Source organism: Chromobacterium phragmitis, from assembly GCF_003325475.1.
GTDB classification, from domain to species: domain Bacteria; phylum Pseudomonadota; class Gammaproteobacteria; order Burkholderiales; family Chromobacteriaceae; genus Chromobacterium; species Chromobacterium phragmitis.
Genome location: NZ_CP029495.1, coordinates 1,178,424 through 1,236,094 on the forward strand (window position 1 = coordinate 1,178,424; position 57,671 = coordinate 1,236,094).

Annotated in this window: 15 protein-coding genes and 1 pseudogene (2 of these 16 cut by a window edge); 5 read left to right on the forward strand and 11 right to left on the reverse strand. The window is 69.2% G+C overall.

The genetic code is table 11. The features are described 5' to 3' along the window. Both dkgB and DK842_RS05810 read right to left on the reverse strand, forming a co-directional pair. Positions 1–714 carry the 5' portion of a 2,5-didehydrogluconate reductase DkgB gene (gene dkgB / locus DK842_RS05805; protein WP_114060616.1) on the reverse strand. 90 nt of this gene lie to the left of the window's left edge, so 714 of the gene's 804 nt are visible here — the first part of the coding sequence; it begins with the start codon at positions 712–714; its stop codon lies beyond the left edge, outside the window. A 52-nt stretch (positions 715–766) separates the two neighbouring features. Then, entirely contained in the window at positions 767–1,960 is a 1,194-nt protein-coding gene (locus DK842_RS05810; RefSeq protein WP_114060618.1) for an MFS transporter, read from the reverse strand. A 216-nt stretch (positions 1,961–2,176) separates the two neighbouring features. Between DK842_RS05810 and DK842_RS05815 the strand changes: the two genes are divergently transcribed. From DK842_RS05815 to DK842_RS05830, 4 genes are all read left to right on the forward strand, one after another. Further along, on the forward strand, positions 2,177–3,052 hold the full coding sequence (locus DK842_RS05815) for a LysR substrate-binding domain-containing protein (RefSeq protein ID WP_114060619.1): 876 nt from the start codon (positions 2,177–2,179) through the stop codon (positions 3,050–3,052). A gap of 72 nt (positions 3,053–3,124) precedes the next feature. Next, entirely contained in the window at positions 3,125–3,898 is a 774-nt protein-coding gene (locus tag DK842_RS05820) for a substrate-binding periplasmic protein (protein WP_114060620.1), read from the forward strand. 110 nt (positions 3,899–4,008) lie between these two features. Next, a complete protein-coding gene (locus tag DK842_RS05825) occupies positions 4,009–4,791 on the forward strand; it encodes a 3-hydroxybutyrate dehydrogenase (RefSeq protein WP_114060621.1) in 783 nt (260 codons plus the stop codon). Between the two features lie 10 nt (positions 4,792–4,801). Continuing rightward, positions 4,802–5,998, forward strand: a complete 1,197-nt coding sequence (locus DK842_RS05830; RefSeq protein WP_114060622.1) for a patatin-like phospholipase family protein — start codon at positions 4,802–4,804, stop codon at positions 5,996–5,998. A gap of 13 nt (positions 5,999–6,011) precedes the next feature. On the opposite strand, the gene DK842_RS05835 is transcribed toward DK842_RS05830, so the two are convergent. After that, positions 6,012–6,941 carry a LysR family transcriptional regulator gene (locus DK842_RS05835; protein ID WP_114060623.1) on the reverse strand — a complete coding sequence of 310 codons (930 nt, stop codon included), beginning with the start codon at positions 6,939–6,941 and terminating at the stop codon, positions 6,012–6,014. A 159-nt stretch (positions 6,942–7,100) separates the two neighbouring features. Between DK842_RS05835 and DK842_RS05840 the strand changes: the two genes are divergently transcribed. Then, entirely contained in the window at positions 7,101–8,495 is a 1,395-nt protein-coding gene (locus tag DK842_RS05840) for an MFS transporter (RefSeq protein ID WP_232538605.1), read from the forward strand. 315 nt (positions 8,496–8,810) lie between these two features. On the opposite strand, the gene DK842_RS05845 is transcribed toward DK842_RS05840, so the two are convergent. The 8 genes and pseudogenes from DK842_RS05845 to DK842_RS05880 all read right to left on the reverse strand — a co-directional run. Continuing rightward, positions 8,811–9,716, reverse strand: coding sequence for an alpha/beta hydrolase (locus tag DK842_RS05845; protein WP_114060625.1), 906 nt, complete (start codon positions 9,714–9,716; stop codon positions 8,811–8,813). Positions 9,717–9,808: 92 nt separating this feature from the next. Beyond that, a complete protein-coding gene (locus DK842_RS05850) occupies positions 9,809–10,624 on the reverse strand; it encodes an AraC family transcriptional regulator (protein ID WP_198414642.1) in 816 nt (271 codons plus the stop codon). Between the two features lie 326 nt (positions 10,625–10,950). Next, positions 10,951–11,175 (reverse strand): annotated as a pseudogene (locus DK842_RS05855) (transposase); the annotation flags it as partial. 153 nt (positions 11,176–11,328) lie between these two features. Further along, complete coding sequence (locus tag DK842_RS05860) at positions 11,329–12,777, reverse strand: cytochrome P450 (RefSeq protein ID WP_168194821.1); 1,449 nt, start codon at positions 12,775–12,777, stop codon at positions 11,329–11,331. 273 nt (positions 12,778–13,050) lie between these two features. Next, the gene (locus DK842_RS05865) at positions 13,051–24,594 is read right to left on the reverse strand and encodes a beta-ketoacyl synthase N-terminal-like domain-containing protein (protein ID WP_114060627.1); all 11,544 of its coding nucleotides are present in this window, start codon (positions 24,592–24,594) and stop codon (positions 13,051–13,053) included. Beyond that, positions 24,591–31,745: a beta-ketoacyl synthase N-terminal-like domain-containing protein gene (locus tag DK842_RS05870; RefSeq protein ID WP_114060628.1), complete on the reverse strand. Its 7,155-nt coding sequence runs from the start codon at positions 31,743–31,745 to the stop codon at positions 24,591–24,593. The genes DK842_RS05865 and DK842_RS05870 overlap by 4 nt, the downstream gene beginning before the upstream one ends. After that, complete coding sequence (locus tag DK842_RS05875; protein ID WP_114060629.1) at positions 31,729–50,445, reverse strand: SDR family NAD(P)-dependent oxidoreductase; 18,717 nt, start codon at positions 50,443–50,445, stop codon at positions 31,729–31,731. The genes DK842_RS05870 and DK842_RS05875 overlap by 17 nt, the downstream gene beginning before the upstream one ends. A 2-nt stretch (positions 50,446–50,447) precedes the next feature. Beyond that, positions 50,448–57,671, reverse strand: the 3' portion of a protein-coding gene (locus DK842_RS05880; RefSeq protein WP_168194822.1) for a non-ribosomal peptide synthetase. It continues 1,392 nt past the right edge of the window; the window shows 7,224 of its 8,616 coding nt (coding positions 1,393–8,616); the start codon falls outside the window, past its right edge; its stop codon occupies positions 50,448–50,450.

Below are 57,671 nucleotides of genomic sequence, written 5' to 3' on the forward strand. Positions count from 1 at the left end.
ACGCAGCTTCAACGCCTCCAGGTTGGCGGCAAGATTGGCCCGCTTGGTGGACGACGGGATCACCGCGATGCCCTGCCCCAGCTGCCAGGCCAGCGCCGCCTGCGCCGCCGTCGCTCCATGCTTCTGGCCGATGGCCTGCAGCGCCGGATCGCTCACCACCCGGCCATAAGCCAGCGGCATGTAGCCGGTCAGCGCGATGCCGTTTTCGCGGCAGAAGGCGCGCACCTCCAGGTTTTGCAGATACGGGTGCACTTCCAGCTGGTGGGTGGCGATCGCGTCGGCGCCGACGACGGCGATGGCCTGCTCAAGATGCTTGATGGTGAAGTTGGACACGCCGATGTCGCGGGTCAGGCCCAGCTGTTTCGCCTCCGCCAGCTGCTCCATGTACACCGCCATCGGCACTTCGTCCTTGGGCGAGGGCCAGTGGATCAGCGTCATGTCCACCTGGTCCAGACCCAGCTTGTCCAGGCTCTCGCGCAGGCTGGGGATCAGCTTGCCGGGGCCGAACGAGTCGGTCCAGATCTTGGTGGTGACATACAGTTCGTCGCGCGGCACGCCGCCCTTGGCGATGGCGCGGCCCACGTCGGCCTCGTTGCGGTAGATCTGCGCGGTGTCGATGTGGCGGTAACCCAGCTCCAGGCCCATCGTCACCGACTCCTCGGCTTGTTGATCCTTGAGGCGGAAAGTGCCCACGCCCAGTTTCGGCATTTTCATCATGTATTTCCTTATCGAGTTGAGGCCGGGCGGCGCGCGCCCGGCGAAAGCATCAGATTCGGTCTTCGGCAAGCTTCATGCCCGCGGCATCGTCGGCATCCAGCCTACCGGACCAGGCGGTCAACAGCCAGGCCCCGAGCACGATCACGGCGCCTACCCACGGCGTGGCCATCAGGCCCAGACCGGCCACCACGTGGCCGCCCAGCCAGGCGCCGCCGGCGATGCCGACGTTGAACGCGGCGATATTGAGGCCGGAAGCCACATCCACCGCATGCGGCACCCGCGCCTTGGCCTGTTGCACCACGTAAAGCTGCAGCCCGGCCACATTGCCGAAGGCCACCGCGCCCCAGGCCAGCACGGTCAAGGCCACCAGCCATTTGGACGAGGCGGTGAAAGCCAGCGCCAACAACACCAGCGCGAGTCCGGCGAAGATGATCTTCAGCGTGGCCGCCGGGCCCTTGCGGTCGGCCAGGCGGCCGCCCCAGATATTGCCGACAGCCACCGATGCGCCGTACAGCAGCATGATCAGCGCCACCGCGCCAGGCGCGAAGCCGCTCACGTTCTCCAGCATCGGCGCGAGGAAGGTGAAGGCGGTGAATGAGCCGCCGTAGCCCAGCGCCGTCATCGCGTACACCAGCAACAGGCGCGGCTGCGCCAGCACCGCCAGCTGGCTGGACAGCGAGGCCGGCGCCGGCTGGGGCAGGTCGGACGGCACCAGGATCAGGCTGCCCGCCAGAGCCAGCGCGCCCAGCAGCGCAACCGCCAGGAAAGTCGCCTGCCAGCCGTAATGCTGGCCGATGAAGGTGCCCAGCGGCACGCCCGTCACCAGCGCCACGGTCAGGCCGGAAAACATCAGCGCGATGGCGCTGGCGCCCTTGTCCTTGGGCACCAGGCCGGCGGCCAACGTCGAGCCGATGGAGAAGAACACGCCGTGCGCCAGGCCGGTCAGCACCCGGGCGGCGATCAGCGCCTGGTAGCCCGGCGCCTGCCAGGCCACCAGGTTGCCGATGGTGAACAAGGCCATCAGGCCGGCCAGCAGCCATTTGCGCGGCAGGCGGCCAGTCAACGCGGTCAGCAGCGGCGCGCCGATGGCCACGCCCAGCGCGTACAGGCTGACCAGCAGGCCGGCCGAAGGCAGCGACACCTCAAGGCTGGCGGAAATGGTGGGAATCAGGCCGACGATGACGAACTCCGTCGTGCCGATGGCGAAGGCGCTGAGCGTCAGCGCCCACAGTGCGAGAGGCATGATGCGCTCCTGTTTCCCCATCCATTTGGAGCCGATGACTTTGTCGGCTGCGCTGCGCGGGCCAGCCGCACTGGATGCGCTGTCTGCGGACGTGCCTTCGCGCCCTCGGCTTCAACTGGAATGGGATGGGTTGGAAATGAGGATGCCGATTGTCCGCGCTTGCCGCCCCCGGAAAAATGGTCTGTACTGACAAGGTCTTTTGCGTAGAAATTGATAATGCTAAGCACGGAAAGCCTGATTACCTTCATCGCCATCATGGATTGCGGCTCGTTCACCGCCGCGGCGGACCGGTTGGGCGTCACCGCGTCCAACGTCAGCCGCAGCCTGTCGCAGCTGGAAAAGCAGCTGGGCGTGCGCCTGCTCACCCGCACCACGCGGCGGCTGGACCTGACCGAGGAAGGCGCGTGGCTGCAGGAGCGCGCCCGCGCGATACTGGAAAGCCTGAGCGACGCCGAACAACAGCTGCAGGCGGCCGCCGTCCGCCCCTCCGGCCTGGTGCGCGTCAACGCGGCGATACCGGTGCTGGACCATCTGCTGGCGCCGCATCTGGCCGGTTTCCAGGCCCGCTATCCGGACATCCGGCTGGAGCTGGCCGGCGCGGAGGCGGTGGTGGATTTGATAGAGGAACGCGCGGATCTGGCGATACGGGTCGGCCCTTTGGCCGACTCCACGCTGAACGCGCGGCTGCTGTGCGAAAGCCCATTGCGCCTCGTCGCCGCGCCGGGCTATCTGTCGCGATACGGCCGGCCGCGGACCGCGGCGGATTTGCCGGCGCACCGGTTGCTGGGTTTCACCAGCCCGGCCACGCTGAACCTGTGGCCATTAGGCGCCAACGGCCTGAAAGTGGCGCCGTCGCCGGCCGCCTCCAGCGGCGCCACGCTGCGCGCGCTGGCGTTGCAAGGCTGCGGCATCGCCTGTCTGGCGGACTTCCTGGTGGGGCCCGACATCGCCGCCGGGCGGCTGGCGGAAATCCGCCTGCCGGAGCGGCAGGACTGGAAACAGCCGATCTGGGCGGTGTACTACAAGCAGGGCCGGCCGCAACCGCGCGTCGCCTGCCTGGTGGACCATCTGGCGGCGGCGCTGGCCGATTGAACTGCATCGGACTATTCCCGTCAGACTGAAAACGCTACATTGACGGTAACGCCCGGAGGATACGCTACCGGTATGAGACTGTTGATCCCGCTTATCGCCTGCTGCCTGAGCGCCGCCGCGCCCGCCGCGGAGTCGCTGGCCATCGGCATCGGCGACCAGGCTTTCCCGCCCTACAAGCTGGGCGACGACAAGCTGGACCCGCGCAAGCCCGGACTGTCGGTGGAACTGGTCCAGGCCGCCGCCCGCAGCTGCAAGCTGCGCGCCGACATCCGCCTGCTGCCCGGCGCGAGGCTGCTGAAAGAACTGGAGACCGGTTCGGTGGACGCGGTGATGATGCTCTCCTACACCCCGGATCGCGCCGCCTATGCCGTCTATCCCATGCTCGCGGGCAAGCCGGACGAAGCCCGCCGCCTGGCCACGCTCAGCTACGTTCTCTACGTGCGCGCCGACAGCGACGTGCGCTGGGACGGCCGCAGGCTGCTCAATCTGCGGCGCAGCGTCGGCACCAATGCCGGTTGGTCGATCAATAAAGACCTGCAAAAAATGGACATCCCCGCCGAAACCGCCAACAGCGTCGAACAGAACTTCGAAAAACTGGCCAACAAGCGCATCGACGCCTACGCGGTGCATGAAACACTGGGCGACGACTTTCTGGAACACAATACGGCGCTGAAAATCCGCAAGCTAGCGCCCCCCATCAGCTCCAAACCTTATTTCCTGCCGGTTTCGCGCCGCTACGCCGCCAGCCATCCCAAACAGGTGGATTGCCTGTGGAGCGCCATCGCCGCCCAGCGCGACGCGCTGACGCGCAAGCGCATCCACTTCTATCAAGAAGGCGGAAACTGAACCTCCCGCCGCCTGGGATATCAGACAAGATAGAACAATTGCATTAGCATAAAAAAGGCGACCGACACCGCCCCGGCCGCTCCCCATCCTCATTCACCGGAGAAGCCTCCATGCAATTGAACGGAAAAGTCGCGCTGATCACCGGCGCCGCCAGCGGCATCGGCAAGGAAATCGCCCTGGTCTACGCCCGCGCCGGCGCGGCGGTAGCCATCGCCGACATCAATCTCGACGCCGCGCGCAAGACCGCCGGCGAAATCGTCTCCGCCGGCGGCAAGGCGATAGGCGTGGCGATGGACGTCACCAACGAAGAGGCGGTGGACCAAGGCACCCAGCAAGTGGTCGACGCTTTCGGCCAGCTGGACATCCTGGTGTCCAATGCCGGCATCCAGATCGTCAATCCCATCGTCAACTACAGCTTCGCCGACTGGAAGAAAATGCAGGCCATCCACGTGGACGGCGCCTTCCTCACCACCCGCGCCGCGCTGCGGCACATGTATCAGGACAAGCGCGGCGGCGTGGTGATCTACATGGGATCGGTGCACTCGCACGAGGCCTCGCCGCTGAAATCGGCCTATGTCGCCGCCAAACACGCGCTCTTGGGCCTGGCCCGGGTGCTGGCCAAGGAAGGCGCGTCCTACAATGTGCGCTCGCACGTGATCTGCCCCGGCTTCGTGCGCACCCCGCTGGTGGACAAGCAGATTCCGGAGCAGGCGAAGGAGCTGGGCATCAGCGAGGAGGAGGTGGTCAAGAAGGTGATGCTGGGCCATACCGTGGACGGCGTGTTCACCACCGTGGACGACGTGGCGCAGACCGCGCTGTTCCTCGCCGCCTTCCCCAACGCCGCGCTGACCGGCCAATCCTTCATCGTCAGCCACGGCTGGCACATGCAATAAGGAGGCCGGCATGGCCAGGAACACGCGCGAGCCGGCCTGTCATGTCGAGACCGGCGTCCATCCCAGCCCGGCGCTGCCAGCCGGCCACCGCTACCAGGTGGTGGCGCTGGTGCTGCAGGGCGGCGGCGCGCTGGGCGCCTATCAGGCCGGCGTTTACCAGGGGCTGGCCGAGGCCGGGCTGCACCCCAATTGGGTGGCCGGCATCTCGATCGGCGCGCTGAACGCCGCCATCATCGCCGGCAACCCGCCGGACAAGCGCACAGAACGGCTGGAGCAATTCTGGACCACCATCAGCCGCCAGCCGCTGCTGCCGCCGACGCCGCACAATCTGCTGGACGACGCCCAGGCGCTGCCGCCGCCGCTGCAGGGCTGGTTAGGCGGACTGGAGGCCTGGCGGGCGCTGATCGAGGGGCAGAACGGCTTCTTCCAGCCGCGTCCGCCCTGGCCGCCGCATGACGGCGGCACCGCCAGCTTCTACGACACCTCGCCGCTGAAAAGCACGCTGGAGCGGCTGGCGGATTTCGACCGCCTCAACGACAGCGGCGAGATGCGGGTATCGGTGGGCGCGGTCAATGTGGAAAGCGGCAACTTCGTCTATTTCGACAACGCCCGCCAGCGGCTGCGGCCGGAACACTTCATGGCCTCCGGCGCGCTGCCGCCCGGCTTTCCTGCGGTGGAAATAGACGGCGAGCATTACTGGGACGGCGGCATGGTGTCCAACACCCCGCTGCAGCCGGTGCTGAGCGAGCGGCCGCGCCAGCATTCGCTGGTGTTCCAGGTGGACCTGTGGAACGCGCGCGGCGAGTTGCCGGCCGACCTGTCACGCGTAGCCTTGCGGCAGAAGGACATCCAGTACTCCAGCCGCACGCGGGCCATCACCGACCACATGCGGGAGACCCAGCAATACCGGCAGTTGCTGCGCGAGGTGATGGAACTGGTGCCGGAAGCCGCTCGCGGCCATCCGGCCTACCGCCGCGCCGCCGCCCAGGCCTGCGACCGGCTGTTCAACGTGATCCACCTGATCTACCAGGACAAGCCCTGCGAGGGCCACTACAAGGACTACCAGTTCGGCGCCCGCGCCATGCGCGAACACTGGGCCGCCGGCCTGGCCGACATCCGCGCCACGCTCGCCCGCCCAAGCTGGCTGGACATGCCCACGCCGGAACAGCCCTTCGTCAGCCACGACGTGCACAAGCGCTCCGGCTGAGCGCGCCGGCGGCTCAATCGCCAGGGCCATCCTCAAGGCCGCATGCCGCCAGCCGTTCATCGCATGCCGCCTTGACGCAGCCGCGCAGCCACTGATGGGCGGGGTCGGCGTCTTGGCGCGGATGCCAGATCATGGAAATCGAAAGGCCGGGCACCTCGACCGGCAAGGCAAAGCTGCGCAAGCCGTCTCGCAGGCTGCCGGTATGGCGCTCCGGCACCGAAGCCACCAGATCGGTGGCGCGCGCCAGCGCCAGCGCCGCGGTGAAGCCGCCCACCAGAGTGGCGGCGTTGCGCCGCAGCCCCAACGCCTTCAGCGCCTCGTCTATCGGCCCGCGCTCCTGCCCCCGCCGCGACATGCACACATGCCGGGCCGCGGCGTAGCGCTCGGCGCTGATTTCGCCGTCCAGCAGCGGATGCCCCTCCCTCGCCACGCCGATGAAGCGGTCGCGGAACAGCAGCCTCACCCTCAATTCCGGCCCGGCGGCCGCGCCGACTACGCCGGTGTCCAGGTCCACGCTGCCGTCGCGCAGCGGCGCATTGTCCTTGTCCGCTTTCAGGGCAAAGCGGAAACGCGCTCCCGGCGCCTCCCGCGCAGCCCGCTCAATCAGCCCGGGGCCGAAGTTTTCCACAAAGCCGTCGCTGGTCCGCAGGGTGAAGGTGCGCTGCAACGACCTCAGGTCCAATTGCCTGGCGGGCCGCAGCGCCGCCTCCGCCTCGCTCAGCAACGGGCCGATGCGTTCGCGCAGCGCCAGCGCCCTCGGCGTCGGCGCCAACCCGCGTCCGGCGCGGACCAGCAGCGGATCGCCCATCGCCGCGCGCAGCCGCGCCAACGCGCGGCTCATCGCCGACGGGCTCAAACCTAGCCGGCGCGCGGCGCCGGCCACGCTGCCTTCGGCCAGCAGCGCGTTCAGGGTGATCAGCAGGTTCAGATCGGGTGTGCTCATCCGTCCACCATAGCACGGCCAGGCATGGCGTCGCATGCAGCTATCGAGTGCATGCCATGCGTCTTCCGCCATCCCTCGCGCCGGCCTAGGCTGCGGACATGGACAAGGCGCGGATGGCAAACCTCCGCCGCGCCATCGCAAACCTCATGGAGCATCCGATTGAACGCCACCCATACCCGCCGGCGCGGCGCGCTGGCCTGCCTGTCGCTGTGCGTGCTGCTGTCCTCGTTGGGCACCAGCATCGCCAATGTCGCCCTGCCCGAGCTGGCGCGGGCGTTCCACGCATCCTTCCAACACGTGCAATGGGTGGTGCTGGCCTATCTGCTGGCCGTCACCGCGCTGGTGGTCGGCGTCGGCCGGCTGGGCGACCTGATCGGCAAGCGCCGCCTGCTGCTGGCCGGCTGCCTGCTGTTCAGTCTGGCTTCGCTGGCCGCCGGCCTGGCCTCCTTCCGCTGGCTATTGGCCGCCCGCGCGCTGCAAGGCCTGGGCGCGGCGGCGATGCTGGCGCTGGCCATGGCCTTCGTCGCCGAAGTGGCGCCCAAGGCGCAAACCGGCCGCGCGATGGGCTGGCTGGGCAGCATGTCCGCCGTCGGCACCGCGCTCGGCCCCTCCGTGGGCGGCCTGTTGATCTCGGCCGGCGGCTGGCCGGCCGTCTTCCTCGCCCTCGCCCCGCCGGGCGCGGCCGCCTTCCTGCTGGCGCGGCGCAGCCTGCCGCCGGACGCGTCCGCGCCGCGGGCCGCTCGCTTCGACTACGCCGGCGCGTTGTGGCTGGCGCTGGCGCTGTCCGCTTACGCGCTGGCGATGACGCTGGGGCGGGGCCGTTTCGGTCTGCTCAATCTGGCGCTGCTGCTGGCTGCCGCCATCGCAGCCGCCGCCTTCATCCGGGCGGAGGCCCGCTCTGCGCAGCCGCTGCTGCGGCTGGCCATGCTGCGCGACCCGGCGCTGGCCGGCTCCCTGGCCGCTGGCGCGCTGGTGGCGGCGGTGATGATGGGCACGCTGGTCGTCGGCCCCTTTCACTTGTCTCGCGCGCTGGGCCTGGGCATGGCGGGCGTAGGCCTGGCCATGTCGGCCGGCCCGGCCGTGTCCGCGCTGTCCGGCATGCCGGCCGGCCTGCTGACCGACCGTTTCGGCGCCGAGCGCGTCAGCCTGCTGGGGCTGTGCGCCATGCTGGCCGGCTCCGTCCTGCTCGCCGCGCTGCCGGCCGGCGGCGGCCTCGCCGGCTATCTCGCCCCCCTGCTGACGCTGACCGTGGGCTACGCCGTGTTCCAGGCTGCCAACAACACGCTGGTGATGGCCGGCGTGCCCGCCGACAAGCGCGGCCTGGTTTCCGGCCTGCTCAATCTGGCGCGCAACCTGGGTCTGGTCACCGGCGCGGCGGCGCTGGGCGCGGTCTTCGCCGCCGCGGCGGGAACGTCTGTCGCCGACGCGCCGCCGACCGCCATCGGCCAAGCCACCCGCGCAGCCTTCGCGGCGGCTACCTTGCTGCTGCTGGCCGCCATCGCCGCGCTGCGGCGCGGCAGACGGACGATGCCTGCCGAAGAAAGCGCCGGCTGACCCATCCGGCTCATTCGTCCGGATGCGACACCGCGCCTCGCGTCGAAGTCTGGCTCGCGGAACACCGTAGAATCGCCTAAGCGCTTGGGAACTTTGTCGAAACGCATTGGCACATCCTCATTCATCTCCGTGCGAATCCTCTCGTCGGCCGCCCCCCGTTCAGCGGCCTGATCAACGGCTACGCCAGCAAGGTCAGAATCAGGTACGGAAAGGCCTGGTCGCCTATGATCTTGGCCACACCCAGCTTCCCCGGCCCAGCCGCCACCCACAACATCCGGCCCCGGCCGCTGGATGGGCTGCCGCGTGCCGGGATGCTTAGCGGAGATGCAAGCCGAACCAATCCAGCGCGGCCCCCATCGCCCGCTCCGCATGCGTCGTGTACGGGTCGAAATGGCCGCCCGGCAGCAGGCACAGCCGCTTGGGCTCCCGCGCGCGCGCGTAAGCTTCCAGCGCCAGGTCCGTCGGCGTCACGGTGTCCTGTTCCGCGACCACCATCAACAAAGGCGTGGGGCCGACCCGCGCTATCCAGGCGCCGGGCTCGTATTCGCCAGCCATCTCGCTGGAGCGCAGCGTCACCCGATTATCCCAATCCTCGGCCAAGGACCGGGCGGCGCCATAGAAAGCTTCCGCTTCCGCGCTGGGATAAATGCCGGCCTCGCCATCCTGCTGGATCACGCAGCGATAGCGCGGGGGCTCGCCCCTATGCCGCGCCGCGCGGTCTTCCTCGAAAGCGGCGCGCACTTCTTGAATCCGCGGACCCGAACGGCGGAGCAATATCTCGTGGCCGCTGATGGTGGGCACCTGGGACACCACGCAGCGCACGCGGCGGTCCAGCGCGCCCACCATGATGGCATGCCCGCCGCTGAAACTGGTGCCCCACACGCCGATGCGGGAGGCATCTATCTGCGGCAGGGCCGCCGCCCAGGTCATCACCTCGCGCATGTCGTCAACTTGCTCGCGCGGGTCGATCTCGCCGCGCGGCCCGCCGCCGCTGCGGCCGAAATTCCGATGATCGTAAAGCGCGACGGCGAAGCCTGCGCCGGCGAAACGCTCGGCGAACTTGTCGATATGCAGTTCCTTGACCGCGGCGAAGCCGTGGCTCATCACGATCAGCGGCGCGCCCCGTCCAGACAGATGTCCGCCCGTCGGCAAATACAGCCAGCCGTCGAGTTCGACCCCGTTCGCCGGGATGCGGCGCGATTCACGCGTATATCCTGCCATGCGGCCTCCAAAGCACATGCGTTGCAAAGGCCTCTAGCGTAGATCGCATGGCCTGCCGGCGCTTGCTCCCGGCGGCCAGACACTTGCTCGAATCAGCCAAGCGGCTTGTGAAACGCGCCGGGAGGGCGTCCGGTCAAGCGCCGGAACGCGGCGGTGAAGGCGCTGATGGAGAGATAGCCCAGATCCGCGGAGACGCGCGCTACCGCCTCTCCCTGCTCCAGCCGCGGAATGGCGGCGAAGATTCTGGCCTGCTGGCGCCACTTCGAAAAGCTCATGCCGAATTCGGCCAGAAACAGCCGGGACAGCGTCCGCGGCGATGCCCCCGCCCATTGGCCCCAGGCTGCCAGCGTGCGGTCGTCGCCCGGGTCTCGCAGCAAGCGCTGGCAGACCTTGCGCAGGCGGCCATCGCGGGGCGCCCTCCATTGCGGCGGCTGCGCCTGGGCCAGCCGGATTTCATCCAGCAACAGCTGCAGCAAATGGGCGTCGCGGCTGCAAGCCGCATCCCGCTCCACCGCGGGAGCATGCAGGATCAGTTCGCGCAGCAACGGCGAAACCGCCAGGCTGACCGGTCGCTCGGGCAGCCCCGGCGAGCAGGCCTGCGCAGCCAGATACACAGTCCGCAGCTCCACCGCGCCCCGCGCCAGCAGCCGATGCGGCATGCCTGCGGGCACCCACAACGCCTGCTGCGGCGAAATGGTCCAGAAACCGGCCTCGCAGCGCAGCTCCATCACCCCGCTGGCCGCGTACACCAGCTGCGCGCCCTCATGCCAGTGCGCCGGGGTTTCGTAATGGTCTGGATAATGGCGGGAGACGGGCTGAAGGGCGATATCCCCGCTAGGGAAGACCGGAAGATGAATGGGAAGCAGCATGGCGGAATAGAAGTGAATGGCGGCTATTGGCCCGATCATCTCAAACTGACGGACAGGCTTCAATCCAATACATCCACGCAACCGCGCGCTGAGCTGCTGTCGGATGACCCGTTCAAATCAAATCATGGGTTTCCCATAATTTTCTATAAAGCAGCCCCAAGCATGAGCGGCCTCTGCTAGCGATTGATCAACGACACAACTCCCCGCGTCTCCCAAACACAAATCTCCCCGCACAAGGAGGATGCCCAAGGAGGGCTGGCGACTGGTTCTCGGCCATAGCGGCCACATGGGTTGGAGACATTAATCGGCTGCTTTGTGGAATACACCAGTCGCAGGAAAGTGCCTACGAGAGCGGGGGCAATTCAGCCGATGGTTTGCCGTAAAGGCAATCCAAACAGGTTCTTGATGGTGAGACAGAACTGGCTAGCCACATCGCTATAGGTCTGTGTCCGTCCGCGCGCCCCCCGTGGCGTCGCCCGCCACGACATGCTCGTGTCCAGCCAGGCGGACAGAGAGCCGCGTTGGATCAGGGCTTGGTTGTAGGCTTTCCCGTTGGCCGTTCGGTAACGTTTCGGAGCGAGCTTGGTCATGCCGCTATCTTACCAAGCTGCGACGGGGGAGGATTTGTGCAACAGCGCCCACCGGGACCGCCATGTTTTTTTACGGATGGCCGCCGAGACGGCGGCCTCCTCCTCTCAGGGCGGCCGGCCTCCCCGGCCGCCCGGCTTCAATGGTGAAAACCGTCAGGCTGGAGACCGAGCATCCTCCCGTTCTTCCTCCCGCCCGAACACGAGGGACCCGGACTCCCGCGGGCGCTTTGGCAGGGGAATGGCCTTGACTCGGAAATTATCGGGCACCGCCGACGCCATGAACACTTCCTCTACCGCCTCCCCATCGACGATTTCCAGCTTGAAATGCTTCACCAGCATAGCGATAGCGAGTTTCAGCTCGATATTGGACAATGGCGCGCCGGGGCACACCCTTGGCCCGTAGCCGAACGGAAACTGCGTCTGGCGCGCGTCCTTCAGACTGGCCAGCGATCCGTCCTCGTTCAACCAGCGCCGCGGATCGAACACCATGTCACGCGCCGTATCCATGATTCCGTTCACTCGGGTCAGCGCGAAGACGCGGGTTCCCCTGTCGACATGCAACTCTCCCACCTCGGTGTCCTCCAGCGCCTCCAGCACCAGAGCAGGCACCGTCGAGCGGATGCGGAACGTTTCCTCGATCACCGCCTCCGTCAGCGGCAGGCTCTCAATCGCATCGTAATCGACGGTTTCCAGGTCGAAATCGCACAGTTCTTCGCGCAAGCGCTGTTGCAGCACCTCATCCTGGCTCAGATAAAAACAGATCCAGCTCAGCATCGCCGCCGTGCTGCCCTCGCTGCCCAAAACCAGAATCATCATGTTGGCGAACAATTCGTCGTCGGTCAGCGTGGCGTCGTCCCCTTCGGACGCGGCCAGCATCGTATGCAGGATGCAGTGCTCCCCCAAATCTTCGCCTCGCTTCATCCTGGCCCTGACATCGTGCGCGATGCCGGTGACCATGTCCCTGAGCTCCTGGATCGACCCGTCGAACCTCCGGTCGACCGGCATCTTCACCAGCCGCCAATACGGCACCAGGCTGCGCAGGCGCTTATTCATGGTATGAACGACGTTGTGGAAGGTATGCAGGACATGGTTGTCGTCGTCGGCGAGGTTGTTCAGGTCGACGCCGAACACCAGCAAGCAACCGACATCGACCGTGAAACGCCGGAAATCATGGCGGATTTCCAGCGGTTCGCCATTCGACTTTTGCAGACGGTCGCGCAACTGCAATGCCTTGCGGGCGATCTGTGGAACGAATGGAACAAGAGTGTGCTTCGTGAATGCCGGCTGCATCATCCGCCGTTGACGGCGCCACGCCTCGCCTTCTTTGGTGAACACGCTGCTGAATCCGACCTCGTCGAATATCTTCGACATCTCACGCATCCGGCGAAATTGCGTCGGTCTCTCCTTCAGTACGCACCTCACATCCTCGGGCCGGCTGAGCACAATGAATTTCAAGGGGCCCAGCTGAAACCGGAAGGGTTCCTGCCTGTACTCCCGCGCCCACTTTTCAAGCGTCAGGTGAAGTCCCTTTTTATCGAGCTGATGTGCGTTGCCCAGAAAGGGCAAGCTGGGTGGCGCAGGCAAATCATTGAAGCGTTTCATGTTATTCCTTTGCATCTGGTCCAGCAAAACAATTGCTTTTGTTTCAGAGCGAGTCGAAAGCCGGTGAGCAACTGCCTCCGTTTCGCTCCATGCGTCCTTTTCCGTCAAAACCTCCTTCCAAACGATGAAAAACCGGAACTCCCGGGTCCGATCAGTGCGCCCGCAGATCAAGCCGTCCATGTATCCGCGCGGCGGTCCGCGCGTTGCGAACATCCCGCTCCCTGCCGGCCCCGGGCAAGCGGACGGGGCCTGTCCGTCCGCCGCCTTTTTGCGTCAGGCGTGATCGATCAACGGCTCCTGGCCGCGCCTCTCCGCGGAAGATGGCTCGCTCAGCTTCCCGCCGACGAACGACACCACCTCCCGCATGCACTGATCAGAGTCCATGAACAGGTGATTGCCCTCGAAGCGCAGCAATTCAAACCCGGCATTGCCCAGCTTCCGCCATGCGCGGACATCGCTCTCTTCCACCTGGATATCCTGAACGCCGTGCAGCGCGGAAATAGGAATAGGCAGCGGAGGGACACGCTGCATCCGGAAGGCTTCGACCATCTCGAACGTCGCCACCAGCGAAGGCAGCTGGGCATGGATCAGGTCACGGCTGAAATTGAACAATCCAGCCTCGCGCATCGAATGCTCCAGCGCGTCGATCAACGTCGCGATCAACGGACCGGCGTTCGGTTCGCAAATATCGTCTAGCGTCGGCATCCGCGGCAGGCCGTGCCGGACATAGGTGGCGCGCATGTCGCGGATCACCGGGTTCTCGCCGGCGCCCGGCGCCGAAAAAGCCGCAGCGAACAGATGCCGGGGCAGCGGCAAGCCCGATGCCCGCAGGTGCAGGCTCCAGACATAGGCCATCAGCGCCCCGGCGCTGTGGCCGTAGACCGCGAATGGCTGGTCCAGCTCGTCGCCCAGCATCTGGGTGAGCGTCGACGCCACCGTCCACACGTCCTGCACCGGGCGTTCCCGCCAGCGGTCGCCCCGTCCGGGCAACTCGATCGGCCGGACCTCGACGTGATCCGGCATCAGCTCCTGCCAGCCCTTGAACACCGTCGTCGGCATGTGCGCGTAAGGGAAGCAATAGAGCCTGATGCGGGACTGCTTGCGCGCTTGTCCGCGCACCCAGGCCGCTCGCTCGCGCGACCATGGCGCCAGCGCGGTGAACGGCGCGAAGCCTTCTGTCTCCGCCTCGGCGGGGGCCGCCGCCGGCTTGATCCGCGCGGGCGGGACGGCCCCGTCCAAGCGGACGATCAGATCGCGCAACGTCGCCTGGAACAGGTTCTTGACCGTCAGACTCTGCTCGTCGAGTTGCTGCTGAAGCTTCATCAACATCAGAGAATCCATGCCCAGCTCGAGCAGCGCCTTGTCGAGGTCGATGTCGGCCGCGTCGCAATCGAGCAAGCCGGCGACGACGGCCAACAGCCCGGCCGAGCTCGGCGCGCCGCCATCGGCGAACAGCGAATCCAGTTTGCTGGACGCCGCCTCGTTGCCGCCCCCGAGCTGCAGCAGTTCGGCCAGCGCGCAGGCCACGACGCTGTCGCCATCGCTGTCGACCACCGCCCACGCGGTGGAGAAGCGCCGCGCGCCGGCGTCCGCGGCTGACGGCAGCAGGATGCTGACCAGCCGATAGTCGCCGCCGCTCGCGAGCCTGCCGTTCAGGCGGATGTTTTCCATCGCCGTCGTCATGTAAGGCGTGCGGCCGTCGGTATCGGCCAGCAGGATGGACGGCTGCAGCGCGGCGTCGAGGAAGCCCGGATGCGCGCCCAGACCGTAGTCTTCCCGGCCGAAGTCCAGCCGCAGCGAAGCGAGGCTGAATCCGTCATGGAAGCGGCACTCCCGCACCGCCCGCACATGGCCGTGCGCCGGGAAGCCCATTTCCGTATAGCGGCGGTAGAAGCCATCCTCGTCCAGCGCGCGGCTCGGCACCGCGACGCCGCTCAGGATGGACGCCATCCTCCGCTCGCTGGGCTCCTGAGCCGGCGCCTCGGCGGCGGCATCTACGCTCGCCTCGGCCGTGGTCGTCCACGCCGAGCCGCCCGCCGCCTCCGGCCGATAGCTGAACGTCACGCGGTAGCCGGCCGCGCCCAGGTCCTTGACGACGATCCGGACCTGGGTATCGGCGTGCGCAGATATCAGAAGCGGCACCCGGAACTCGAAGCGGCGGACGTTCAACCGCGCCCTGCCGAAATGGCCGGTGAAAATCCGGTAGATCGCGTCAAGATAGAAACCGACATGGAAATTGCCGGTGTCGGCCAGCCCAGGCTCGCCGGGGCGCAGCGCCAGGTCGAAGCGCAACTCTTCAGCCGGGCTTTCCACCCGGACCAGGCCGAGGAAAGGCTCCGCCGCCGGCATGGGAGCCGGCTGCGAAGAGACCGTCCGGGTTGCCGCGGCCTCAGCCAGGATCGCCTCGTCCCGGACGCGGATCCAGTAGGACTTCATCGCCAGGCCATGCGGCGGGTAGCCGTCGATGAAGCGCCGCGTACGGTCGCCGTCGTCCGGCCCCGCAGGCTCGTCGTCGACCGAGGCCAGCACGACATGGCCGTTGACGCCGCCGAAACCGAAGGAGCTCACGCCCGCGACGCGGTTCGGTCCGCTCCAACGGGTGGGTTCGCTCGGAAAAACGAAACCGGGCTCGGCGATCTTGAGCAGCGGATTGACCGTTTGCAGGTGCCGGTTGGCCGGTATCGTCTCCAGATGCAGGCAGAGCGCCGCCTTGATCACGCTGGCGATGCCGGCCGCCGGTTCCAGATGGCCGATATTGGTCTTCAGGCAGCCGAGCACGCAGGGCTTCCCGGCATCGCGGCCGGCATTCACCACATTTCCCAGCGCCTCGATCTCCACCGGATCGCCCAGATAGGTGCCGGTGCCATGCGTCTCGATATAGCCAGCCTGCGACGGTTCGAATCCCGCGCGCTCGAACGCGCGGCGGATCACCGTTTCCTGCGCCAAGCCGTTCGGCGCCGTCATGCCGTTGCTCTTGCCGTCCTGGTTGATGGCCGTGCCCGCGATGGCCGCGTAGATTTTCCGCGCCGGATCGCGCTTGCGGCGCGAACGGGCGTCGCCCAGCCGCTGCAGCACGATCATGCCCACGCCCTCGCCCGGCACATAGCCGTCCGCGCCCCTGTCGAAAGTATGGCAGCGGCCGGTCGGCGACAACATGCCGGCATCCTGCAGCAACCGCGTCAGGCGCGGGTTCAGATTGAGGCTGACGCCGCCGACGAGGGCGAAATCGATCTGCCCGCTGCGCAAATACTGGCAAGCGATGTCCAAGGCCACGAGCGTCGACGAGCACGCGGTGTCCAGCACCAAGCTGGGCCCGTTGAAACCGTAGTGGTACGACAACCGGTTCGCGGCGATCGAACTGGCATTGCCCGTGGCGATGAACAATGCGTTGTCCTTGTCGTAGTCGTTGGCGAATTGCATGTACTGGCTCGCGTATTGCGCCAGGAATACGCCCGTGTTGGCGAAACCGGCGTCGCCGCGGATGCCCGCGTCCTCGATCGCCCGCCGCGCGTTCAGCATCAACAGCCGTTGCTGGGGGTCCATCAGCCTCGCCTCCCGCGGCGAAATGCCGAAAGCGCCCGGATCGAACAGGTCGATGCCGTCGAGATAGCCGCCATGCACGGTTTCCAGCTCTTCGTCGCCGAACGCGTCCCGCAACCCCAGCAAGTCGCGGCGCGCGCGCGGATAATGCGACACGCCGTCGTAACCCTCCATCAAGCGGGTCCAGAATGCCGGCAGGCCGTCCGCCTGCGGAAACTGTCCAGCCATGCCGACGATGGCGATGCGGCCGCTGTCTGCATCGCTCTCTGACGCTCCCCGCGGAGCGGCAACCCCGTCCGCCGGCTCAGCCTTGCCGGCCGGCGCGCCGCGGTTTTCGCCGATAAAGGATGCGAGGCCGCCTATCGTCGGGTAGCGGAAGATGGACGAAGGCAGCACCTCGAACGCCAGCCGCTCGGACAAGCCGGAGAAGAACGCCAGCGAGTTGATCGAGTCCAGGCCGATCTCGGCGAATGTCTGATCCAGGTGAAGATCGTCCCGCCCCAGCAGCGCGCCCAGCTCGGACAACAACAAGCCGGCCACGTCGGCGCCGCCCCGCTCCGCGCGCTCGCCGATCAAACCTGGACATTCTGGGCCGGCGGAACCGGCGTTGGGACCGGATTTGCGCAAGCGCGCCGCATAGTGCGCAAAAACCGGCAGGCGCTGCACGCCGCGGTTGACGCGCGCGTACTTGTCCCAATCCGCGTCGAAGGCGATCGCCTCGCCGATGTCGTCGGCGACAATGCGCTCGAGCAGCTGCACGCCCTGCTTCGGCGTCAGCATGGACATGCCCAGCGCGTCGAAAAACGCGCGGTGATTGTGCTCCACCGCCATGCCCGCGCCGTCCCAATCGGTCCACTGCACCACCTGGGCGCGGCGCCCGGCGTTGCGCCTGGCCGCTGCGAACGCGACCAGAGACGCATTGGCCGCCCCGTACGCGCTCAGCCCGTTGCCCTGCATGCCCTCCACCGACGAAATCGACGAAAACAGGCAGAAGTAGCGTATCGGGTCGTCCCGCGTCAGCCGGTCCAACACATGCGCGCCGATCAGCTTGGGCCGCGCGAGCTCGGCCAGGGTGGCGGCCGTCGTCTCGCGGATCGGGATGCTCTCGGTGGTGACGCCCGCCAGGTGGAACACGCCGGTGACCGGTGCGGCGAGCCGCTCGCGCAGCGAGCCTATCCGCCGTGCGAGCGCGGCCTCGTCGCTCAAGTCGGACTGGACGTAATGCAAGGCCACGCCGCGCGTCCGGGCCAGCTCGCTAGCGAAAGCGTCTATCGTCGTCTCGTTCGGCAGGCTGGGATGGCGCAATGCCGCGGACACCGGCTTGCGTCCGATCACGATCAACGACTTCACGCCCTTGTCGATCAGCCACTCCAACACCGCGAAGCCTATCCCGCCGAAACCGCCCGTCACGATCATCGTGCCGGACGCGTCGAACGCTCGCCGCACGCCGCCGACGCCGGCAGGCAGCGGGCGCAGCCGCTGGCACAGCCGCCGTCCGTCGGCGAAGCGCACGCGCGTGTCGCCCTGTCCGCAGTGCAGCTCCCCGCCGATACGCGACAGCGTCAGCGGATCGAAAGAATCGGCGTCGATAGCCACGCTGCCGAGCTCAGGCACTTCGAAACGCAGGAAGCTGAAATACTTGGACAGCGCCTCCTGGATAGGATCGACCTCGCCCCTGTCCGTCAGATTGACGAGGGCGAGCCTGATCCCCTTGCGCCGCGCCGACGCGTCCACCGCGCGCGCCACCCATTCGGCCAGCCGCTCCGCTTGGCGACGGAACGCCGCCTCAAGCGCCCCGCCGTCCAGTTCAGCGCGCGGCAGAGACAGGCGATGATGCGGCAACACGAAGACAAACGCTTCGCAGTCGCCGGCCTCCAGCATCTCCGACAGCCGCGCGCCGAAGCCTCCGCCCCGTTCCGGCTCGATCGCGACGCATTCGGCCGGCCAGCCTTGAGTCCAGTCGCGCAGCGCGGTCTCGTCGTCGCAGCAGAGCGCGATGCGCCGGGGCGCCGGACGCTCGTCCGCGGCATCCACTTCTTCCCAGTCCGTTTCCATCAGCCAGGCGTCGAGGTCGTCTGACCTGGCGATCTCCTTGGCCGGCTGCGGCCGGGCGGCCGCCGGCTTGGACGCGGCAGGCAGTATGTCGGAGATCCAGTGGCGCTTCGTAGCGAAGGGATACGTCGGCAGCGGCGCGCAGCGGCCTCTGGGCAATTCGCCCGGCCGCGACGCCGCGCCCGGCCATTCGAACCGCGCGCCAGCCGCCCAGGCCCTGGCGCAGCCGCTCAGGTCGGCATGATCGGGCGCAGCCAGCGTTTTTCCCGCAGCATCCAGACTATCGCCTCGATACGGCCCACCGGAGCGCGCGGCGTCCGGTTGCGCCAGCCAATCGCGCAATTGCCGGACCGCGTCGCCCGCGTCGCGCACCACCAGGGCCAGCCGGTGGCGGAACGCCGGGCGGCGGTGCTGAAGCGTGAACGCGACCTCGCGCAGCGAATGCCTGCCGCCTGCCTCTCCCTCCAGAAAATCCGCCAGCCGCCGCGCCTGCTCCGGCAACTGCGATCCGGCGGCGGCGGACAAGGGCAGCACATGCGCCTGGCCGTCGTCCTCTCCTGCCGTCGCGGCGTCGAGCGCCGGCACCTCCTCGACGATCACATGCACGTTCACGCCGCCCGCGCCGAACGAGCTGATGCCCGCCCGGCGCGGCTGGGCCTGGCCGTTGCATTCGATAAGCGGCCAATCCTTCGCCTGCTGGGGCACATGAAAGCCCGCCTTCCCGAACGGGATGTCCGGATTCAGCGGGCCATGCAGCACGGTCGGCGCCAGCGTGCGGTGTTGCAGCTGGAGCACCGTCTTGGTCAGTTGCGCGATGCCGGCGGCGGATTCGCCGTGGCCGATGCCGGCCTTGACCGAGCCCAGCCCGCGGACCAGTCCCGGCTGCGCCGGATAGGCGTCCATCAAACCCTGAATCTCGATCGGATCGCCAAGCGCGGTGCCGGTGCCGTGCGCCTCGATATAGCCCACCGTCTCGGCCGGCACTTTCGCGCGCGCCAGGGCCGCCTGGATGGCCTTGGTCTGGCTGACCGGATTCGGCACGGTGAAACCCTGGGTCTTGCCGTCGTGGCTGACGCCGGTGCCACGGATCAGCGCCAGAATGCGGTCGCCGTCCTTGATGGCGTCCGCGCGGCGCTTCAACAGCACGGCGCCCACGCCCTCCCCGGGCACGTAACCGTCGCCGCCGGAGGCGAAAGCATGGCAACGCCCGTCGCTGGCCGCGAAGCTGGACGCGCACAGCGTCAGGTACTTGCTGGGATGCAGCGTCAGGTTGACGCCGCCCGCCAGCGCGGCGTCCACTTCTCCTCGCCACAGGCTTTCGCATGCGAGGTGCAGCGCGTACAGCGAGGACGAGCACGCGGTATCGACTGCGACGCTGGGACCGGTGAAATTGAAGAAGAATGACACGCGGTTGGCGACGGAGAACGTCTGCGAACCGGCCGGATAGAACGGCGCGCGGTCCGCCAGCGCATCCGCGCCGATCAGCTGGTAGTTGTTGAAGCTGACGCCGGCGAACACGCCGACGTTGCGCGGCGCGGACTGCCAGCGGGCGCCGAGATAGCCGGCGCCTTCCAAGCAAGTCCACGCCGACTCGAGGAACAACCGCTCCTGCGGGTCCATCAGCGCGGCGTCCTGCGCCGGCAAATTGAAGAATGGCGCGTCGAACTGCGAGACATCTCCGAGGAAGCCGCCCCATTTGCAGTAGATGGAGTCGGTCTTGCCCTTTTCGTCCGGCCGGTAGATCTCGCGGTAATCGAAGCGTTCGCGCGGGATCTCCGTCACGCAATCTACGCCGCCGACGAGATTCGACCAGAACGCGTCCAGCGTCTCGGATTGCGGATAACGCCCGCTCATGCCGACGATCGCGATGGCATCCTCTTCGCCGCCGCCGCGGACTAGCTCCGGAGCGGATATCGCGGGCTCGGCCTCTTCATCCCCGGCATCCGTTCCAGCATAAGCCGGTTCGACGATGCGCGCATCCAGGTAGGCGGCGAGCGCGTCCAGCGTCTTGTACTTGAACAGCAGCGCGGCGTCGGTCTCGCCGGTCCACCCCGCGATGCGCAGGTTCAACTTGGCGATCATCACCGAATCCAGGCCCAGCGCCTCGAAATCGGCATCGCGATCCAGCTTGTCCGCAGGGAAGCCGCTGATCTCGGCCAGCGCCGACGCCAGCCGATCGAAGGCCGAAACGGGGGCCTTCCTAGCGGCGGCGGCCGGACGCGCCGGCGCCGGAACCGTCTCAAGTTGCCGCGCGCCGGCCGGCTCGCCAAGCAGGGACGGCACCCAGTAACGCTCCTTGGCGAAGGGATAGCCCGGCAGGCTGACGCGGCGGGGCTCGAATCCGCCGGCGTTGCGGCCAGCGCGCAGCCTGCGCCAGTCCAGCGCGCCGCCGCGGCACCAAAAGCGCAGCAGCTCGGCGGTCTTGTTCTCGTCCACCCATGCCGCTACCAGAAGCTCGACGTCGCCGGCGGACAGCTCCGCCAGCGCGCCGCCGCGCTTCGCTTCCGCCGCATGAATGCCCAGCTCGCCCAGTTTGGCCGATGCTGCGGCGTCCAGCGGATCGGCCGCGACGAAAGCGCTTAGCTGGTCGGCCAGCGTCTCGAGCGACGTTGCGACGATGCCGAGCCGGAAACGGTGCGGCTCGCGGCCGAGCTGCAGCGTGCTGGCCGCGTCGGCCAGCAGCAGCCGCCGCGCCTCCTCGTCCGGCTCGCCGGCCAGCCAATCGCCGACGCGCCCGGCCATCGCCGACGCCAGCTCGCGCAGTTGCTCCCAGCTGCCGGCCGACAGCGGAACCGCCAAGCGGCCGATCGGCGCCTCGCGCCTCGCCGTGGATGGCTTATGCTCTTCCACCACCACATGCGCGTTGGAGCCTCCCGCGCCGAACGACGACAGGCCGGCGATGCGCGGCGCGCCGCCGGGCCCGGCCGGCCAGTCGGTCAGCGAGCGCTGCACCGAAAACGGCGAGCGCTCGAACGCGATCGCCGGATTGAGTTCATCGGCGTGCAACGACGGCGCCAGCCGGCGATGCCGCATCTGCAGCAACACCTTGGTCAGCCCTGCGATGCCGGCCGCGCTCTCGCAGTGGCCGATATTGGACTTCACCGAGCCTATCGCGCAGAACTGCCGGTCTCCCGATTCGCCGAACGCCGACGACAGCGCGGCGATTTCGATCGGATCGCCCAAGGAGGTGCCGGTGCCATGCGCCTCGATATAGCTCACCTCGCGCGGCGACACGCCCGCGCGCTGGTAGGCGCTGGATACGACTTCGGACTGCGCCCGCACGCCGGGCACCGAATAACCGGCCGAACGGCCGCCATGGTTGATCTCGCACGCGCGGATCACGCCGTAGATGTGATCGCCGTCGGCCTCGGCGCGCGCCAGCGACTTCAGCACAACAGCCCCCACGCCCTCGCCCGGCACGTAGCCGTCGCCGCCCTTGCCGAATGCCTCGCACCGACCGCGGCTGGATGCGAACCGCCCCTGCGCCAGCATCAGGTATTTGTTCGGATGCAGCGACAGGTTGACCCCGCCTACCAGCGCGGCGGCGCAATCGCCGCGCTCCAGCGCGCGGCAAGCCAGCGACAACGCCGTCAGCGACGACGAGCACATGGTGTCGACTGCCATGCTCGGGCCGGTGAAATTGCAGAAATACGATACCCGGTTGGCCACCGTGGCCGCGCTGCCCGACAAAGCGACGGCATCTCCGCGCTGGGTCTGCTCGGCGCCGTACAGCTGGTATTCCTGGTACATCAGGCCGACGTACACGCCGACCGACGCGCTCTTGCCGTCCCGCGCCGGCGCGCAGCGGGCCAAGCCCTCGCGCGTATAGCCGGCGTCTTCTATCGCATGGACCGCGCATTGCAGGAACAAGCGTTCCTGCGGGTCCATCAGCTCCGCTTCACGCGGCGTGATGCCGAAGTAATACGGGTCGAAGCAGTCCACGTCGTCAAGAAAGCCGCCCCACTTGCTGTAAGTCTTGCCCGCCGCGTTCTTGTCCGGATCGAAGAAGCGCGCGTGATCCCAACGCGAGGCGGGAATCTCGGCGATGCTGTCGCGGCCGCCGGACAGATTGCGCCAGAACTGGTCCAGCGTCGGGGCATCCGGATAGCGGCCCGCCAGCCCGATGATCGCGATGTCGCCGCCGCGCGCGCGGGAGGCGGAGCCATCGGCAGCCTCCGCGCGAGAAACGTCCGCGAAGCGGGCGTTGGCGAAAGCCTGCGGATCGGCGACGGCGCGGACCGACGCGTTGACGATCCGTCCTATCGTTTCGCCGTCCATCGACAGGATGTCCACGTCGAAAGCCGCGTAGCCGGCGCGAAGCACGCGCATCCGGTTGACCAGATACACGTCGGCCGGCAGCGGCCGGGCCAGCTCGATCCTCTCTATCATCAGCGGCACGTACATCGGCGACGGCTCGCCGCTGTTCGAAGCGGGGTCGATGAAAAAGCAGCTGTTCAACAACAGCGGATCGAACGCGTAGCGATCTCGGCCGCCCTTGCGCGCGCCTTCGTCCAGCGTCACCCGGCTCACCAGCAGTCCGGCGCCGTCCGTATGCGCCGAACATACGGTCCGCAGCAAAGGCCCGACCGCGAACTGCGCGACCCGCCCGTACCACGCGTCTATCTCGGCCGCGGACAGCGGCGCCAGGCCGGCGGTCAGCGCGCCGATGTCGCGGCGTTCGGACGCGAACGCGCGCCGCGCTTCCACGCCGCCGCGGCAGCAGACCTGGCCGCCTCGCTGTCCGTCGCGGGCGAAGCTGACCTCGAACCGGCGCGCATCTCCTTCGCCAGACCATTCGACGGAAAGCTCGACGCTTTCGCCATCTTCCAGCGTGATCGGCCCGCCCTCCATCCTCACATGCGACAAGGCGAGCGGGAAAGCCATCGCCCCATCCCGCTCCGCCAAGGCCTCGACCGCCAGGCAGGGATGGGTCACCCCCATCAAGGCGAGCTTGCCGAGCACCTTGTGGTCCTGCAGATAGGCCTCCTCGGCGGCGAAGCGGAAGCGCGCCGGCGCGGCGGGATTTGGCTGGGGCGCTTCCGGCGGCGCGCCGACGAAACGCTCCGCCCGGCCGCCATCGCTCGCCTCCCGCGCGGCGAATTCGTCCAGTTCGGCGAGCGTCGGATACTCGAACATCAGCGTCGGCGACAGCTCCCTGCCCAGCATGCGGCCGGCCGCCTCGACCAGGTCCAGCAGGTCGGATGACTCAAGGCCGAGCTCGTAATAACCCTTGTCCAGCGCCACCTCGTCCGCGTCGGTGCGCAGCTTGCCGGCGATCATCGCGCGCAGGCTGGCCACGACGGCGCTGGTTGTCCGCTCATCCGCCGCGGGCTGCGGACGGACAGGCTGCTCTTTCGCAGGAGCAGGCGCGCGTCCGGCATCGGCGGAAAGCGCTCTCGGCTCGAACGCCCGCGCGTCGCGCACCCGCTTGGCGGAAAATCCCTTGATCCGCGCCAGCCAGACTCCGTCGACTGAGAAAAAATCGAGCGACATCGTAACGATCTCGCCACGCGCGATGATGCCGTCATTCGGAATGCGCACCAGGCACGGCCCGGTGATCGGCGCCGTCGCGACGAAGGATTCGATCACCAGCGGCAGGTACAGATCGCCGTCCTGCGCGAATGCGGATGCGCGCGAGGCGATCGCCGCTGCGTCGAGCAGAGCCGGATGGAACAGGAAGCGTTCGGCGTCGGACTCTGCCGCCGGATCCAACGCCAGCCGCGCCGCCACGCCTTCGCCATCGACGAGGATTTCGCCATGGGCCCGCATATAGCCGCCATGGACAAGATCGCTTTCCCGGCAACGCTCGTACAGCGCCGACATCGCTTCTACCCGGCCATCGCCCGGCCAGTTGGACACGTCCCGCTCGACGGGACCCAACTCGCCCGCGCGGATGGGCGCGAGTTCGGCGCTGGCGTATCGGCCATCCTCTCTCGCCGCGCCGGCGTCCTCGACGACCACGGCGTAACGGTCTTGCCCGGCAGGAAGAATGCGCACGCGGATCGACAGCCCGTCCTCTCCCGGTGGAACGACCAGCGGCCGGTGGATGCGCAGCGGGCCCAGCGCGTGAGTCCGGAAATCCACGCCATGCGGGGCGCTGAGCTGGTAGATCAGATCGACATAGGCCATGCCCGGAAACACCGGATTTCCGTAGACCCTGTGCTCTCCGACAACCGGGTTGCGAGATGACAAATGGATGACGCGCTCGGCGATCGGTTTGGTCATTGATACTGCTCCCAAATCATGGTGGTCGCGCGCGGATGCGGCGCGCGTTTGTCGCGTGCGCGAACGGGTTCGATGGATGCCATGCCAGGCGCGCGGACCGCCTGGGCCTGCCGGCGCAGCTCGGGCCGCGCGAGCGGCGCATGCGCGGGCGCGGCGACCGGCTCTTCGGCGCGCTGCAGGATGGCGTGGGCGTTGGTGCCGCCGTCGGCGAAACAATTGATCGCGACGGTCAGAGGCTGATCGCGCGGCGGCAGTTCCGCCTCGCGCGGGAAATAGAACGGCGAAGCGTCCAGGTCGAAATGGCGCAGGCCCTGCTGGCCAGACAGGAAAGGCGTCAAACGGTTGTGATGCAGCATCAGCACCGCCTTGATGAAACTCGCGATGCCCTCCGCGCACAGCGGATGGCCGATATTGGGCTTGATCGACCCCAGCGCGCACGACTGCCGCCGCGCCTCGCCACCAGACAGGCGGCCATAGACGGCGTTGATCGCCTTGAGCTCAAGCAGATCGGTCACCTTGGTGCCCGAGCCATTGGTTTCGATATGGGTGATATCTCCGGCATTCAGGCCGGACTTGGCCAGGACCCGGCGCATCAGGGCGGTCTGGCGCTCCAGATTGGGCGTCGCCGGACCGGCCGTGCGGCCATCGTTGTTGCACGACAGCGCCGCGATGCGGGCATAAACCGTGTCGCCATCGCGCCGCGCCTGCGCGGCCGTCTTCAGCAGCACCAGGCCGACGCCTTCCGACAGAATGATGCCGTCCGCCCGCTCATCGAACAGGTGGAAGCTGTCGCCCGCGCTCAGCAGACCGCGCCGCTCGAACACCGCGTGCGTGCGTTCGGCGTCATGCAGGTGGATGCCGCCGACGATCGCCGAATCGATCTCTCCGGAGCGCAGGGCCTGCGAGGCCAGATGCATGCCGACCAGCGCCGAGGAGCAGGCGGCGTCCAGCACCAGGCTGGGGCCGCTCAGATCGAAGAAGTGCGAGACGTTCGCCGCAAGATAGTTTTGTCCGGCGACGACGATGGGATTGCGCGCCGCGTGCAGCGCCTCCGGATCGAGCGACGCCCTGGCGCGCCCGCCGAGGAACACCCCCGTCGCGCCGCCCTTGACCTCTTCCGGCCGGTAGCCGGCATGCGCCCACAGGTTCAGGCACTCCTCCAGCACCATCAAGGCCTGCGGGTCCATCGCGTTGAAATCCTCAATCGGGATGTGGAAGGTCTCGCGGTCGAAACGGCCGCCATGGCCGAGCGAGCCGACGAAGCCGGCCCGGCCCGGGCTGCGGGAGAAAGCGCTGCGGCCTTCGGACAGCAAGCGCCAGTAGCTGTCCAGATCCGCCGCGCCCGGAAAGCGCGCCGACATGCCGACCACGACAATGTCGTCGGGCCGCTCGCCCGCTACCGGAGCCGCCGGCGCGGCGGCAAGCGCGGCAGCTTGCGGCGCCGGCTCAGCCTGTCGGTAGGCTTCGGCAACCGCGGCGGGCTCAGCCTCTTGCGGGCCGCTTGAGAAATACGCGGCGAGCGCGGCGCCCTCGTTCGCGAGCAACCATGCGCACAGCGCCGCCAGGTTCGGCTGCTCCAGGATCAGCGACGGCGCGAGATCGACCTTCAGTTCGACGTTGATCGTGCGCAGTATCTGCGCCATCAGGATCGAATCGAGGCCGTAGTTCGAAAAATCGACGCGAGCGTCGAAATCGGCCGGCGCGATCTTGAGCTCGGCCATGAACAGCCCGCCCAGCCAGGCTTGCGCCCGCCCGGACAGCGCGGCCGCATCGACCGCCGCCGGCTTAGTCGCGGGCGCGGCGGACGGCTTGCCCGCCTCCGGCCGCGGCTCTGCCTGCCGGGCCGGCTCGATTTCCGCGCGCCACCGCGCCGGATCGACCAGCGCCGGCATCATGACCGCCCGCCCCCTGGCCGCCAACGCGCGGTCGAGCAAGGCCAGGCCATCGCGGTCGGTCAGCCCGGCGAGGCCGGTGGCGCGGTAGACGTCGGTCTCCATCGCGCCCATCCCGGTTTCGATCCAGCTCGGCCATTGCAGGCTGACGATGCCCAGCCCCGGCTCGTGCTCGGCGAGCGCGTCCATATAGGCGTTGGCCATCGCGTAGTCGATCTGGCCGGCCGCGAGGCCAGGCAGCGCCGCGCAAACCGACGAATAAACGACGAACAGCGACAGCGGTTGCCCGCTCACCGCGCGGCATAAACCGTCCAGGCCCGCGGTTTTCGGCGCGAACACCGCCCGCACGCCGGACGGATTCTTCCGGATCCAGGCTGGATTGGCGTCGCCCATGCCCGCGCAATGGATGACGCCGCCTATCGGCCCCAGCTCGCGGACGATGCGCTCCCTGGCCCCGGCCATCGCGCGCTCGTCGGAGAGATCGACGTCCAGCGCCAGCACCTTGGCGCCGAACCGCTGCAGTTCGACGATGGCCGCGATCTTCTCGCGCGCGGACGCGCTGACGGCGGCGTCTCCCGGGTTAGCCAGAATATCCGCCCAGCGCTCGGCGGCCGGCAGCCGCTCGCGCCCGCTCAGCGCGATCAGACGGACGCCATGGCGCGCCACCATGTGCCGGGCGCACAGCAGGCCCAGCCCGCGCGTGCCGCCGGTGATCCAGAGCGCGTGCTCCGCCGGGAAGGAGAACGGCCGCGCATTCGCCTCTGCCTGCAGCGGCGCGAAATGCGGCGCGTAGGCTTGCCCGCCGCGAATGCAGACCCGCGGCAGGATTTCGCGCCCTTCCAGCCTAGCGAGCATCTGCCGCGGCAGTTCCGCCGCGTCGTCGGACAGGTCGATGTCAAGGTGGCCGCTTTCCAGCCGCGCGTATTCGAAGCCGAGCGAACGGTACAGGCAGGCGGTCAGCGCCGCGTGCGGCAAGGGCTCGGCCGACTCCGGCCGGGCGAACGCCTCCAGGTGCCGGGTCACCGCCAGCAGACGCGCGCCGTTCAGGCGCACCTGCTCGACAAGCCGCTGCATGCCGGGCAGCCAGCCGTCGACGCGCGCCGCCAGACCGCGCGCATGGGCGGGATCGAGCGCGGTCAGGTCCAGCACCGACGCCAGCGCGTGGCCGTTCGGCTTGCACAGCCGCTCGGCCTCGTTTTCCAGACGGTCGATGTCGGCGATGCGCGTTCCCGGCCGCAGCGCGGCGACGCGTTCGGCCAGCGCCCGCGTCGCGGCCGTCGCCAGCACCAGGATGAAACCGCCGCGCGCCGCATCGCCCTCCGCGTCCCCATCCTGCCGCGCGCACGGCCGCCATTCCATGGCGAACAGCTCCGCCCGGCGCTCGTCGGCCGCCGGCGCCTGAGTCTGGACAGGCTTCACTTCCGCCGCGCGGGCCGTGGCGGAGCCGGAACCGGCGATCCAATAGCGCTCCGTCTTGAACGGATAGCTGGGCAGCGACATCCGCCGCGGCAACGCCGCGTACCCCGCCTCCGGCCGATACAGCCTGCGCCAGTCGGGCTCGACGCCCATGGCCCACGCCTGAGCGAGCGCATGCAGGTTTTCCTTGTCGAGCCAGGCCTGCAGCAACGCCTGCGCGTCGTCGTCGGCGTAAAGCCGGACTGCGTCGCGGTTTTCGCTCGCCGCGCCGCCATGCCAGTCCCCTCCACCCCGGGCATCGGCGGGAAACGCGCGCAGCCTGTCTTTCAACTCGTCGATCGAACGGACGATGGTCGCCGCCCTGTGCTCCATCGCCTCCCGTCCCACCTGCAGGGTATAGGCCAGGCTGGGCAGCGCGTCGTCGTCCAGCAAGCGGCGCTCTATCGCCGCCAGCAAGTTGGCCGCCATGATGGGCAGCCGCGAGCGCTCGCGCGCCGACAAAACGATCAGCCAGCCCGCGCCGGCGTTCGCGCGGCGGACAACGGCCGGCATCGGATACGCCTCGATGATCGCGTGCGCGTTCACGCCGCCCGCGCCGAAGCTGCTGAGGCCGGCGACGCGGAGCCGCTCCGCGCCGTCCGCTCCGATGGCAGGCCAGGGCGTCAGCGCTTGGTTGACCGTGAACGGCGTCGCGGCGAAATCGATCGCCGGATTCAGCGCGCTCGAGTGCAGCGATGGCGCGATGGCCTGATGCCGCATCTGCAGCAGCACCTTCAGCATGCCGGCGACGCCGGCCGCGCCTTCGCAATGGCCGATATTGGACTTCACCGAGCCGATCCGGCAGGCGCCGGCGGGCAGCGCCGGCCCCGCGTCGGCGAAGGCGCGGGTCAGGCCAGCGATCTCGACCGGGTCGCCGAGCTTGGTGCCGGTGCCGTGCGCCTCGACATAGCTGATATCCGCCGGCGCGACGCCCGCCCGCTGGATGGCGCCGCGGATCGCCCGCGCCTGCGCGGCGGGATTCGGCACGGTGTAGCCGCTGGCCCGGCCGCCGTGGTTGACCTCCACCGCGCGGATCACGCCGTGGATCATGTCGCCGTCGCGCTCGGCGTCGTCCAGCCGCTTGAGCATCAGCGCGCCCACGCCCTCGCCCGGAATGTAGCCGTCGCCGCCCTCGCCGAAGCTCTCGCAATGGCCTTTCGACGAAATGAATTGGCCGCGCGACAGCATCAGGTACTTGCTGGGATGCAGGCTGAGGTTGGCCCCGCCGGCGAAGGCGGCGTCGACCGCGCCGGACGCCAGCGCCTCGCACGCCATGCCGATGGCGACGAGGGAGCTCGAGCACATGGTGTCCACCGCCATCGCCGGACCGTTGAAGTCGCAAACATAGGACATCCGGCTGGCCACCGACGACGTTCCGCCTCCCAGGCCCATACGTTCGGACGCCTCGAGCGCGAACAGCGGGTACTCCTGCCCCATCACGCCCGCGTAGATGCCGACCCGGCCGCCGGCCGAGCCGTCGGAACGGGCGGCGCGCAGCGCGTCCCGCGTATAGCCCGCGTCCTCCATCGCCATCCAGCAATGCTGCAGGAACAGCCGCTCGAGCGGGTCCATCACCTCGGCCTCGCGCGGCGAAATCTGGAAGAACAACGGATCGAAAGCGTCGGCCTCTTCGATGAAGCCGCCCCATTTGCTGGAGATGGTGCCGGGCTCCCGGCCCGGGCTGTAATACTCCCGCCAGTCCCAGCGTTCGGCCGGAATCTCGGTGATGCAGTCCCGGCCCTCGCGGAGATTGTTCCAGAACGCGTCCAGGTCCCGCGCCTGCGGGAAACGCCCCGCCATGCCAACCACGGCCACCGCCGCGCCACGGCCGCCCGCGCGGTTCCCGGCCCGCGCCGCCGGTTTGGCCAGCCGCCTGAGCGAGGCGTTCTTTACCGTGGCCACGCAGCGCAGCGCATCGTCGTAAAGGGTCGCGTCCAACGCGATGAAATCCGGATTGACCCGCCGCGGCTTGGCCGCGACGACGGCTCGCGACGTCATCGGCCGCCACAGCGTCAGGTTCTCGATCAGCAAGGGCACGAAGGCATCCTGGCCATTGATCCCCTCGGCGTCGAATTGGTAGCAGACGTTCAGCAGCAGCGGATCCAGCGGCAGTTCCAGCGCATGCCGCTTGTCCGTCAGATCCACCTCGCTGACCAGCGTGCCGTCATCCAGCTCGAACGCGCGCCGGATGGAACGGAGCGCCGGACCGATTCCAAAGGCAGGCACCGCCTCGTACCAGCGCGCGATCTCATCTGCGGACAGCTCTCGACCTCGGGCTTGCAGCGCCTGCCAATCCAGCGCGGGCGGCTCGGCCCCGTCTGCGGAAACGATCCGGCCGTCGCAGCAGGGGCTCCACTCCGTCGCGCCGTCGACGCGCTGGCGCGCCTCGAACCCTTCCATCCCGTCCGCGCCGTCGAAACGAATCTCTATATCCACGCCCTGGTCTGCTCCCAGCGTCAGCGGGCCGCCGCTGAAGCGGACATCCCGCAAGCCGAACGGCCGGGGGGCGGCTTCGCCCCGCGCATGCAGCGCCAGGCAGGGATAGGTGATGCCCATCAGCGCGGGCTTGCCGTCGACCAGGTGGTCGGCGAGCTGCGGCTCGCCCGCCTCGAAACGATAGCGCGCGGCATCCGCCGGACGGATGGCGGAACGCTCGCCCGGAACCGCCTGAACCGCCGCCGGCGCGCTGCCGCGCAGGTGTTCAAGCAGCTCTTCTATCGTGTTGTGCTCGAACAGCAGGGTTGGATTCAGACGCCGGGTCAGCAGACCCTCCACGTCCTTCAGGATCGTCAGCATCTGCGACGAGCTCAGGCCCATGTCGAAGAAACCGCGGCGGGTGTCGAGCTGCCGCTCGCCGACGCCGAGGTGCCGGGCGAAGATCTCCAGCACCCCCCGCTCAAACGCGGACGCATCGGCAGCCCCGGGCTGCGCATCCGCGGCGCTGGCCGCGCGCGGCAGGCTTGTCCCGGCCGGCACCGCGCGCCGCGCGTCCAACCTTTCCCTGACACGCTTGCCGGTCAGCTCCGCCAGCGTCGCCACCCATCTGCCGGCCTCATCGTAGAAATCGATGTCCAACTTGCGGATGTCATTCGTGATCTCGATGCGGTCGAGCCGCACCCGCGCGACGCATGCGCCATTCAGCGGCGCCCGGGCCCGGAACGCGCCGTAATGCAGCGGCAGATACAGCGCCTGCTCGCCATCCGTCGCCGGCAAGGCCGATTCGAGTATCGACGAGGCCACCGCCGCGCCATCGATCAGCGTCGGATGAAAGACCGCATCGGCCAACAGCGAGCGATGCTCGGCGGGCACGCGCAGTTCGATCAGGCATCCCCAGTCGAAGCGGCGCGCCACGCCATCCGCGCGCATCAGCCCCTCATGCAGCAGTCCGCGCCCGCGAGCCTGCGCGTACAGCTCGTCCAAGTCCAGCCGCTGACGCGGCGCGGCCTCCAGCGCGGCGAGGTCCAGGTCCGGCTCGGGCCCCGCCAGGGATGGACGCAGTTCGGCCGCGCAATAGCGGTCGCCGGCCGCGCCCTCCGGCGCGACCTCGATCGAGTAGACGCCGTCTTCGGGGCCCGTCACGGTTATCGTCAGGCGGACTTCGCCGCCCTCCTCGACGAGGAGCGGACGATAGATGACCAGGTCGCGCAACTCGGCGGCGAAGCCGTCGATATGCAAGCCATCCCGCGCGATGGCCATCAGCAGATCGATATAGGCGAGCCCGGGCAGCACCCGCTGTCCGTGCACCCGATGCTGGGCGACGACCGGGTGGGATGCCTGGAGGGTAAGATCAAACGCTCTTTTCATGAATTTTTCCCCAGCTCGACTGGATCGGTGAATGATGGACGCCCCCTGCGTCCAGAAGGGACGGGGCCTGAACGGAGGCCGGCGCCGCCGCGCGCGGGAAGCGGCGGCGTTGCATCGACGGCATCGGCAGCCCGTGGCGGCGCTGCGCGTAATCCGCGCCCGGCACGAACTCCTCGACGATCAAGTGGCAGTTGGTGCCGCCGTCAGGGAAGCAGCTCTGCGCCGCCGCCCTCGGCTTACCCGGTCCGCCCGGCCACGCCAGCGTTTCGCGGTTGAAGCGGGCGCGGGACGCCTCGAAGTCGTAGTGTTCGAACGGCCGCTCGGCGCACAGGCTGGGCGCGATCTGGCCGCGCTCCACGCTGAGCGCGCAGCGGACGAAGCCGGCGAGGCCGGAGGCCAGCAGCAAGTGGCCGACGGCCGGCTTCACCGAGCCGATCGGGCACGGCGCCAGTCCGGCGTCGTCTAGCCGATAGGCGTGCGACAACGCCTTTATCTCGACCGCGTCGACCACCGCCGATCCGCCGCCGTTCACCTCGATGTAGCCGACATCCTCCGGGCGCTTGCCGGCGGCGGCCAGCGCCCGCAGCATCACCTCGCGCTGCGCTTTCATGCTGGGCGAGCCCGGTCCGAGCGTGCGCCCGTCGTTGTTGATCTCCAGCGCCTTGACCACCGCATGGATGCGGTCGCCGTCAGCCTGGGCGCGCTCCAGCGTCTTGCAGACCACCGCGACCACGCCCTCTCCGAGCACGTCGCCGGCGGCGTCGCGGTCGAAGATGCGGAACGCGCCGTCGGGGCTGAGGATATTGCGCGCGGCGAACAGATCATGCGCCCGAGAAGTCGTCAGCAGGCTGGTCGCGCCGACCAGCGCCATATCGATCGCGCCGCCGCGCAAGGCGTCGAAAGCGAGGGACATGCCGGTCAGGCCGGACGAGCACGCGGTGTCGACGACCAGGCTAGGGCCGGTGAAGTTGAAGCAACGCGAGATATTGCTCGCCAGATAGTTCTGGCCGACGCCGAGAATCGGATGGGCGGCGGCCGCCAGCCCCTTCTCATCGGCGGTGACCTGCAGCCGGCCGCCGACATAGACGCCGACCGGTCTGCCCGACAGCTCTGCCGTCGAATAACCGGCGTCGCACAACGCTTTCAAGCTTTCCTCCAGCATCAGTCGCGCCTGCGGATCCATCACCGCGGCGTCCGACGCGTGCAGGCCGAAATGCTCGGGATCGAAGCTGTCGATATCGTCCAGCCAGCCGGCGTGCACCTTGCCTTGCCCCCCTGGCCAGCGCGCGTCGCGCATCGTCGAAATCGCGGAACTCCCGCTGGTCTGCAGCCGCCAGAACGCATCGACGTCCGGCGCGCCCGGCAGGCGGACGGCCAGGCCGATGACCGCGATGTCGCCGGACTTGCCCTGAGGCGAACGGATCGCCGACGACAGTTTGTCTTCAGCCGGTTTCTCCCGCGCTTGGTCCGCCTCGGCCCGCGCCTGCGGATTGTCCTCCTCCGGAGAAACCGCCGCGGCCTCGCCGGAGAAATGGCCGGCCAGCGCGCTCTCGTGGGCGGCCGCCAGGTGTTCGCACAACTCGCCCAGCGTCGTGTATTCCAGCATCAGCGAGGGGGCGAGCTGCGCGCCGGTCAGCGAACTCATCCGTCCGATCAACTGCAGCACCATCACCGATTCGATGCCGTAGTCCGAGAACGGCACATCCCGGTCGGCAACCTGCTCCGCGGTGAACTTCAGTTCGGAAATCAGCATCTCGCGCATCCACGTTTCCGTGGCGGCTAGCAGCCCGGCGCGCGGCGGCGCCGAAGCGGCCTTCGCGGGCTCGACCGTTTCCCGGCCCCGCTCCGCCTGGACCGCGGCGGCAACCGGCCGTTCTGGCTCGGCGACCAGCGCTGCGGGATCGAAGCCTTCGGCATCGATGCAGCAAGGCGCGACGACAGCCGGGCCAGCGCCGGCCACGGCCAGCGCCACGCAGCGGTCAAGCAGCGCCAGGCCGGCTGCAGTCGAAACCGGTTTCAGCCCGCTCCTGCCGAAGGCCGGCATGGCATTGCCGACCGCCATGCCGGTTTCACCCCACGCCGGCCATTGCAGCGACAGCGCGCGCGCGTCTCCTAGCGCATGGCGATGCCGGGCGAAGGCGTCCATATAAGCGTTGGCCATCGCGTAATCGCTCTGGCCGGCGGCCAGGGCCGGCGCCAGCGCGGACACCGACGAAAACAGCATGAAGAAGCGCAGCCCTTCGCCGTCCAACCGCCGGTACAGCGCCGAAAGGCCGCCCATCTTGGGCTCGCAGACGGCCGCGATCTGCGCCGCCGGCTTGCTGATGAAGGCCGGGTCGGCGCTGGTCAGGCCCGCGCAATGGAACACGCCCGTCACCCGCCCCAGCGCGGCCTCGACCGCTGTCACGGCCACATCGACGCTGTCGTCCCCGTCCAGCGCGCAGGCCTGGTAATGCACGCGCGCGCCGCGCGCAGCGAGCGCCTGCAGCCGTTCCACCTTATCCCGGGCCCGCGGGCTCAGACCGCCGTCGGCCAGCAGCCGCGGCCAGGCTTCGGCCGGCGGCAGCGCCTCGCGGCCAATGACGCCGATGGCCTTCACGCCGGCCTTGGCGACATGCTCCGCCACCGCCGCGCCGATGCCGCCGGTTCCACCTGTGATCAACACCACGTCGTCGCGGCGGTAAACTGCCGCGACCGGCGGCGCTCCGACCGGCTCCATCGCCGGCGCGAAACGTTCGCCGCCGCGATAACGGCATGCTGCGGCCGGCCCGGCGCGGAATTCCCCCTCGATCTGCCCGGCCAGCGCCTCGACGGCCTCTGGGCTTTCGTCGCTGTCCATCGTCCCCGCGCGCGCCGCGCGGTATTCGGCCGACAACATTCGGTACAACCCTTCGGAGCGCGCGCCGCTCAAAGCCATCAGCTGGCGCGTGACTTGCAGCAGGCGGGGGCCCTGCGCGCGGTGATCGGCCAGAAACAGCTGCAGCAAGGCGATCTTGCCCAGTTCCGCCGCGCTTGACGCCTCGTAGTCCGCGTCGAGCGCAGTGACGTCGACGACGCCCAGCGGCGATCCGGCCAGCCGAGCGGCGAGATGACGGTAAGCGGCGCGGCCGCTGTCCTCGCGGAGGAAATCCGCCGCGACCGCCGAGGCGTCGCCGGTCTCCGAGCCGTGCACGATGTAAATCTTCTCCACCGATTCGGCGGCGCGCGAGAAAAGGCGACGCGCGACAGCCAGCGTGGCCGGCGTGCACAACACTGCCAACACGCCGTCCGCCAGACGTTCGCCGGCGGCGCTCGGCGACGGCTGCCATGTACGCGTAAAGATCGCGGTTCCGTCGCTCGAGGCTTGCGCATCGTCGAGCGCGGCAGGCGCCCAATAGCGCTCCCTGGCGAAGGGATAGAGCGGCAGCCTGACTCGGCGCGGCGCCGGCCCGCCTCGGTAAGCGGCCCAATCGACGGCCGAGCCGCCGACCCAGCCGCGCAAGGCAGCCTCAAGTCCGGCATCGGCAGACACTGCCGGCATGCCTGCGGCTGCCTTGGCGCGATATAGCGCGGCCTCTGCGGCCGGCGCGCGCCAGACCAGCACGCCGCCTTGCCCCTTCTCAGCCAGTCCGGCCTCAATCGCCTGCCAGCCGTCGCGCGCGGCGCGCAGCCGGTCCGCCAGTTCTTCCACCGACGCGGCCGAGAACGCCAACCGCTCGCGCATCGCCTCGCGCCCCGCCTGCAGCGTATGGGCGATGCCGGCGAAGTCGCGCAGCGCGCCCGACTCGATCCCGGCGAGCAACTGCCCGGTTTTTTCCAGCAACTGCGCGGCGGTCCTCGCCGACAGCGGCACCAGCCACTGCCGATCTGCCGCGCTCCGCGGCTCCGGCGCGTCGTCGAGGTGCTCGCGGATGATCAGGTGCGCGTTCGAACCGCCGGCGCCGAATGACGAAATCGCCGCGACGCGCAACGCGCCCGGCTGAGCGTTCCAATCGGCCAGCTCGCGCTGCACGCGGAACGGCGTGCGCCCGAAATCGATGTTCGGATTGGGCGTGTCCGCGTGCAACGACGGCGCCAGCTTGCGGTGGCGCATCTGCAGCACAATCTTCGACAACCCGGCGATGCCCGCCGCGCTTTCGGCATGGCCGATATTCGACTTGACCGAGCCGATCGCGCACGGCGCCTGAACATCGCGGCCGGAGAACGCCCGCACCAGGCCGGCGATCTCGATCGGATCGCCGAGCGCGGTGCCGGTGCCATGCGCCTCGACATAGCTGATCTCGCCCGGCTGGACGCGCGCTCGCCGCAGCGCGTCGGCGATCAGCGCGGCCTGGGCGTTCGGGTTCGGCACCGAATAGCCGTTGGTCTTGCCGCCGTGATTCACCGACGATGCGCAGATGACCGCGTGGATCGCGTCGCCGTCGGCGATCGCATCCGCCAGCGGCCGGATCAGCACCGCGCCGACGCCCTCGCCCGGCACATAGCCGCTGCCGCCCTCGCCGAAGCTGCGGCAACGCCCGTCTTCGGCCAGGAACCGCCCCTGGCCGAGGACCAGGTATTTGTTGGGATGCACGGTGACGTTGACGCCGCCGGCGATCGCGAATGCGCACTCGCCATCCGCAATGCTCCGGCACGCGAGATGGATCGCGCTCAGCGACGACGAGCACATCGTGTCCAGCGTCATGCTCGGTCCCTGGAAATCGCAGAAGTAGGACACGCGGTTCGCGATCGACGCGACATTGCCCGGAATCGCGAGCGGCCGGCCGAGGGCGGTCTGTTCCGCGCCGTAGAGTTGATACTCGTTGTACATCGCGCCGACGAACACGCCGACCGCCGCGCCCTCGGACGCGGGCATGCCGCCGCGCGACTGTGCCCTGCGCGACGCGTCGGCGATGGACGCGCGCGTATAGCCGGCATCTTCGAGCGTGTGGTACGCGCATTGCAGGAACAGCCTCTCCTGCGGATCGAGCACCTCGGCCTCTCGCGGCGAGATATTGAAGAACACGGTGTCGAAATGGTCGACACCGTCGATGAAGCCGCCCCACTTGCCATTAGTCTTGCCCGGCTGGAACGCGCCCGGCTGGAAGTAGCGATCGTGGTTCCAACGCGCAGACGGAATCTCGGTGATGCTGTCGCGTCCCGTTCGCAGGTTCTCCCAGAAAGCGTCCAGGTCGGCGGCTTGCGGGTAACGGCCACTGATGCCGATGATCGCGAACGCGCCGTCGGTTTCAGCGCCGCGCCGCTCGGCGGTAGCGGGAACGGTTGCCGTCGTGTCCATGCGGCCCGCTTCCCGACTTGCCGGCGTCGACGGCGCGGTGGCTTGCGTGGAGGAAACCGGGACGCTCCGCTCCATGACCTGGGCCGGAGCCAAGACGCCCGCCAAGCGCTCGGCATGCTGCTCGACAAAGTAGCCGCACAGCGCGCCCAGCGTCCTGTATTCGAAGAACAGCGTCTTAGACAGCGGCCCGAACACGGTCTCGAGCTTGCTCGTCAGCCGGACGACCATGATCGAATCGATGCCATAGCGCTCGAGCGGCTCATGCTCGTGCAGCCGGTGCGCCGGCAGGCCGAAAATGTCGGCGAGCAGTTGCTTGAAGTAATCGACCGTCGCGCCGAGCAAATCCGCCGGCTCGCTGGGCGCGGTCTGCGCGACGGGCGGTTCCGATGCCGGCGCCGCCGTCTCGGCGACAAGGCCGAAGCGGGCAAGCGCCGCGCCGCGGTCGCCCTCGGCCACCAGAATCTGCGTCAGGCTCAGGCCCAGCCCCTGGCGCAGCGCAGCCAGCGCGGCGCGCGTGCTCAAAGGCCGCACGCCACGTTCGCGGAACAGCCGCGCCTCGGTCTGCGGATCGGGACGCATCCCGCCGTTTTCCCACAGCGACCAATCCACCGACAGCGTGTGGCCACGCCGCTCGCCGCAGGCGACCAAGGCGTTGCGATGGCGCGCGAAACCGTCGAGGAAGGCGTTGGCCGCCGCGTAGTCGGCCTGGCCGACATTGCCGGTCACCCCGCTCGCCGACGCGCACAGCACAAACAGATCAAGCGCCAGGTGGCTCGTCGCCTGGTCCAGGTTGACGGCGCCGGCGACCTTCGGCGCGAATACGCGCGACAGCTCGTCGGCGCGCTTGTTGACGATGAAATTGTCCTCGATCAGCCCCGCGCAATGGACCACGCCGTCCAGCCGTCCATGCGCGGCCTCGATCGCGGCGACGAGCACCCGGACATCATCCAGGCGCGAGATGTCCGCCCGGCGGTATTCGACCCTGGCGCCCAAACCGGCCAGATCGTCCCGCGCCTCTTCTCCCGGCGCGCTCCGTCCAACCAGCACCACGCGCGCGGATGGCGCGGTCTCGACGATGTCGCGCGCGAGAATGCGCCCTATCCTGCCCGCGCCGCCCGTTATCAGGTAGCACGCGCCGTCGCGCCAGATCGGGCGCGCGCCGGCGTCTGGTTCAATGACCGACCACGCTGCGGCCAAACGCCGCCCGCCGTCGATCCATACCGCGCGGCGGCGGGGATCGGCCGCCGCGCGCGCGATTTCCCGCGCAGCCGCCGCATCGATCGCCTTCACCGCGAACGCCTGCCCCCTGAACCCGGGGTTCTCCTGCTCGGCGGTCTTCAATATCCCGTCCAGCGCCAGCGGCAGCGCGTCGCCTGGCCAGCCGGCGGCGACAACCAGCAGATGCGCGCCGACTTTCGCCGCGCCGGCGGCCAGATGGCCTCGCGCGCGCTCAAGCACCTCGACGGCGGCAGCCTCGAATGCCGCCGCCAGCGCCAGTCCTTCCGCGCCCTTCGCGCTGACCGGCAATACGCGCATCGAGACACCCGGCATCGCGCGGGCCAACTCGGCCGCGACCGCGCCATCGCCGTTCGCATCCAGGATCAGCGCCTCCCGGCGCGCCAAGCCGGCGCTCCACTCGGCCGGCTCCGCATCGATGCCCGCATCCTCGCGCCACTCGCAAGACAGCAGGATGGGCTCGCTCGAAGCGCGGCCATCCGGACCGGACGGCCCGATCTCGCGAGCGGACAATCCGCCGAGACGGACGCGTAGCCGGCCGGCCTCATCGTGCAAATCGGCGTTGAGCTTGCGCGCGGCGCCCTCGCCCGACATCGTCAGACGGGCCCACATGCGCCCGCAGGTCGGGCCGAACACCTCCACGCTGTCCAACGCGAACGGCACGCTGGACGGCAGCTTCCCATCGGTCTCGCCGGACTGCTGGAGGAACCACCCGGCTACCGCCTGCAATGCGCCGTCCACCAGCGCCGGATGCAGCGCGTGGGCGCGTCCGCCCGCCGACAGCGCGCCGCCCAGGCCGGCTTGCGGCGCGAGCTCCTCCGCCGGCAAAACGGCCGGCAGGCGCAGCAGTGCGAGGCATTCCTCCTCGCCTGCGTGCACGGACTCTATCGCGCGGCATCCTTCGCCGTAAGCCAGCCCGGCCGCCTCGAACGCGGCGTAGCATGCTTCGGCGGCAATCGCGCGCGGGCAACGCGCCCGGACCGCGGCGATGTCCAGCGTCTGGGCCGGCAAATCGTCAGTCCGCGCCGCCACCACGCCCTGGCAATGCGTCGTCGCGGCCTGCAAGTCGCCGGAGCGGCTGGAGATGGTGAAGGCGAACGCGCCGGTTTCGCCGGAAGCCATCGGCTCCAGGCGGGTTTCCAGCACGCGGGCGGCCGCCTCGTCCGCGACGAACGGCGCCATCCAGCCTATCTTGCCCAGCGACGCGAAACGGATGCCGGCGCGCAGATGCGCCGGCAACGCGCGTGCGGCGGCGGCGAGCGCCATCTCCAGATAGGCCACGCCCGGCAGAATGCGCCTGCCGTGGATCACATGGTCGGCCAGCACGCGTTCGCGGCCGGTGAATGACGATTCGAACGCCAGTCCGCCCTCATCGCTCTTCCGCGCATGCAGCAAAGGATGCAACGACGGCTCCGCGGACAAGCCTGCTTGAGATTCCGCGCCCCGCGCCCAGTAATGCTGCCGATCGAAAGGATACGTCGGCAGCCTCAGTCGCATCGGCGTGGCGTCCCGATAGCGCAAGCGCCATGGAATCGGATAGCCCTGGCGATAGAAATCGGCCAGCGCGCGCAGCGCGGCCTCATGGCCGTCGGCCAGCGACTCGGCGGCGAGATCGTCTCCCAGTTGCCGGACCAGCGACTCGACCACCTGCTCGATCGCCGGCTGCGCGAGATCGCGCCCGTCGTAGCGTCCGATGAAGGCCCTGCCCTCGAACGCCTCCGCCGGCAAAGCGTCGCTCTCCCCGGAGCGCGCATCTGCCGGCTCCAGGCGCGCCGCCAGCAGGCGCGCCAGCAGCGCGGCCGCCTCAGACCGGTCGGATGCGACGATCGCGCAGCGGTATTCGAAATGATGCCGTCCCTCGAACAGCGTATGGGCCAACGCAGACAGGGAGAGCGGCTCATCGCCGCCCAGCACGCCGACCAGCTGCCGCGCGCGGGCGCACAGCGAGGCGATGGAACGCGCCGAGAACGCCAGCAGATAGGCCGGAGCGGGTTGGAAGCGCTGCTCGGCGCGCCGCTCGCCGGCGGCTAGGTCGCGCATCACGACGTGGGCGTTGGTGCCGCTCATGCCGAAAGCGCTGACGCCGCCGTGGCGCGGCCGCTTGTCGTCGGCCGGCCAGGCGCGCGCTTCGCGGTTGACGAACAGCGCGCTGTCCTGCCAGTCGATGAAGCTATTCGGTGTTTCGAAATGCAGGCTGGGCGGAATGGCGCCGCGGCGCAACGCCGACAACAGGCACAGCGCGCTGACCAGGCCGGACGCTGCCAGCGTGTGACCGAAATTGGTCTTGGTGGAGGTCAGCGCGCAATGCGGCCCCTCCGCGGATTTGCCGAACACCTCGGCCAGCGCGTTGACCTCGACCGCGTCGCCGAGCGAAGTGCCGGTGCCGTGGGTGACGACGTAGTCGATCTGCCGCGGCGACAGCCCGCAAGCCTCGTAGGTCTCCTTCAACAGCCTGGCCTGGGCGGCGCCGTTCGGCGCGGTGATGCCGTTGGTTTTGCCGTCGTAGTTGATGCGGCTGCCGGCGACGACCGCCAGCACCGGATCGCCGTCGGCCAACGCGGCCGACAGCTTCTTGACCACGATGGCCGCGACCGCCTCGCCCGGCGCCATGCCGTTCGCGCGCTGGTCGAAGGTATGGCAGCGGCCGTCCGGAGACAGCATGCCGGCTTCATCCAGCCGCGTGAACGCTTCCGCCGTCAGCATCAGGTGCGCGCTGCCGACGAGGGCAATGTCGCACTCCCCCAGCCTCAGGCTTTGGCAAGCCTGGTGCAGGGCGACCAGGCCCGACGAGCAGGCGGTGTTGATCGTCACCACCGGGCCTTTGAAATCGAGCAAATAGGCCAGGTGAGACGCCGTGATCGCGCTATGGTGCGCGGTGATGGAACCGCCGCCGCCAAGCCGGAAATACTCGCCCTCCTCCAGGCCGACGAAAACGCCGGCGCGCTGCGAAGCGAGATGGGACGGGCCGATCGCCGCATCCTCGAATGCCCGCCACGACTCTTCCAGCAGCAGCCGCTGCCGCGGGTCCATCTCCTCCGCAGCCCGCGGTGAAACGCCGAAGAACAGCGGGTCGAAATCGCCCGGCGCGCGCAGCGAGCCGAAACGGTAGCCGGCCGGCGCGCGCTCGCCGCTGACGGCGTCGCGGCCATCAAGCAGGGTCTGCCACATTTCATCTATCGAGTCGGCCTGCGGAAAGCGTCCGCTGGCGCCGATGATGGCGATCGGCTCTGCCATTGCCTGCGCCGGAAGCGCTTCCCGGGGCTGGACAGCGGACACGGCCGACAGCGCTCTCGCTGCGCTGCCGTCCGCAGCCGGAGACGCCGCGGCAGACGGTTTCCCGCCCGCTTTCGCTGCGCGTCTCTCCAGCAGCGGCCCGCTGTGCCGGCCTGCCAGATGGGCAGCGAGCTTGCCCAGCGTGGGATGGCTGAAGAACAGCGCCGGCGTGACCGGCACGCAGAGGTGTTCCTGCATCTTCCTGGCCAGCCGGGCCAGGCCGATGGAGTCGAAACCGTAGGTGTTGAGCGCCTGGTGGGAGGCCAACTGCGAAACGGGAATCTGCGACAAGCCGCTGGCCAACTCCTTCAACTCCATCAATAGTTCTCGCGCCAGCTGTCCTTCGTCGCCGGACGAATCGCCGTTCTCGCCGCCGCCCACGGCCGCGACCTCGGCGACCACCCGCTCGACGCGCGCCGCCTGGGCCTGGGCAGGAGCCAGCTCGCCCCTGGCCGGGGCCAGCGTCGCCAGCCGGTCCAGCCGCGACGCGTCGCCATACAGCAGCGCGATCTGTTCGATGCCGCCGCCCAGCGCAGACTCGAAGAACGGCAGGCCGACATCGGCGCTCAACAGCGTCTGCCCGCTGCTTTGCAGATACCGCGCAAGCGCGCGCGCCTCATCCGAGCCCTCGGCCGCCCGCACCGGTCCCATGCCGCCTTCCTTCCACAACGGCCAGCCTATGCATACCGTGCGCCCATGCCGCTCGCACTGCGCCGTCCGCTGGTTGCGCAAGGACGCGTGCGCCATCAGGAAACGATTGGCGATGCTGTAGCTGGCAGCGCCCATATCGCCGAGCAAGGCCGACGTCGAGCCGAAATAGCAGGCGAAAACCAAGGGATCATCCGCCGTGACCGCGTCGACGATCTCCGCGCCGCGGGCTTTCGCCGCCAGCGCGTCGCGGAACTCGCCGGGGCCGGCCTCGAGCAGCGTGCCGCCCTCTTCTGCGCCGGCCGCATGCAGGAAGGCCTCGATCGGGCCGAAAGCCTGCCTCGCCTCCCTGACCGCCGCGTCCATTTCGGCGCGGCTCGCCGCGTCGGCCTGAAAATAACGGACCTGCGCGCCATCGGCGCGCAAGATGCCCAATCTCGCGTCGAGCTCCGCGCTCAGCGGCGAGCGGCCGGTCAGCGCCAGCCTGACGGCCGCGCCATGCGTGCGGGCCAGGTAGCCGGCGAACAGCATGCCCAGACGGCCGCCCCCGCCCGTGATCAACCAGGTGCGAGCGCGCGCCGACGGCAGCGCCCCGCCCGCCGACGGCGCCGGCAGCGCGACGCGTTCGCGCGCGAGCGCCAGCCGCTCTTCGTCTTCGTACAGCACGCTGCCCGCGTTCGACGCCAGCCATTCGGCCAGCACATGGCCGAACAAGGCGCGCATCGACCGCTCATCGTGCTGCACATCCGTTTCCACGATCACCGGGAACAAATCGGTGTCCGGCATGGATTGGCGCGACGAGCGTTCGAACCCGACCCAGGCCTCGGCCCGGCAGCGCTCGATCGCGCTGCGGCAGGCCAGCGCCGCCAGCACCCGCGAGGGATGGCGCTGCGCCCGGCACAGGGCCTGCAGCAGCGCGGCGAACACATCGGGGCGTCCGGCCAGCGCCGGCTCCTCCAGAGGCCACAGATAGAGCACGCCGTCCACCTCGCCGTGCTCGCGGACCAGCGCCGCGCACATGTCGGCCAGCTGCCGCGGATCGTCCGGGTTGGCTGCGTTGACGCCGCCCGGCAGGGGCGAAGCCTGCTGCCGCGAAGCGAACACCAGCCGGGTGCCCGGCATCCGCGCGGCGGACAGCTCAGCGAACCGCGTCTGCCACGCGGGCTCGGACAGGCAGCACAGCACCACGCGCGGCGCGGAAGCCAGCGCGGCCGGCGCCGCGGCGGCATGCCAGCGCTCGATGAGGCCGATCAGATCCGCCTGCGGCGCGGAAGCCGCGCGCGGCTCGATCGCCCAATGGCGTACGCGCGCGAACGGATAGGCGGGCAGCGGCACGCGGCGGAGATGCCGGCCGCGCGGCAAGGCCTGCCAGTCCAGCTTGTCGCCGGGTCGCTCGGTCCACCGCTCGGCCAGCGCGACCAGATCGCCGGCGGCCAGCGCGCGCTCGTCGTCCCGCTCCGAGGCGGAACGGTCTGCGTCATCTTCTCCCGCCTCTTCGCGGCTGAAGCGCACAATGCCCGCAGCGGCCGGTCGGCCTTCCAGAATGTCATCCAGACACGCGGCCAACGCTGCGCGCGAGTCCGCGACGATGGCGAGCCGATCGTCCAGTTGTTCGCGCCCCGTCTGCAGCGTGTAGGCGATGTCGGCCAGCGACAACGCAGGCTCGGACGCCAGGCGTCCGGCCAGGCGGCGCGCCGATTCCATCAGGCGGTCGCGGTTGCGCGCCGACAGCGGAATCAGTTGCCGCCCGCCCGCTTCGGCGCGGGGGCGGCTGTCGACGTACTCCTCCAGCACCACGTGGGCGTTTGCGCCGGAAAAGCTCAGGCTGCTGACGCCGGCGCGGCGCGGAATCGGCCGGCCGTCCTCGTCCTGCAGCGCCTGCCACGGCTGCAGGCGGTCCACCACGTAGAACGGGCTGCCTTCCAGCCGGACATAGGCATTCACCTCGTCGAAATGCAGGTTCGCCGGCAAGGCGCGGCGCTTCATCGCCAGCACGATCTTGAACAGCCCGGCCATGCCTGCCGCGGCCTCCAGGTGGCCGATATTGGTCTTCACCGAGCCGATGCCGCAGCGATGCGCATGCCGCGAGGGGCCGTAACGCTTGGCGAGTTCGGCGAAGGCGCTCTTCAGCGCGTTGACCTCGATCGGGTCGCCCAGCGGCGTGCCGGTGCCGTGCGCCTCGATATAGGTGATGGTGGCCGGATCCACGCCGGCGCGGGAATAGGCGTCGACCAGCAGCGCGGTCTGCGCGACAGGGTTGGGCGCGGTCAACGACGAAGCCCGGCCGCCGTGGTTTTCCGCCGTGGCGCGGATGACTGCGTGTATCGTATCGCCGTCCGCCTCCGCCCGGGACAGGCGCTTGAGCACGACGGCGCCGGCGCCTTCGCCCCTCACATAGCCGTTCGCCCGCTTGCTGAAAGTCTTGCAGCGACCGTCCTCGCTGAGCATGCCGGCGTCGCTGAACGACAGCGTCAGGAAGGGGCTCGCCATCACATTGACGCCGCCGGCGATCGCCATGTCGCAACCATGCCGGCGTATCGCCTCCACCGCGCGGTGCAGCGCGATCAGCGAGCTGGAGCATGCCGTATCGACCGGCTGGCTCGGCCCGCGCAGATCCAGCAGGTAGGAAATGCGGTTGGCCAGGACCGAATGCGACAAGCCCGTCGACGAATAGGCGCTGATCTTCTGCCCGGACTCGACCAGCAGGTTCAGGTAGTCCAACGCGCCGACGCCGATATAGACGGCGGCGTTCTTGCCCGCCAGTTCGGCGTTGGCGTAACCGGCGTCGGCGATGGCGCTGTACACCACTTCCAGCGCGATGCGCTGCGCCGGGTCCATCAACTTCGCCTCGTGCGGCGAAATGTTGAAGTAGAGGCTGTCGAACTTGTCGATATCCTCGATGAAGCCTCCCCACTTCGCTCGCGTCTTGCCGCCCTCGGACGGGTCGCCATACAGCGACTGCCAGCTCCAGCGGTCCGGCGGCACCTCGGAAATCAGATCGTCCCCGGCTTCGAGATGGGCCCAGAACCGCTCCAGGTCGGGCGAGCCCGGCAGCACGCCGGCCATCCCCACGATCGCGATCGGCTCGTCTTCCGCCGCGCCCTCTCCGCGCGGAACGGCTGACGGGGCCGGCAGAGCCGGCGGTTCGACGCTGTCGGCCTGAACCGGCTCCATCCTCGCCGCCGGCTCTGCTGCAGCCCGCGCGGCTTCCACGGCAACGCCGTACTCGCCGGCCAGATGGCCCGCCAGCGCGGCGATGGTTTTGTGCTCGAAGAACAGCGCCGGCGTAACGTCGATGTCGTATTCGCGGTTGATCCGATTCGCCAGCTCGACGAAGGTTATCGAGTCGAAGCCGTAATCGGCGAGCGGCGTCGCCGGATCGAAACGGCCGGCGTCGCGTTTCAGCACCTCGCCGGCCAGCGCCTTCAGCGTCTCCGCCAGCCGGTCTTGCCCGCCGGCGCGCGCGGGAGCGGGCGGCGATGGTTGCGCGACAGCAGCCGCAACAGTTTCGGAACGGCCGGCGACGCCGTGCTCATCCGCCAGATAGCGCGCCAACGCGGCGATAGTCTTGTGCTCGAAGAACAGCGCCGGCGTGACGTCGATGTCGTATTCGCGGTTGATCCGGTTCGCCAGCTCGACGAAGGTGATCGAGTCGAAGCCGTAGTCGGCGAGCGGCGTCGCCGGATCAAAGCGGCCGGCGTCGCGTTTCAGCACCTCGCCGGCCAGCGCCTTCAGCGTCTCCGCCAGCCGGTCTTGCCCGCCGGCGTGCGCGGGCGCGGACGGCGATGCTTGCGCGACGGCAGCAGCCGCCGGTTCGAAACGGCCGGCAACGCCGTATTCGCCCGCCAGATGACGCGCCAGCGCAGCGACGGTCTTGTGTTCGAAAAACAGCGCCGGTGTGACATCGATGTCGTATGCGCGGTTGATCCGGTTGGCCAGCTCGACAAAGGTAATGGAATCGAAACCGTAATCGGCGAGCGGGGCGTCGGCGCGGATGGTCCCCGGCGCGCGGCGCACGACTTCCTCCGCCAGCGAGGCGAGCTCGGCGTCCGCGCGGCGGGCCGGCTCGGAAACCGGAGCGGCCTCCCGGGCGCGCTCAAAAGACGCGCCTATCGTTTTGGATAGTTTGGCCAGATCGCCCGCCGCGACACATAGCGACGACGGATGCGCCGGCGACGCGCCGAACAGCACCTCCATGCCCTGGGCGAAAGCCAGCGGCTCGGCCCCCATCGCGCTGCGCATCAGGATTTCGCCCTGCTCGCCGATGCGCATGCCGCCATCGCGCCAGTAAGGCCAATTAATGGACAGCGTCCGCCCCGCGCGGCGCCCTTGCCCGACCAGCGCGTTGCGGCGCTCGGCGAAGTGGTCGAGGTACTCGTTGGCGAACGCGTAGGCTGCCTGGCCCACCGTGCCGGCCAGCGACGAGATGGACGAGAACAGAATCATGAAATCGAGCGGATCGCTCCGCGTCGCCTCGTCGATGAGCCGCGCGCCGCTCGTCTTGGGATCGATCACTGCGTCAAGCGACGCCAGCTCCTGCTTCGCGATCAGGCTGTCGCGGATCGCGCCGGCGGCATGGATCACGCCGTTGATGGCCCCGAACTCCGCGCGCGCCAGCGCGCACAGCCGATCGACATCCTCCGCCTTGGCCGCATCGGCCTGGACATAACGGAAGGCGCCCGGCAAACCGGACAACCCGGCCTGCTCGATCGCGCGGGCAGCCTTTTCCGGCGAGGAACGGCCGCAGGCGACAACCTTGGCCCCATAGCGGCGTTGCATCTCGGCGGCGATGCGCAGCCCCAACGCGCCCGCGCCGCCGGTAACCAGATAGACGCCGCCCTCGCGGAACAAGCCGCCGGCCGCGGCCGGCGTCTCCCAGCGTTCGACGCGCCGCACCTGACGCGCGCCGTCGCGATAACGGACCAACCACTCGCCCGGAGCCGGCGCGCAGGACAGCTCGCGCGCGACGCGACGGGCCGACTCCGCCGCCAACGGGTCGCGCGCAGCGAGCACGCTGGCCGCGAAGCCCGGCTGCTCGCGTCCAAGCACGCGGGAAAAGCCGGCGAACGCCAGCGTTTCCGCCACATCCGTCCGGCCATCCTCGTCCGCGACCAACAGCAGCCGCGCGCGTTCGATGCCCTTGCCGCGCAAGGCCCGCAACAAGCGGTACAGCGGACGGAGCGATGCCGCGCCGCCGCCGGGAAACGCACCGGGCAAGAACAGCAGGCGCGGCGGTTTCGCCGCGTCCAGGCTAGCCGCCAGCCGCTCCCAGTCGGCTTCCGACTCCGGATCGACGCGGATCGCGCGCTCATCGGCCGACGCCACAACGGAACCACTGGCCAACGCGACGCGCAGCGGCTCGCCGCCTAGCGCCGCCTCCAGCGCGGCGGCGCGCTCGCCCCGGGCCGAGAACACGACGGTCCGGCCTTGCGCGGCATCCTGGCGCCCCAGATCAGCCGCCCGCCAGGCGGGCGCGAACATATGGAGCGTGGACGGTTTGTTACGGCTGTACGGCCGGTACGACAGTTCGCGCATCGCCGCGAGCACGCGCCCGTCGTCGTCGACGATGTCGATATCGAAGCGTTTCTCGGCGAACTCCGACGCCGCGTGGTTGCCGGACACCCGCGCATAAGCATGGCAGCGCGCCGTCAACGGTGCGTAGACGGTGATTTCATTGAGCGCGTACGGAATGTAGAGCCTGCCGTCGGCCGACGGATCGCCCAGCAAGCCGAGCAGGCTCTGCAGAGCGCCGTCCATCAGCGACGGATGCAGCGTGTAGGCGGAAAGATCGCCGCGCAGCGCTTCCGGCAGAACCAAGCTCGCCAGCGACTCGGACTCGCTCCAATGCAGCGACTCGAGCGTGCGCAGCCCCGGCCCGTAGCGCAGCTCGTTGCGGTCGAACACGCGGTAGCAGTCCTCCGCCGTCCACGCATGGGCGCACCGGGCCTTGATGCCGGCCAGATCCAACACCGGCGCGCTGGCCGGCGCCGGCACGAAACGGATGCGCCCTTGGGAATAGGATTCGCCGCTCGCGTCGCCGCGCCCGCCGACCCGGTAGGCCAGGCCGCGGGACGTCGTTTCGAGCTCGATCTGCATCGCCTTCGGCCTATCGGTCACGATGAGCGGCCGGATCCAGGCGACGCCGTAAATCTGCGCCAGTTTGCCCGGCGAAACGCCGCGGGCCTCGTCGCGCGACAATGCCTCGGCGGCAATGGCCATTTCCAGGTGCGACACGCCCAGCAGAGTCGGCGCGCCGGACACGATGTGGTCCTTCAGATAGACTTCGCCGCCGTCGAAAATGTGGCCGAAGCGCGGTTTCCCGGCTTCGGACAGATCCACCGAAAGCAGCGGATGCAAGCCGCCGGCGTCTCCGGCGCCCGTCGTTTCCTCATTGACCGGCCAATACCGGTCGTCCGCGAACGCATAGCCGGGCAGCGGCGCCCGCCTGCGCGCCGCGACGTCGTGCCAAGCCGCCCAATCGACGGTCCCGCCCGCCACCCACGCGCGCGCAACGCGCGCCGGATCGTCGCCGCGGGCCGGCCGCAGCGGCTCGACGGTTTCGCCGTCCGCCTGCGGACGCGCCTCCCCGGTGAAAATCGCGCCGCCATCCCCTGCTCTGTCGAGGAAGCGCCGCAGTTGCAGCTCGAGCTCGGACAGAGTGGGGCAGATGAAGGCCGCGCGCGAGGCCATCGCGCTGCGGCCGACCTGCAATGTGTAGACGATATCGGCCAGCGCGGGCGGCGAATCGGTCTCGGCCAGCCAACGCAGCAGACGTGCCGCCTGCGCCCGTAGACGCTCCGGCGTGCGCGCCGACAAAACCGCCAACGTTTCGCCGCCAGTCGCGGGGGCGGCGTCCGGCGCGGCCGAGGCGCGCGCGTCGACATACTCCTCAAGCAGCAGGTGGGCATTGGTGCCGCTGAACCCCAGCGAGGTCACGCCGGCGCGGCGCGGATGCCCCTCCGCCGGCGGCCACGCCTCCAGCGACGGAATCATGCGGAACGGGCTGTTGTCGAAATCGATCAGCTGGTTCGGCTGCGCCAGATGCAACGACGGCGGCAGTTGCCCGTGGCGCAGGCACAACGCCGCCTTGATCAGCGAAGTGACGCCGGCCGCGATCTGCGCGTGGCCGATATTGGTCTTCACCGATCCGATCGCGCAGAACCGTTTCTTGTCGGTCCGCTTGCGGAAGACCGAGGTCAGCGCCTCCAATTCAATCGGGTCGCCCAGCCTCGTGCCCGTGCCGTGCGCCTCGATATAGCCTATCGTTTCCGGATGCACGCCGGCGCGCGCCTGCACATCGGCCACCAGCGAGGCCTGCGCGTACGCGCTGGGCACCGTGATGCCGGGCGTCTTGCCATCCTGGTTGATGCCCGAACCGCGGATCACCGCATGGATCGTATCCCCGTCCCGCCGCGCGTCGGCGAGACGCTTGAGCACGACGGCGCCCACCGTCTCCGACAGCACGATGCCGTTGGCGCCGTTGTCGAAAGTCTTGCACACCCCGTCAGGCGACAGCATGCCCAGCCGCGACGCCTGGATGAACAGCTCAGGCGTGCTGAACACCATCGCGCCGCCCGCCAGCGCGACATCGCTAGTGCCGCTGGCCAGGCTCTCGCACGCCATGTGCACGGCGACCAGCGACGAGGAGCAGGCAGTGTCGACGGCGACCGCCGGCCCTTTCAGATTCAGGAAGTACGACAGCCGCGCGGCGAGGATGGAGCCGGTATTGCCGGTCAGGCTGTAGGCGTCCACCGGCACGTCTTCGTCGCGCAGCAGCGTCAGGTAATCGCCCGTCACGCAGCCGACGAAGGCGCCGCACTTGCGGTCCGCCCAGCTGTCGGGCGCATAGCCCGCATGCTCGATCGCTCGCCACGCCTCCTGCAGGAACAGCCGCTGCTGCGGGTCCATCAGCAGCGCCTCGCGCGGGCTGATGTTGAAGAAGTCGGCGTCGAAGCCGGCGATGTCGTCGATGAGGCCGGCCCACTTGCTGTAGCTCTTGCCGACGACGCTACGGTCCGGATCGTAGAACCCCGCGGCGTCCCAGCGGCTGGACGGAATGGGCGCGACGCTGTCGCGCGCGGCCGTCAGGTTGTGCCAGAAGGCGTCGGTGTCGTTGGCGCCGGGGAAGCGGCCGGACATGCCGATGATCGCGATGTCGGTCCATCCGCCTGCCGTCCCTTCCGCGGCGGCCGGCGCGCTGCCGGCCGCGATCAGATCCCGCCCCTGCTGCGGCGAAAGGCGGCCATCTTGAACAAGGCGCAGGATATCAATATGGGTGATAGGCATGTTCACTGGATCTCATCGATTAAACGTGTTGCATGGTCGACGCTCAGGCGGCCCTGACTGACGCGCTCGAGAATTTCGAGCAGCGCGTCGGCGGCCTCCGCCGCTTCATGGCCGGATGCGCCGGGCTCCGCACCGGCGGCGGCCCGCTCCTGGTCCGCGAGCGAGCGCACGCGGCGGGAAAACGCGCCCAAGGTCGGGTGTTCGAACAGCAGACTGACCGGCACCGTGAGGCCGGTCTCCCGGCGCAGCGCGTACATCAGCCGCGACGCGGTGAACGAGGTGCCGCCTGCATTGAAAAAGTGGGAATCGGCTGCCGCCGCGTCCAGCCGCAGCACTTCGCGCCAGACAGCGGCGACGATGCCCTCGTCCATCTGCGCGCGCGGCGCTTCACGCGCCGCGGCATGCGGCTCCGCGGCCTGCGCGGCGTCGGGACTGGGCAGCGCCTTGCGGTCGATCTTGTTGTTGGGCGTGAGGGGGAAAGCCGGCAACGCGACAAAAACGCTGGGCACCATATAGGCCGGCAACGCCCGCCCCGCCCGCTCGCGCAGCTGCGTCCGGATCGCGTCGGTCAGCGGCGCGCCGCCGCTCATCACCAGGTAGGCGGCAAGCGCGCAGTCGACGCCGTCGGCGGTCTCGCGGCTCCACGCCGTGACCACGCAGTCGGCGACGCGCTCGTCCGAACGGATCTGGTGCTCGATCTCGCCGGCCTCGACGCGGAAGCCGCGTATCTTCAGCTGATTGTCGGCGCGGCCGTGGAACTCCAGCCGGCCGTCGGGCGACAGCCTCGCGAGATCGCCCGTGCGGTACACGCGCCCCCCGCTCATCTGTACGAATTTCTCCGCGTTCAGCTCCGGCCGGTTCAGATAGCCGGCGGCGACGCCGTCGCCGCCTATGCACAGCTCGCCTATCGCGCCCACCGGCACGCCGCGCATCTCGTCGTCGACGATGTGGATGCTGGTGTTGCGGATCGGCTCGCCGATAGGCTCGACCGCGTGGCCGCCGTCGGACGAAACCTCGGCGATGCACGACCAGATCGTGGTTTCCGTCGGGCCGTAGAGGTTCCACACCCGCGCGCCGCCTAGCAGCAAGCGCTGCGCGAGCACGCGCGGCAACGGTTCGCCGCCGCACAGGACGGAGAAACCGGCCCCACCGCGCCAACCGGCCTCTGCCAGCATCTGCCAGGTGGTCGGCGTCGCCTGCATCACGGTGATCCGGCGCTCGGCCAGCAGGCGCTGCAGCGCGAACGCGTCCATCGCCTCCTCCCGGGACGCCAGCGCCACCGCAGCACCCGACACCAGCGGCAGATACAGCTCCAGCCCGGCGATGTCGAATGAGATCGTGGTGACGGCAAGCAGGCGGTCGTTCGCCGACATGCCCGGCTTGTCGCGCATGGACAGCAGGAAATTGGCCAGCGCGGAGTGCGGGATCTGCACGCCCTTCGGCCGCCCGGTCGAACCCGAGGTGTAGATGACGTAGGCGATGCCGTCCAGCCGCGCGGTCTCGCCGCCGAAAACGGGCTCTCGCCGCGCGATCTCGCCGGCCTGCGCGTCCAGGTCGACCAATGCCGCGCCGCCCAGCGCCAGACCATCCGGCAGCGTGGCTGCGCGGTCAGCGACGATCAGCGCCGGCGACGCGTCCTCCATCATCTGCCGCAGCCGCTCGACCGGGAAAGCCGGGTCCATCGGCACATAGGCACCGCCGGCCTTCATCACGGCGAACAGCGCCGCGACCATGTCGGCCGAACGCCGCATGCACAGCGCCACCCTGCCGCCGGGCTTCAGGCCGCGCGCGCGCAGATGGCCGGCAATCCGGTTCGCACGCGCGTCGAGCTCGCGGTAAGTCCAGCGCTCGCGTCCGTCCGACAGCGCCTCGGCATCCGGCGTCTGCCGCGCCTGGCGCTCGAACATCTCGGTCACCGTCGCGCCGGCCGAGGGCCCCCGCGCGCCTTCAAGACGCGCCGCGCCGTCGGCAGCCTGCTCGGTAACCGGCAGCGCCAGCACGGGAGTATCCGGAACGGCGATCGCGCGCGCCAGCAAGGTTGCGAAACCGTCGCGCAGACGCCGCATCGTTTCCGGAGAGAACAGATCGGCGTTGAATTTCAGCGAGCCGACGAAGCGTCCGTCGATCTCCGCCATCTCCAGGCAGATATCGGTCTGGCCCTCCTGCTGCGGGAACGGCACCGACTCGATGCGCAGGCCCTGATGCTCGATGACGACGCCGGCTTCGGGCGACAACACGCGGATCAGGCCGCTTTCCTTATGCGCTTTCTGATACACGAACTCCGCCTGGAACAAGGGTGCGCGGCCCTCCTCCCTGGCGGGATTGAGCGACTGGACCAGACGGGCGAACGGCACGCGCTGATGTTCCAGCGCCTCGATCACCACGCGTTGCTGCAGCCTGGCGAAATCGCCGAACGACGGGTTCGCGCCGAGATCGGCGGTCAGCACCACCGAGTTGATGAAGGAACCGACGACCTCGGCGTACTGCCGCTCGACGCGGCCCGACACCGGCGCGCCGACCCACACGCGCCGGTCGCCCGAGCAGCGGCTCAGCAGGCACTGGTAAGCGGCCAGCAGCGCCACGAACGGCGTCACGCCCTGCCCCGCGGCGAACTGCCGGAGCGCGCCGCTCAGATCCGCGTCGCAGACGACCGGCAGCGACGCGCCGTTGAAAGTCTGCGCGCGCGGGCGCGGAGAATCGGCCGGCAGGTTCAGCCGCGGAATCTCCCCGCCCAGCCTGCGCAGCCAGTACGCCTCCTGCCGCCGCCCCTCGTCGGACGCCAGGAAGTCCGCCTCGTCGCGGGCGTAGTCGGCGAATGTGCGCGCCAGCGGCGCGAATGCCGCCGCCTCGCCGCGGCGCTCGGCGGCGTAGCCAGACAACAGCTCATCCAGCAGCACCCACTGGCTCCACGCGTCCGACACCAAATGATGGACCGTCCACAACACGAACGCGTCGGCATCGCCGCGGACGAAGACGCGCACGCGGCTCAGCGGGTCGCGCTCGGTGTCGAAAGGGCGCCGGTGCGCGTCGCGCATGGCGGCCAGAACCGCCTCGACGGAGTCGCCGGCGCAGTCGACGCGCTGAAGATCGGGCGCGGTGGCCGCATCGATAAACTGCTCGGCTTCGCCCGCGCCGTCGCGGAAGCGCGCCCGCAGCGACGGATGACGGCGCAGCAACGCCGCGTAGCCGCGCTCGAAAGCAGCCATGTCGAGCGGCGAGCGCAAGCGGAAGGCAAGCGCGATGTGGTAAGCCGGGCTGCCGCCATTGAATTGGTGTAGGAACCACAGCGCGCGCTGGCCATACGTCATCGGCCACGGCCGCCCGTCCTCTCCGCCTCCGGGAAAGGTTGCGAACGGCGCGAGATACGGGTCCGGATACGCGTCGCCGGCGCGCGGTTCGGCGATGGCCTGCGGCGCGGCGGCGGCTTCGTCATCCTTGCCGGCTGCGGCAAGATGCTCGGCCTGCAGGTGCCGGGCGAACTCGCCCAGCGTCGGATGCCTGAGCAGCTCGGTCGGCTGGGCGGAAATGCCCAGGCTGTCGTTGAGCTTGTTGATCAGCGCCAACGCGTTGATCGAATCCAGCCCGTAACGCATCAGGTTGCGGTCCGGGTCGATGTCGGCCTCGTCCAGCTTGAGCAGCGCGGCCAATTCGGTCCGCAGGCGGCTGGCGACGTCGTCCGGACGCGCCGCGCCGCGCGCCTCCTCCTCCTCACCGGCGGCCGCATCGCCGTCCACGCGTCCGGCGAGATGCGCGGTCTCCAGGTGCCTGGCGAATTCGCCCAGCGTCGGATGCCGGAGCAGCTCGGTCGGCTGCGCGGCAATGCCGAAACGGTCGTTGAGACTGTTGATCAGCGCCAGCGCATTGATCGAATCCAGCCCGTAACGCATCAGATTGCGGTCCGGGTCGATGTCGGCCTCGTCCAGCTTGAGCAGAGCGGCCAGCTCGGCGCGCACCTGGCCGGCCACCGCATCCACGCGTTCGGTCTGCAACGCCGCGCGCGGAACTTCTGTCTTCCACGCTCCGCATTCCGGCCAATTGGCCTCGATGTCCTCCGCGCGCCCCCGGACGACGACGACATGCTCATGCGCGTCGTCCGCCGCCAGGCAAACCTCCAGCGCGCCCAGCCCGCTGTCCGCCTCCAGCGGAACCAAGCCATGCGCGCGCAGGAGGAAGTCCACCTTGGCTTCGTCCAGCATCATGCCACCGTCGCGCCACAACGACCAACTGATCGCCAAGGTGCGGCCGCGCCGCTCGCCCGCGCGCGCCTGGGCCTGCCGCCTCGCGGCGAAGCCGTCCAGGAAACGGTTGGCGTACGCGTAATCGGTTTGTCCGGGGAAGCGCATGATGGACGCGATCGACGAATAGACGACGAACAGGTCCAGCGCGTCGCGCCGGGTGGCGAGGTCCAGCTGGACTGCGCCGAGGACTTTGGGCTCGACGACGCGGGCTATGGCCTCGGGCGTCTTGTCGGCGACGGCGGCGTTGGCCATCGCGCCCGCGCAATGGAACACGCCGTTCAGTTGGCCGAAACGCGCGCGCGCGGCATCGGCCAGCGCAGCGGCGCCGGCTTCATCGCCGACATCGGCGGCGACGTAAAGCGCATGAGCATCGCCCAGCCTGCGGATGCGCTCGCGCGCCGACGCGTCCAGTTGCGCCAAGGCGGTGCGGCCCGCAAGCGCGACGCGCGCGCCGTGACGTTTCACCAGCGCCTCGGCCAGCATCAGCCCCAAGCCGCCCGCGCCGCCGGAGATCAGGTAAACGCCGCCCTTGCGCAGCGCGCCCGGGCCATCCCGCGCCCCCTCCGCCAGGCGCCGCGCGCGCAGCGCGAGGCGACGGCCGCCCGCATAGCGGAGCTCGACCGCCTCTCCTGCCCGATAGGCGATGCCGAGCTCGCGCCGCACCAATTGGCCGATATCGGCCGCGGCCATTTCCCGCGCGTCCCAACCGATGGAACGGACGCGCAACTCGGGCAGCTCCGCCGCCAGACTGCGCATCATCCCGCCGATGGCCGCATGCTCGGGTTCGGCGCGGCCCTCTTCGCAGCGGTGGACGCACAGCAGCGCGCTTTTCTTGAGCGCCGGATGGCGCGCCAAATGCCTGGCGACGAACATCGGCGAATACAGGCAGCGGGCCAGCGGACCCTTCAGCCTCTCGGCACCATCCGCCGCGCCGGCGTCGGCCAACGCCCAGGCATGCACGACATGAAGCGGCGACGCCGGCCCCGCGACAGCCTCCCACAACCGCGCGTGGTCGGCGGCCGAACCGGGATCGATCTCGTAGCGGCGCTCGCCGAGCGCGCGAAAACCGCGCCCCGGCAAGACCACGATGTCGCCGTCGCGCGCGATCTCCTCCTGCCCCGAGGGCGCGAACACCAGCCGCGCCGCGTCTGCCGTCTCCCTCATCGCGTCGCCCGCATCCTCCACCCAGTCCATCCCGTACAGATGGAACGGCGACGCCTGCGTAGCAGCCTGATTGCCGGCCTTGATCGGCCTCAGCGTCAGATCGTCGATCCGCGCGATCAGCTTGCCCCCGTCATCGACCAGAGCGATGGAAAACAGCGCGCTGTCGTCGTCGACATGCTTGGGCGTGGCGATGCTGTAAAAACGCGCAGGCAAACCGTCGAACACGGTGATGCCGCCCAGCGCGTACGGGATGTAGGTGCGCGCCGGATCGTGAGCCTCGCACGCTCGGTGGCAGGGCTGGAACGCGCTGTCCAACAGCCCCGGATGCAGCACGAAACCGTCGAGAAGCGTGTATAGCCCCGCGAGGCCGGTATCGGCGGCAGCCCCCTGAGACAGGCCTTCCGGAAGCTCGATCCGGGCGATGATGTCGTCGCCGCTGCGTTGCAGGGCGCGGATGCCTCGGAACGCCGGCCCGTAGCCGAAACCCTGGGCGTCGAAACGGGCATAGCAGTCGCCGGCGTCCGCCAGCCGGGTCGCCCGCGCCAGACGTTCTGCCAGCGCGAATCGCGGACGCTCGTCCGCCCCGCCGAACTCGAGCTCGCCCTGGGCGCACAGCCGTTCGCCATCCGCAGCGCGCTCAAAGATCTCGAAACGCGCGCGCTCGCCGCCGCGCTTCAGCCGGACCGTCAGCGTGGCCGGCGTCTCATCGATCTGGAATGGCCGCAGCCAGACGACGTTCCTCAGCGCCGACACCCGTTCGCCGGCCGCCGCGCAGCCGGCCGCGCAGGCGATGTCGAGATAAGCGACGCCGGGCAGCGTCTTGCGCCCGGCGACCACATGATCGGCGAAATAGAATTCAGCGCCGTCGAAGGTCGACTGGAAGGCGATCTGCCCGAAAGTGGAGACATTGGCCTGCACCAACGGAGAAACGGCCTGGGCCGCGCGCCGCGCTTCCGGCGAAAACGCCGGCATTTCGCATGTCCGCGGCTCGAAGGGATAGGTCGGCAGGTCTATCCTGCGAGCGGAACCGCCGCGCCAGCCCTGATGCCCCCGCCAATCAAAGCCGTATCGGGCCCAGCATCCAGCGATCTCCTCGATCCGCCCCTCGCCTGTCCAGCGCTCGACGCTCGCGGCGATTTCGCCGGCGTCGAAGCGCTCGGCCCCGCGTCCGCGGAACACCGTCGCATGCTCCGTTCCCGCCAGGAAAGCTTCCAGACCCGCCGACAGCTCGTCGAGGGAAGCCGCGACGATCGCCAGCCGCGCGTCCATCGCCAGCCGGCCGACCTGCAGCGTATGGGCGATATCCGCCAGGCGGGGAGCTCCATCGCCGGAGCCGCGCGCCGCGTCGGCCAGCGCCCGCGCGTACTCGCGCAGGCGCGCGTCGTCGAGGGCTGACAGCGGGATGATTTCCCGGTCCGGCGCGCCTGCGGACAGAGCCGCCCGCGGCCCGTCCCTGTGCTCTTCCAGCACCGCGTAGGCATTGGTGCCGCTGAAGCCGAAGGCGCTCACCGCCGCGCGCCGCGCGCGGCCCGCCTCGGCCAGCCACGGCCGCGTCTCGGTATTGATGAAGAACGGCGTGCCATCGAGCGAGATGTGCTCGTTGAGCGCGTCGAAATGAATCGTGGGCGGCAGCGCCCGGTGCTTGAGCGCGAGCGCCGCCTTGAAGAAGCCCGCGATGCCCGCCGCCGCCAGCAGGTGGCCGATATTGCTCTTGACCGAGCCCAGCGCGCAGAAGCCGGCGTCGGCGGTATGCGGGCGGAAAGCGTCGACCAGCGCCTCGACCTCGATAGGGTCGCCGAGCTTGGTGCCCGAGCCGTGCGCCTC

Excerpts from the sequence above, each read along its gene's own strand:
- DK842_RS05850 (WP_198414642.1), bottom strand. The coding sequence starts at position 10,624 with ATGATCGGGCCAATAGCCGCCATTCACTTCTATTCCGCCATGCTGCTT.
- DK842_RS05875 (WP_114060629.1), bottom strand. The coding sequence starts at position 50,445 with ATGCCTATCACCCATATTGATATCCTGCGCCTTGTTCAAGATGGCCGC.
- DK842_RS05845 (WP_114060625.1), bottom strand. The coding sequence starts at position 9,716 with ATGGCAGGATATACGCGTGAATCGCGCCGCATCCCGGCGAACGGGGTC.
- DK842_RS05830 (WP_114060622.1), top strand. The coding sequence starts at position 4,802 with ATGGCCAGGAACACGCGCGAGCCGGCCTGTCATGTCGAGACCGGCGTC.
- DK842_RS05810 (WP_114060618.1), bottom strand. The coding sequence starts at position 1,960 with ATGCCTCTCGCACTGTGGGCGCTGACGCTCAGCGCCTTCGCCATCGGC.
- DK842_RS05825 (WP_114060621.1), top strand. The coding sequence starts at position 4,009 with ATGCAATTGAACGGAAAAGTCGCGCTGATCACCGGCGCCGCCAGCGGC.
- DK842_RS05870 (WP_114060628.1), bottom strand. The coding sequence starts at position 31,745 with ATGAAAAGAGCGTTTGATCTTACCCTCCAGGCATCCCACCCGGTCGTC.
- DK842_RS05815 (WP_114060619.1), top strand. The coding sequence starts at position 2,177 with ATGCTAAGCACGGAAAGCCTGATTACCTTCATCGCCATCATGGATTGC.
- DK842_RS05835 (WP_114060623.1), bottom strand. The coding sequence starts at position 6,941 with ATGAGCACACCCGATCTGAACCTGCTGATCACCCTGAACGCGCTGCTG.
- DK842_RS05865 (WP_114060627.1), bottom strand. The coding sequence starts at position 24,594 with ATGACCAAACCGATCGCCGAGCGCGTCATCCATTTGTCATCTCGCAAC.
- DK842_RS05820 (WP_114060620.1), top strand. The coding sequence starts at position 3,125 with ATGAGACTGTTGATCCCGCTTATCGCCTGCTGCCTGAGCGCCGCCGCG.
- DK842_RS05860 (WP_168194821.1), bottom strand. The coding sequence starts at position 12,777 with ATGAAACGCTTCAATGATTTGCCTGCGCCACCCAGCTTGCCCTTTCTG.